The 57671-nt window shown below is 57.9% G+C and carries 49 protein-coding genes and 3 tRNA genes (1 of these 52 running past the window's edge); 40 read left to right on the top strand and 12 right to left on the bottom strand.

Annotated features, from left to right (window positions below):
- From KUL77_RS01585 to KUL77_RS01570, 4 genes are all read right to left on the bottom strand, one after another.
- Nucleotides 1-1479: the 5' portion of an acetolactate synthase large subunit gene (locus KUL77_RS01585; RefSeq protein ID WP_297142703.1), read on the bottom strand. 180 nt of this gene lie to the left of the window's left edge; 1479 of the gene's 1659 nt are visible here — the first part of the coding sequence; it begins with the start codon at nucleotides 1477-1479; the stop codon falls past the left edge of the window.
- Nucleotides 1480-1482: 3 nt separating this feature from the next.
- Nucleotides 1483-3090 (bottom strand): FAD-dependent oxidoreductase, encoded by a 1608-nt coding sequence (locus tag KUL77_RS01580; RefSeq protein ID WP_297142701.1) that lies wholly within the window; start codon nucleotides 3088-3090, stop codon nucleotides 1483-1485.
- Between the two features lie 69 nt (nucleotides 3091-3159).
- Nucleotides 3160-6117, bottom strand: coding sequence for an EAL domain-containing protein (locus KUL77_RS01575; protein ID WP_297142698.1), 2958 nt, complete (start codon nucleotides 6115-6117; stop codon nucleotides 3160-3162).
- 117 nt (nucleotides 6118-6234) lie between these two features.
- The gene (locus KUL77_RS01570; protein ID WP_297142695.1) at nucleotides 6235-9570 is read right to left on the bottom strand and encodes an EAL domain-containing protein; all 3336 of its coding nucleotides are present in this window, start codon (nucleotides 9568-9570) and stop codon (nucleotides 6235-6237) included.
- 86 nt (nucleotides 9571-9656) lie between these two features.
- On the opposite strand from KUL77_RS01570, the gene KUL77_RS01565 reads away from it, so the two are divergent.
- The 20 genes from KUL77_RS01565 to KUL77_RS01470 all read left to right on the top strand — a co-directional run bounded on the left by KUL77_RS01565 (nucleotide 9657) and on the right by KUL77_RS01470 (nucleotide 26200).
- The gene (locus KUL77_RS01565) at nucleotides 9657-9833 is read left to right on the top strand and encodes a DUF1674 domain-containing protein (RefSeq protein WP_297142693.1); all 177 of its coding nucleotides are present in this window, start codon (nucleotides 9657-9659) and stop codon (nucleotides 9831-9833) included.
- A gap of 48 nt (nucleotides 9834-9881) precedes the next feature.
- Nucleotides 9882-10292: a succinate dehydrogenase, cytochrome b556 subunit gene (gene sdhC, locus KUL77_RS01560; RefSeq protein ID WP_297142691.1), complete on the top strand. Its 411-nt coding sequence runs from the start codon at nucleotides 9882-9884 to the stop codon at nucleotides 10290-10292.
- The gene (sdhD, locus tag KUL77_RS01555; RefSeq protein WP_297142688.1) at nucleotides 10289-10684 is read left to right on the top strand and encodes a succinate dehydrogenase, hydrophobic membrane anchor protein; all 396 of its coding nucleotides are present in this window, start codon (nucleotides 10289-10291) and stop codon (nucleotides 10682-10684) included. Before sdhC ends, sdhD begins: the two co-directional genes overlap by 4 nt.
- Nucleotides 10685-10690: 6 nt before the next feature.
- Complete coding sequence (gene sdhA / locus KUL77_RS01550; RefSeq protein WP_297142685.1) at nucleotides 10691-12478, top strand: succinate dehydrogenase flavoprotein subunit; 1788 nt, start codon at nucleotides 10691-10693, stop codon at nucleotides 12476-12478.
- Between the two features lie 18 nt (nucleotides 12479-12496).
- Nucleotides 12497-13282 (top strand): succinate dehydrogenase iron-sulfur subunit, encoded by a 786-nt coding sequence (locus KUL77_RS01545; protein WP_297142683.1) that lies wholly within the window; start codon nucleotides 12497-12499, stop codon nucleotides 13280-13282.
- Entirely contained in the window at nucleotides 13282-13530 is a 249-nt protein-coding gene (locus KUL77_RS01540; RefSeq protein ID WP_297142681.1) for a succinate dehydrogenase assembly factor 2, read from the top strand. Before KUL77_RS01545 ends, KUL77_RS01540 begins: the two co-directional genes overlap by 1 nt.
- A 28-nt stretch (nucleotides 13531-13558) precedes the next feature.
- Nucleotides 13559-13933, top strand: a complete 375-nt coding sequence (locus tag KUL77_RS01535) for a hypothetical protein (RefSeq protein ID WP_297142678.1) — start codon at nucleotides 13559-13561, stop codon at nucleotides 13931-13933.
- 24 nt (nucleotides 13934-13957) lie between these two features.
- Nucleotides 13958-15202, top strand: a complete 1245-nt coding sequence (locus KUL77_RS01530) for a lipoprotein-releasing ABC transporter permease subunit (protein WP_297142675.1) — start codon at nucleotides 13958-13960, stop codon at nucleotides 15200-15202.
- Nucleotides 15195-15887 (top strand): lipoprotein-releasing ABC transporter ATP-binding protein LolD, encoded by a 693-nt coding sequence (lolD, locus tag KUL77_RS01525; RefSeq protein WP_297142672.1) that lies wholly within the window; start codon nucleotides 15195-15197, stop codon nucleotides 15885-15887. The genes KUL77_RS01530 and lolD overlap by 8 nt, the downstream gene beginning before the upstream one ends.
- Before the next feature lie 88 nt (nucleotides 15888-15975).
- Nucleotides 15976-18348: a DNA internalization-related competence protein ComEC/Rec2 gene (locus KUL77_RS01520; RefSeq protein ID WP_297142669.1), complete on the top strand. Its 2373-nt coding sequence runs from the start codon at nucleotides 15976-15978 to the stop codon at nucleotides 18346-18348.
- An 18-nt stretch (nucleotides 18349-18366) separates the two neighbouring features.
- On the top strand, nucleotides 18367-18999 hold the full coding sequence (locus KUL77_RS01515) for a MotA/TolQ/ExbB proton channel family protein (protein ID WP_343231525.1): 633 nt from the start codon (nucleotides 18367-18369) through the stop codon (nucleotides 18997-18999).
- Nucleotides 19000-19008: 9 nt separating this feature from the next.
- Entirely contained in the window at nucleotides 19009-19443 is a 435-nt protein-coding gene (locus tag KUL77_RS01510) for a biopolymer transporter ExbD (RefSeq protein WP_297142666.1), read from the top strand.
- Nucleotides 19440-21194 carry a lipid A export permease/ATP-binding protein MsbA gene (gene msbA / locus KUL77_RS01505; RefSeq protein WP_297142662.1) on the top strand — a complete coding sequence of 585 codons (1755 nt, stop codon included), beginning with the start codon at nucleotides 19440-19442 and terminating at the stop codon, nucleotides 21192-21194. The genes KUL77_RS01510 and msbA overlap by 4 nt, the downstream gene beginning before the upstream one ends.
- Nucleotides 21191-22198, top strand: a complete 1008-nt coding sequence (lpxK, locus tag KUL77_RS01500; protein WP_297142659.1) for a tetraacyldisaccharide 4'-kinase — start codon at nucleotides 21191-21193, stop codon at nucleotides 22196-22198. Before msbA ends, lpxK begins: the two co-directional genes overlap by 4 nt.
- Nucleotides 22199-22238: 40 nt before the next feature.
- Nucleotides 22239-23018, top strand: coding sequence for a 3-deoxy-manno-octulosonate cytidylyltransferase (gene kdsB / locus KUL77_RS01495; RefSeq protein WP_297142656.1), 780 nt, complete (start codon nucleotides 22239-22241; stop codon nucleotides 23016-23018).
- Entirely contained in the window at nucleotides 23011-23490 is a 480-nt protein-coding gene (locus KUL77_RS01490) for a low molecular weight protein-tyrosine-phosphatase (protein ID WP_297142654.1), read from the top strand. Before kdsB ends, KUL77_RS01490 begins: the two co-directional genes overlap by 8 nt.
- Nucleotides 23491-23499: 9 nt before the next feature.
- Nucleotides 23500-25365, top strand: coding sequence for an excinuclease ABC subunit UvrC (gene uvrC / locus KUL77_RS01485; RefSeq protein WP_297142650.1), 1866 nt, complete (start codon nucleotides 23500-23502; stop codon nucleotides 25363-25365).
- A 9-nt stretch (nucleotides 25366-25374) separates the two neighbouring features.
- Nucleotides 25375-25959: a CDP-diacylglycerol--glycerol-3-phosphate 3-phosphatidyltransferase gene (gene pgsA / locus KUL77_RS01480; RefSeq protein ID WP_297142647.1), complete on the top strand. Its 585-nt coding sequence runs from the start codon at nucleotides 25375-25377 to the stop codon at nucleotides 25957-25959.
- 23 nt (nucleotides 25960-25982) lie between these two features.
- A tRNA-Gly gene (locus KUL77_RS01475) sits at nucleotides 25983-26058 on the top strand.
- A gap of 68 nt (nucleotides 26059-26126) precedes the next feature.
- Nucleotides 26127-26200 (top strand) — tRNA-Cys (locus tag KUL77_RS01470).
- A gap of 41 nt (nucleotides 26201-26241) precedes the next feature.
- On the opposite strand, the gene dinB is transcribed toward KUL77_RS01470, so the two are convergent.
- Nucleotides 26242-27336, bottom strand: coding sequence for a DNA polymerase IV (gene dinB, locus KUL77_RS01465; protein WP_297142644.1), 1095 nt, complete (start codon nucleotides 27334-27336; stop codon nucleotides 26242-26244).
- Nucleotides 27337-27354: 18 nt separating this feature from the next.
- Nucleotides 27355-28758, bottom strand: coding sequence for a GntP family permease (locus KUL77_RS01460; RefSeq protein WP_297142641.1), 1404 nt, complete (start codon nucleotides 28756-28758; stop codon nucleotides 27355-27357).
- A 153-nt stretch (nucleotides 28759-28911) separates the two neighbouring features.
- Between KUL77_RS01460 and KUL77_RS01455 the strand changes: the two genes are divergently transcribed.
- From KUL77_RS01455 to KUL77_RS01445, 3 genes are all read left to right on the top strand, one after another.
- Nucleotides 28912-31137 (top strand): TonB-dependent receptor, encoded by a 2226-nt coding sequence (locus KUL77_RS01455; protein WP_297142639.1) that lies wholly within the window; start codon nucleotides 28912-28914, stop codon nucleotides 31135-31137.
- A gap of 122 nt (nucleotides 31138-31259) precedes the next feature.
- Complete coding sequence (locus KUL77_RS01450) at nucleotides 31260-34610, top strand: PAS-domain containing protein (RefSeq protein WP_297142636.1); 3351 nt, start codon at nucleotides 31260-31262, stop codon at nucleotides 34608-34610.
- Between the two features lie 102 nt (nucleotides 34611-34712).
- Nucleotides 34713-35366: a response regulator gene (locus tag KUL77_RS01445; RefSeq protein WP_297142633.1), complete on the top strand. Its 654-nt coding sequence runs from the start codon at nucleotides 34713-34715 to the stop codon at nucleotides 35364-35366.
- Nucleotides 35367-35426: 60 nt separating this feature from the next.
- Here the strand turns inward: KUL77_RS01445 and rne are convergent, their stop codons facing one another.
- A complete protein-coding gene (rne, locus tag KUL77_RS01440) occupies nucleotides 35427-38318 on the bottom strand; it encodes a ribonuclease E (protein WP_297142630.1) in 2892 nt (963 codons plus the stop codon).
- Between the two features lie 446 nt (nucleotides 38319-38764).
- Between rne and KUL77_RS01435 the strand changes: the two genes are divergently transcribed.
- Nucleotides 38765-39730, top strand: a complete 966-nt coding sequence (locus tag KUL77_RS01435; RefSeq protein ID WP_297142627.1) for an RluA family pseudouridine synthase — start codon at nucleotides 38765-38767, stop codon at nucleotides 39728-39730.
- 126 nt (nucleotides 39731-39856) lie between these two features.
- On the opposite strand, the gene KUL77_RS01430 is transcribed toward KUL77_RS01435, so the two are convergent.
- A complete protein-coding gene (locus tag KUL77_RS01430) occupies nucleotides 39857-40198 on the bottom strand; it encodes a 4a-hydroxytetrahydrobiopterin dehydratase (RefSeq protein WP_297142624.1) in 342 nt (113 codons plus the stop codon).
- Nucleotides 40199-40267: 69 nt separating this feature from the next.
- On the opposite strand from KUL77_RS01430, the gene KUL77_RS01425 reads away from it, so the two are divergent.
- Together KUL77_RS01425 and KUL77_RS01420 are read left to right on the top strand one after the other, a co-directional pair.
- Nucleotides 40268-40891 (top strand): NfuA family Fe-S biogenesis protein, encoded by a 624-nt coding sequence (locus KUL77_RS01425; protein ID WP_297142621.1) that lies wholly within the window; start codon nucleotides 40268-40270, stop codon nucleotides 40889-40891.
- 14 nt (nucleotides 40892-40905) lie between these two features.
- Nucleotides 40906-42567, top strand: a complete 1662-nt coding sequence (locus KUL77_RS01420) for a hypothetical protein (RefSeq protein ID WP_297142618.1) — start codon at nucleotides 40906-40908, stop codon at nucleotides 42565-42567.
- Here the strand turns inward: KUL77_RS01420 and KUL77_RS01415 are convergent.
- From KUL77_RS01415 to asnS, 3 genes are read right to left on the bottom strand one after another with little or no spacing between them, the layout of a single operon-like run.
- On the bottom strand, nucleotides 42564-42872 hold the full coding sequence (locus tag KUL77_RS01415; RefSeq protein ID WP_297142615.1) for a hypothetical protein: 309 nt from the start codon (nucleotides 42870-42872) through the stop codon (nucleotides 42564-42566). The two genes, KUL77_RS01420 and KUL77_RS01415, sit on opposite strands and share 4 nt — an antisense overlap.
- On the bottom strand, nucleotides 42869-43186 hold the full coding sequence (locus KUL77_RS01410) for a hypothetical protein (protein ID WP_297142612.1): 318 nt from the start codon (nucleotides 43184-43186) through the stop codon (nucleotides 42869-42871). Before KUL77_RS01410 ends, KUL77_RS01415 begins: the two co-directional genes overlap by 4 nt.
- Before the next feature lie 17 nt (nucleotides 43187-43203).
- Nucleotides 43204-44604: an asparagine--tRNA ligase gene (gene asnS / locus KUL77_RS01405; protein WP_297142609.1), complete on the bottom strand. Its 1401-nt coding sequence runs from the start codon at nucleotides 44602-44604 to the stop codon at nucleotides 43204-43206.
- Between the two features lie 255 nt (nucleotides 44605-44859).
- Between asnS and rpsF the strand changes: the two genes are divergently transcribed.
- The 10 genes from rpsF (at nucleotide 44860) to KUL77_RS01355 (ending at nucleotide 51613) form a co-directional block, all read left to right on the top strand.
- The gene (gene rpsF, locus KUL77_RS01400; RefSeq protein ID WP_297142606.1) at nucleotides 44860-45291 is read left to right on the top strand and encodes a 30S ribosomal protein S6; all 432 of its coding nucleotides are present in this window, start codon (nucleotides 44860-44862) and stop codon (nucleotides 45289-45291) included.
- A gap of 11 nt (nucleotides 45292-45302) precedes the next feature.
- A complete protein-coding gene (rpsR, locus tag KUL77_RS01395; protein WP_297142604.1) occupies nucleotides 45303-45533 on the top strand; it encodes a 30S ribosomal protein S18 in 231 nt (76 codons plus the stop codon).
- A gap of 70 nt (nucleotides 45534-45603) precedes the next feature.
- Nucleotides 45604-46059 (top strand): 50S ribosomal protein L9, encoded by a 456-nt coding sequence (gene rplI / locus KUL77_RS01390; RefSeq protein WP_297142602.1) that lies wholly within the window; start codon nucleotides 45604-45606, stop codon nucleotides 46057-46059.
- 333 nt (nucleotides 46060-46392) lie between these two features.
- On the top strand, nucleotides 46393-47571 hold the full coding sequence (locus KUL77_RS01385) for a tyrosine-type recombinase/integrase (protein ID WP_297142600.1): 1179 nt from the start codon (nucleotides 46393-46395) through the stop codon (nucleotides 47569-47571).
- Between the two features lie 438 nt (nucleotides 47572-48009).
- Complete coding sequence (locus tag KUL77_RS01380) at nucleotides 48010-48207, top strand: hypothetical protein (RefSeq protein ID WP_297142598.1); 198 nt, start codon at nucleotides 48010-48012, stop codon at nucleotides 48205-48207.
- A gap of 2 nt (nucleotides 48208-48209) precedes the next feature.
- Nucleotides 48210-48530 (top strand): helix-turn-helix domain-containing protein, encoded by a 321-nt coding sequence (locus KUL77_RS01375; protein ID WP_297142596.1) that lies wholly within the window; start codon nucleotides 48210-48212, stop codon nucleotides 48528-48530.
- Nucleotides 48527-50626, top strand: coding sequence for an AAA family ATPase (locus KUL77_RS01370; protein ID WP_297142594.1), 2100 nt, complete (start codon nucleotides 48527-48529; stop codon nucleotides 50624-50626). The genes KUL77_RS01375 and KUL77_RS01370 overlap by 4 nt, the downstream gene beginning before the upstream one ends.
- Complete coding sequence (locus KUL77_RS01365; RefSeq protein ID WP_297142591.1) at nucleotides 50623-51045, top strand: DUF5681 domain-containing protein; 423 nt, start codon at nucleotides 50623-50625, stop codon at nucleotides 51043-51045. The genes KUL77_RS01370 and KUL77_RS01365 overlap by 4 nt, the downstream gene beginning before the upstream one ends.
- Nucleotides 51042-51386: a hypothetical protein gene (locus KUL77_RS01360; protein ID WP_297142589.1), complete on the top strand. Its 345-nt coding sequence runs from the start codon at nucleotides 51042-51044 to the stop codon at nucleotides 51384-51386. The genes KUL77_RS01365 and KUL77_RS01360 overlap by 4 nt, the downstream gene beginning before the upstream one ends.
- The gene (locus tag KUL77_RS01355) at nucleotides 51383-51613 is read left to right on the top strand and encodes a hypothetical protein (RefSeq protein ID WP_297142587.1); all 231 of its coding nucleotides are present in this window, start codon (nucleotides 51383-51385) and stop codon (nucleotides 51611-51613) included. Before KUL77_RS01360 ends, KUL77_RS01355 begins: the two co-directional genes overlap by 4 nt.
- A 149-nt stretch (nucleotides 51614-51762) precedes the next feature.
- Here KUL77_RS01355 and KUL77_RS01350 read toward each other — a convergent pair.
- A tRNA-Val gene (locus KUL77_RS01350) sits at nucleotides 51763-51837 on the bottom strand.
- A gap of 156 nt (nucleotides 51838-51993) precedes the next feature.
- Between KUL77_RS01350 and KUL77_RS01345 the strand changes: the two genes are divergently transcribed.
- From KUL77_RS01345 to KUL77_RS01330, 4 genes are read left to right on the top strand one after another with little or no spacing between them, the layout of a single operon-like run.
- Nucleotides 51994-52713, top strand: coding sequence for a polysaccharide biosynthesis/export family protein (locus KUL77_RS01345; RefSeq protein ID WP_297142584.1), 720 nt, complete (start codon nucleotides 51994-51996; stop codon nucleotides 52711-52713).
- A 22-nt stretch (nucleotides 52714-52735) separates the two neighbouring features.
- Nucleotides 52736-55039, top strand: coding sequence for a polysaccharide biosynthesis tyrosine autokinase (locus KUL77_RS01340; protein WP_297142581.1), 2304 nt, complete (start codon nucleotides 52736-52738; stop codon nucleotides 55037-55039).
- A 3-nt stretch (nucleotides 55040-55042) separates the two neighbouring features.
- Nucleotides 55043-56362, top strand: coding sequence for a J domain-containing protein (locus tag KUL77_RS01335; protein ID WP_297142578.1), 1320 nt, complete (start codon nucleotides 55043-55045; stop codon nucleotides 56360-56362).
- Entirely contained in the window at nucleotides 56359-57501 is a 1143-nt protein-coding gene (locus KUL77_RS01330) for a tetratricopeptide repeat protein (protein ID WP_297142575.1), read from the top strand. The genes KUL77_RS01335 and KUL77_RS01330 overlap by 4 nt, the downstream gene beginning before the upstream one ends.
- Nucleotides 57502-57671: the final 170 nt, after the last annotated feature.

Genomic DNA, 57671 nt, shown 5'->3' with positions numbered 1-57671 from the left:
CGCCGTGGCCGCGCGCCGCGCACTCACCCCCATGCCCTGCGCGAGTTCGGCAAAATTGATCACCGGGCCGCGCAGGTCGAGTTGCGATTTCGCTTTCGGGCCGACCTGAGCTTCTGCTCCTACGCGATCTAGCTCCACATTTAGGACCGAATAGCTCGCATTATTGAAAATAATCGCGGTGACATTGAGCTGCTCGCGTGCCATCGTCCACAGGGCTTGAATGGTGTACATGGCAGTGCCGTCGCCAATGAGCGCAATGACTGGGCGCTGCGGGCAGGCGATGGCTGCGCCTACGGCATTCGGCAGGCCTTGGCCGATCGCGCCGCCAGTGAGTGTGATGAGGTCGTGACGTGGCCCGCCTTGGGTCATCACGCCGAGCATCAAGCCGGAAGTGATGGCTTCGTCAATCACGACGGCATCGTGCGGAAGTAAATACCCAACCGCTTTGCATACTTTGGCGGCGCTGAGCTTGCCGCGTGGGCGCGATGGGCGTTTGGCAGGTTGTAGTGTGGGTGTGGTCGAGTCGGCTTCAAGTTTCGTGACAAGTTGCTGAAGACTGCGTAGCGCGTCTTGTTCGGGTGTGGCAAGCGTATGCACATGGCAGCCATCGGGCACTAGGTCGCTGCGTTTGCCGGGATAGGCGAAGAACGATACCGGCGATTTAGCATCCACCAAAATAAGGTGCTCGATTCCACTGAGCTGGAGCGTCGCCATTTCTGCTAAATAGGCGATGCGCTCCACCACGGGTAGGCCCGCGCCGCGTTGCAGGCGGGTTGGGAACACTTCGCTAAACAGCTTAGTGCCATAACGCGCCGCAAGTTTGCCTGCGGCCATAAGTGCGGGCTCATAGAGCGCCTGCCCGCCGAGCAAAAAAGCAACCTTCGCACCACTGCGGATCAGGCTGGCAAGCGCTGTGAGCGTGGCCTCATCCGCTGCTTGCGGCGGTGTAATGGGGTGCGGCGGGCAGGGCGTGCCACCTTCGCCCCAAGACACATCGGCGGGCAGAATCAATGTGGCTACTTGGTGCGGATAGCTGCGCGCCGCGGCGAGTGCATCGATGGCGTCTTGGCACAGCGCTTGGGTGCTTTGCGATGTACGCACGAAGCCGGGTGAAACATTGCGGGCAACGGTTTCAATATCCGACTGCAACTGCGCGTTGTACTGCACATGGTAAGTGGCGTGATCACCCACGATATTAAGTACAGGCACTTTTCCTTTGCGCGCGTTATGCAGGTTGGCAAGACCATTGCCAAGCCCGCAGCCCAGGTGCAGTAACGTGGTGGCGGGCTTGCCTGCCATGCGTGCGTAGCCATCGGCCGCGCCGGTGGCCACGCCCTCAAACAGGGTCAATACGGCGCGCATACGCGGCTCAGAGTCAAGTGCCGCAACGAAATGCATTTCACTGGTGCCGGGGTTAGAAAAACACACTTCTACGCCCGCATCGGCCAGCGTTTTCATTAGGGCTTGTGCGCCATTCATTCGCTAGTTTCCTGTAGTAATCGAGCGCGCCGCCGCACGCGCGGTTAGGATGCAGCCGGGCAAGAATGTGCCTTCCAACGAGCGCTTGCCGCTGGCTCCACCGCCACCAAAGCCTGCCGCTTCACCCACGCAATACAGGCCGGGAATGGGAGCGGTATTGCCGTCCAAGACGCGGCTTTGTAGGTCGGTTTGCAGCCCACCCAAACTTTTGCGGGTAATGAGCTGCATTTGGATGGCGATAAACGGGCCACTGCCCGGTGCTTGCAATGGTTTGGGGGCGCAGGTACGTAGCCGGTCTGATCCCCACTGCCGCGCGTGCAAGATGCTGCGAATTTGCGCATCGTTATGCAAGTGCAAGCCGTTGGAGAAATTCGCGTCGAATGCATCGGCTGTGGCTTGCAGTGTGGCTGGGCTCACGTCTTGTTGGCCGGTGAGCGCGTTCATTTTTTCCGCCAGTTCGCGCAGCGTCTCTGCCACAAGAAACTGTGGCACCTCCTGCTGCATTTGCTGCACCAAGCGCTGGTTGCCCAACAAGGTGTCTTTGAGGAAATGCAAAAACTGTTTATCGCGAATGCGCGGGTTGTGCTCGGCGCCGGAGATGGCGAATTCCTTGAGCGCGATACGCCAGTTCAGCAGATGCCACGTCCACGGCCGTTCTTGTTCGGCCACGCGTTGGCAAAGCCAGTGGGTGTCAAAGCCGGTGACCAACGGTTCCGGCCCGATACGCTCGCCCCGATGGTTAAGCCAAAGGGCCGACTTGCAGGGAATTGCAGACAGTCCATGGCCGCGGAAGTGGGGCTTCGGGTGGGGGAAGCCCGCCGCGTAATTCCACATATCACCCGCATGGGTAATTTGCGCCCCAAGCCCCGCGGCGAGGTGGTGCAGTTTGCCATCGGCAAAGGGGTGGGCGCCGTTGAGCATGGTGTGCGGGCGCGCCTGATCCAGCGGCCAGTTGCGTACGGTTTCGGCATGGCTTCCGTTTAAGCCCCCCATCGCCAGTACAACGCATTCGGCATGCAGCTGCACTTCACGGTTGTTGGCTTCGTCTAGTACCGTTGCGCCAGTTACGCCATTGTGGCCATATTCCAGCCCGGTAACGCGGTGCTGGTGCAAAAGTGTTAGGCGGCCGCTGCGGCCCGCCTCGTGTAAGGCGGCAATAAGGCGCAGCGTCAGCGCGTGCGCGGTGCCCCAAACAATATGGTAGCGCGGCAGGCTGTTGCCGTCGCCGTGCAGGCCACGTTCTACCCAGTTCACTGCGGGCATAAAGCCAATGCCGTGCGCGGTGAGCCAGTCATAGACTTCACTTATGCTGTGCTCAACGTAATAGCGCGCCCACTGCAGCGGGAAATGGTCGTCGGGATCGAGCTCTCCAAAACGAACCCAATCGGCTAGCGCCCGTTCGGGCGTGTCGGGAATCTTGCGCTTGGCCTGTAGCGGCGTGCCCACCAGAGCCATGCCACCAAAGGCCCAGCGCGCCAATCCGCCGAAGCGCTCGGGGGTGTCCCGGTCCACTAATGTCACGCGCCTGCCACCGCGTAGGCATTCCAGTGCGGTGACGATACCGGCCAGCCCCCCGCCAATGACAAGAACGTCAGAATCAAATGCCGTCATGCAACCCCTCGATACAGCGGCGTATGTTGTCTGCCTAAGATAGCGGTAAATGCGACCGTGCGCAGTGAGTTAGGCAGTCAAGGTGGGCTGCGCTGATTGGCGCTCATAAAGCAGCACTTCAAATTCCATGAGGGGCAGCGGACGTGAGAAGAAATAGCCTTGAAACGCATGGCAGCCGTGCTGGGTAAGGAAGTCGCGTTGTGCCTGTGTTTCCACGCCTTCCGCGATGACCTCAAGACCAAGCCCGCGCCCCATACCGATCACGGTCTGCGCCACCGTGGCGTCGTTGTCGTCTTCGGGGAGGCGCATGATAAAGCTCTTGTCGATCTTCAGCTGGTCAAGTGGCAGGCGCGACAGATAGGCCAACGAAGAATAACCCGTACCGAAATCATCCAACGAAATCGTGATGCCAAGTGCGCGCAGTTGTGCCAATCGCTGAATAATTGTATCGATGTCGCCAAGAATCATGGATTCGGTGATTTCCAGCTTCAGCCGTTGTGCGTTGGCACCGCTGCGCCGGAGTGCTTGGCGCACATCTTCAACAAACCCGGGCTGGGCAAATTGCTTTGCACTCACATTGATGGCAAGTACCAAGTCGCGAGTCAGTGCTTGGCTGGCCCAGCTGGCAAGGCGCTCACAGGCACGCTGCAGCACCCAATCGCCCAAGGGAAGAATTAGGCCACTGTCTTCTGCAATGGGAATAAATACATCGGGAGGAATGCGCTCGCCATTGGGGCGCGACCAGCGCAGCAGCGCTTCGGCGCCAAGGGTCTGGTCTTGCTGATTCACTTGAAGCTGGAAATAAAGGTCTAAACCTTCGGTATCGCCCGACAGCACGTTGAGCAAATCGTTGGCCAATGCTTCTTGGCGCTCAAGTGCGGCCAAGGCGGCAGGTTCAAACTGACGCACACAGTTGCGGCCATCGGCTTTGGCCGAATACATCGCCAATTCGGCTTCTTTCAATACTTGGTCAGCGGCGTTTTCACCACCGTGCAGGCGCGTCCAGCCGATACTGACGGTGATGGTCACTGATGTGTCGTTACCCAGCCAGAAAGGCTCTAGTAGCGCCTGACGGATGCGCTCGGAAGTGCTGGAGGCGTGATCTTCACACGAGGTTTGGCTGTCGTGGTTGCAAGTGATCAGAACGGCAAATGCATCACCACCTAGCCGGCTCAGCACCACTTGGTCGTCAAAAAGTAAATGCAGGCGCTGCCCCAAGAGTGCAAGTAACCGATCGCCAAGGGCGTGCCCGCGCAGGTCATTGACACGTTTGAAATGGTCAATGCCGATTAGCAAGAGTGCGCCACGCGTGAGCGTTGGGTCGGCCAGAGCCTGGCCCAATTTTTCGTGGAGCGAACTACGATTGGGAAGATCGGTAATAGGATCAAACTGCGCCATGTGGTTGGCGCGTGCGTGGGCTTCGTGCTCTTCGGTTAAATCGGTCATCGCCAATACAAAATGGCCAATGCCGCCTTGCTCGTCGGGCACCCCCGAAATTTCCGCATGCACGAGACGCAGTTGATGATGCTTGGTTGAAATCCAGTATTGGCCCGCCCAGTGGCCGTCTTTTTGCGCTTTCTCCCAGATATTTTGATAGAAAGCGGCGTCAAACTCCTGTGCCTTGAGCATGCTGAGCTTGATCCCAACAACCTCATCGGCGGTATAGCCGGTGAGTGTGATGAAGGTGGTATTGACGCGCTCCGTCGTGCCATCAAACGCCAAAATAGCCAGCGCCACCTGTGTTTCAAAGGCCACGGCGGCAAGCCGAAGCTGCTCTTCGCTTTTCAGTAGATCGGTGACATCGCGTGCGGTGCCAAAGATGCCTTGCGGCGTGCCGTCTTGGCCAAACAGGGGGACGTGGATGCAATCGAGCCGCCGCTCTTTGCCGTCAACAGTCACAACCATTGGGTTGGTATGCGATTTGCCGCTGCGCATCACCTCTTGGTCGTAGGCGCGAACTGCTTTGGCCACTTCCGGTGGAAATAGCTGGCTATCATCGTGACCCAACAGCGCTTTAGGCTCTAAACCTAGGATAGTAAAGATGCGTTGATTGCATTCCAGATATACGCCGTTCCGGTCTTTGACCCACATCGCATCGGGGCTGGCGTTGAAGGCGGTGAGTAGTTTGTTGTGGGTGAACTGTAGTTCTTGCGTGCGCTTGTCCACGCTACGCCGCAGCAGCCAAAGCCATAGGCTCATCAATGCAAATAGCCCAAGCACAATGCCGCCACCAATACCGATGAAGCGCAGATACGGTGTGATAACAAACGGGCGATCCAACCATTTTTCGCGCAGTGCTTTGCGTTCGGCGGGGGTGATTTTTGCCATGCCCTGCTGTACCAGCGCAAGCATAGCCGCATCGCCTTTGCGCACGGCCCAATGCAGTTGGCCTTCATAGATAACCACGGCTCGATAAAATTTATCGAGTATGCCCGCGCGATAGAGAAAATAATTGGCCGGGCTTTCGTCCATGCAGAAGATGTGCACCTTGCCGTCTGCTGCATCTTTAATAAGTGACTGGTAGTCGCGATAACCGCCCGTAGGCTCTAGCCCCTGCTGTATGAGTTTTTCCTCGCAGGCATCGCCGTCTTCGGTGGTGATCGGAAAGCCGATCAGGCTTTGCGTGTCGTGGATGCCGGTGATGCGTTTATCGACATAGATCGCTACCGGCAAGGTGGCGTAGGGTTCGGAAAAATCGTATTGCGTATCGCGAATGGGCGTGCGGTAGATGACGTCGATCACGTCGACTTTGCCGTCCAGCATTGTGCGTTGGGCACTTTTCCAGTCCATGCGCGCAATTTCAACTTGGATGCCGGTGTGTTTCTCAAATAGCTTCCAGACGTCGGCTTCATACCCTTGTAACCGGCCACTGGCATCCACAAACATATAGGGTGGGTAGTTGGTGTCCGCAACAACGCGCAAATGCGTGATGGGTGGCGATGCAGCAGGTGCGGCAAGTACAGCGGGCGTAGCGATAGGCAGCAGGCTGAGCATCAGCCAGAAACGTGCCCACAGCATGCCGCGCATGTTGCCTCCTTGAAAATGAGCGAACCACTCCGTACTTAAGTAAGCGCTTTTGGCCCAAGCTGTTTTAACTTATCACGATTTTTCATTAAGCGAGTGGTGTAAAACGAAACGCAATGCTCATTTCTCGAAACTTGATTCTTGTAGCCAGGCTTCAAATTCCAGTAACGGCAGCGGGCGTGAGAATAAATAGCCTTGGAAGGCATGGCAGCCGTGTGCGATCAGGAAATCGCGCTGTGCCTGCGTTTCCACCCCTTCGGCGATCACATCTAGGCCTAGACCGTGGCCCATGGCGATAATGGTTTGCGCCACGGTGGCGTCGTTGCTGTCTGCGGGCAGGCGCATGACAAAGCTTTTATCAATCTTGAGTTGGTCAAGTGGTAAGCGTGACAGGTAGGCCAGTGAAGAATAGCCGGTGCCGAAATCATCAAGCGAAATGCTGATACCAAGTGCGCGGAGTTGAGTAAGGCGTCTGGCCACTTCCGCAACGTCACCCAAAATCATGGATTCTGTGATTTCAAGCTTCAGTAGTTGTGGGTGGGCACCGCTGCGCAGTAGCGCTTGGTGCACGTCTTCCACAAAACTGGGTTGGGTGAATTGTTTGGCGCTGACATTGATGGCCAAGACTAAATCGCGCGTTAGTGGTTGCTTGGCCCACGCCGCAAGGCGCTCGCAGGCGCGTTGCAATACCCAGTCACCAATAGGAAGGATGAGGCCGTTGTCTTCAGCCAAGGGAATAAATGCATCAGGGGGCACCCTCTCGCCATTGGGCCGGGTAAAGCGCAATAACGCCTCTGCGCCAATGGTCTGCCCTTGCAGGTTGATTTGCGGTTGCAGATAGAGCTCAAGCCCGCCGTCGTCGTGGGTAACGGCGTCAAGCAAGTCATCGGCCAATGTTTCTTTGCGCTCCAAGGCGGCAAGCATGGCGGGCTCGAAGGCGCGGATGCAGTCGCGTCCATCTTTCTTGGCGGTGTACATCGCCAGCTCAGCCTCTTTCAGTGCGATCTCGGCAGTTGCATGGCCGTAGCGTAGCTCGGTCCAGCCGATGCTGACACTTACCGTGGCCGAGGCGGTATTGCCCAGCCAGAACGGTTCACGCAGCATGCGGCGAATGCGTTCGGCAATGGCGGGGGCGTGTTCGCGGACAGGGGAGGGGGCTTCTAACTTGCAGGACAGCAGCAGGGCAAACGTGCCGCCACTAAACCGGCTTAATGTGTCTTCTTCACCGAGCAGCCCATGCAGACGCTGGGTGATATAGGCCAGCAGCCGGTCGCCAATGGCGTGGCCGCGTAAGTCGTTGATCCGTTTAAAATTATCAACGTCAAATAGAAGTAGGGCGCCGGCACTCACCTGCGGATCGCTGAGTGTGCCCTGTAGTTTTTCGATCAAAAAGCTGCGGTTGGGAAGGTCGGTGAGCGGGTCGAAGCGGGCCATATGCTCGGCGCGCGCGTGAGCTTCGTGCTCGCCGGTGAGGTCGGTCATGGCGCAGACATAGTGCGCCACGCGGCCGCTGTCGTCGGCAACCGGAGTAATTTCTGCGCGAATCAATTTGAGTTGGCGGCGTTTGTCGGAAATCCAAAATTCTCCTTGCCAAGCCCCGGCGTCTTGAACTTGCTCCCAAACACGCCTGTAAAAGCTGTATTCCGGGCCTTGCGGTTCAAGCATGGAAGGTTTTTTGCCAACGGTCTCAGTGTCGGCAAACCCAGTTAGTGTGGTGAAGGCGGCATTGATGCGCTGGATGTGGCCTTGCGTATCCAAGACCAGCATCGCTTCTTGAGTCTGGAACGCCACGGCCGCAAGCCGTAGCTCGCGCTCGGCTTGAATCCGGGCGCTGATGTCTTGAGCAAGTGCAATGGCAAATTGTGGGGCCCCATAAATATCTCTGGAGATTGAAATATCCAACTGCACCGGAAAGCGGCGGCCATCGCGAGTAATGTGCTCGGTCTCAATAAGTGTGTGGGGTGCTTGATCGATCTGGGTGCGTGCTTTTGCGCGCTCTTCACGGATGTCTGCAGGGTAGAGTGCATCAACGCTAAGCCCCACCATTTCTTGGCAGGTGTAGCCGCGCTCTTCGGCAAATGTCGGATTGACCATCGCGATGCAATGTGTGCGCACGTTGAATAGCACCATCCCAAAGGCCGCATGTTGGAACGCATGCGCCCAGAGCCTTAGCTGGGCTTCATTTTGCAGGCGCTCGGTCACATCGCGCGCGGCGCCTAAAACACCAATCAGGGCTCCACCAGGGGCATAGAGGGGAACTTTGATCGTTTCCAGTTGACGCACCCCAGTAGGGCTATCCACAGGAAAGGTGAATGTTGTTTGCTTGCCCGATTGCATGACTTCGATGTCTTGCTGTCTGGCATGCACGGCGGCATCGGCGCTGAATAAATCATTATCGCTTAGGCCCGTAAGCGGCCGCTGACGCAGGTGCAAAATTTCAAAGACGCGTGCATTGCCTTCTAGATAAATGCCGTTTTTATCCTTAAGCCACATGGCGTCTGGGCTGGCATTGAGCAGGCCGCGCAGCTTGTTTTGTTCCTCGATAAGTTCAGCGGTTTTGCTTTGTACGCTGCGCTTTAGCACCCAAAGCCAGAGTGTGAGGATCAATACGATGCCTAGGCCAATCCCTAACGCAATGCCTGTCATACGCATCCACGGGGCAAAGACAAACGGGCGTTCTAGCCAGCGCGCTTTGACAAGAGCTATCTCTTCGGGGGGGATTTGCGCCATGCCGTGTTCGATCATGGCCAACATGCGCGTATCACCTTTACGCACAGCGCGACGGAATTGGTCTTTGTAAAGGGGAAAGGCGCGCGGAAATTTATCTAACGCCTCATTACGGTACAGATAATAAGTGGCTGGCCCTTCATCCATACAGAAAATACGGACTTCCCCGTGAAGCGTGGCGTCGATAATTTGCTGATACCCAGGGTAGGTTTTCTGCCGGGTGATGCCTTGTGATTCCAGCTTTTCCACGCAGGCATCGCCCGCTTCAACACCAACGGGTAGATCACGTAATGCGTGCGTGTCACGGATGGCGGGAAGGTTGCGATCCGCATAGATGCTTATTTGTACCGTGGTAAAAGGGGCGCTGAAATCGTAGAGCTTCTCGCGCTTAGGCGTAAGAAAGATCATGTCGATAACGTCCGCGTTCCCTTCTAACAGGGTTTTTTGCGCGTTAGCCCACGTTGTGGGGATCAGTTCTATTTGGGTGCCGGTGTATTTTTCAAACAGCCGCCACATATCCACTTCATAACCTTGCGGCTTGCCATTGGCATCTAAAAATAGATACGGGGGATAGTTGTTATCGCTGACCACCCGGATGCGTGCGGGGGGCTCATCTGTAGGTGCGGCCTGTGTAGGCTGGTTAAGCATGCCCAGCAAGCAAAGGCAGGTGAGAAGTGCATACAGAGCGCACAGGCAGAAACGGCGGTATTGGTGGCGTGAGCGTCGCATTACTCTACTAAACGACAATCGTTCGCCTTACCGGACAGCATTTTGGCTTGTCCTATGCGGGGTTGGAGACGTAAACTTACCGCGCTATGAACGAAACCAGCCACCGTACGCCCGTTTCGACTGCCGAACCTGATGTGCAGCCAGCGGTGCCACCGCAGCCGACCCCCACCCTAACACCCGCGCAGGAGTATGGCGGGCGCGAAGGGCCGGATCCAACACGCTACGGTGATTGGGAAAAGAACGGTCGTTGCATCGATTTTTAATTTTTTTCACGCGGCGCAAGCCGCCTAGCTCCGGAGAACGCACCGATTATGGCTGCCTCTGAACCGCGCGTTCGCGAACGCCCACTGTCACCGCACATGCAGATTTATAAATGGCAGGCGCAGATGACGACCTCCATTATTCATCGTGCCACCGGTATCGCTCTTTCGGTAGGGGCATTAGGCCTTGTGTGCGGCCTGCTTGCACTGGCCAGCGGCCCCGAGCGTTGGGCCGTCTTTACGGCGGCGGCGGGCTCATTTTTGGGGCAAATCGTTGTCTTAGGGTTTGTCTGGGCACTGTCGTACCACTTGATCAATGGCGTGCGTCACCTGATCCAAGACGGTGGTCTTGGCTTTGCCATCCCTGATTTTGTGCGCAGCAGCCTAATTTCGATTTTCGGCAGCATCGTGCTGACGATCATCATCTGGGCCGTGGTGTTGCTGCATTGGGGGCAAGTATGAGCTGGAATGCAAACGATATGCGCACACCGCTGAAGCGTGCACGCAACTGGGGCTCGGCCAAAGACGGCACGAACCATTTTATTTGGCAGCGCGTTACCGCTGTGATCGTTGCGCTAACGGGGCTGTGGCTCTTGGTAAGCCTGCTCACGCTGGGTACGTCTGAATATGCCTATATGCGCGCATTCGTTGCCGATCCCATCAATGCAGCGGTGCTGATGCTGTTCTTAGTCGCCATGTTCTGGCATGCCAAGCTCGGCCTGCAAGTGGTGATTGAAGACTATGTGCATAAGCCGCTGAATTCCGCCGTGCTGCAAGTGGCCACCATTCTTATTTGCGCTCTGGCGGCCATCGCCAGCGTGTTGGCGGTGCTGCGCATCGCGCTCGGGAGCTGATTGACGATGTCTGCCTACAAGATTCAAGAACATAAATTCGACATGCTCGTGGTGGGCGCCGGTGGCGCTGGGCTGCGTGCCACTTTTGGCTTGGCCGAGAAAGGCCTGAAAACCGCCTGCATCAGCAAAGTGTTCCCCACGCGCAGCCACACCGTGGCGGCGCAGGGCGGGATCGCGGCCGCGCTGGGCAATATGGGCGAAGACAACTGGCGCTTCCACTTCTATGACACGGTCAAAGGTGGCGATTGGTTGGGCGATCAAGACGCCATCGAATATATGACCAAAAATGCACCGGCTGCTGTGATCGAGCTTGAGCATTACGGCGTGCCGTTCTCGCGTACCGAAGACGGGCATATCTACCAGCGTCCATTTGGCGGCATGACCACCCATTACGGCAAGGGCACCGCGCAGCGCACCTGTGCCGCCGCCGACCGTACCGGCCATGCGATGCTGCACACGCTGTATCAGCAGGCGCTGGCACACCACGCGACCTTCTTTATCGAGTACTTCGCCATCGATCTCATCATGGATGCCGACGGCGTCTGCCGTGGCGTGCTGGCGTTGGATATGAACGAAGGCACGCTGCACTTCTTCCGCGCACAAGGTGTGGTCTTGGCCACCGGCGGCTATGGCCGTGCTTACTTCAGCGCCACCTCGGCGCATACCTGCACCGGCGACGGTGGTGGTATGGCGCTGCGTGCGGGTCTTGCGTTGCAGGATATGGAATTCGTGCAATTCCACCCCACCGGCATTTATGGCGCAGGTTGCCTGATTACCGAAGGCGTACGCGGTGAAGGTGGCTACCTCACCAACTCGCAGGGCGAGCGTTTCATGGAGCGCTATGCGCCCAGCGCAAAGGACTTGGCCTCACGCGACGTGGTGAGCCGCGCCATTACCATCGAAATTCGCGAAGGTCGTGGCGTGGGCGAGCACAAAGATCACGCCTTCTTGAACCTAATGCACTTAGGCCCGGAAGTGATCCACGAGCGCCTGCCGGGGATCGCCGAGTCGGCGCGCATCTTTGCTGGCGTGGACGTTACCAAAGAACCCATTCCGATCCTGCCCACCGTGCACTACAACATGGGCGGCATCCCCACCAACTACCACGGTGAAGTGGTGCAGAAGAAGGGCGATGACAACGACAGCATCGTGCAAGGTCTGTACTCCATCGGTGAGGCCGCCTGCGTTTCGGTGCACGGCGGCAACCGCCTTGGTTCCAACTCGCTGCTCGACCTAGTGATCTTCGGCCGCGCCGTAGCGAACCGTGCGGCAGAAACCATTCAGCCGAACGCCGCGCATAAAGACCTGCCCAGCGACGTGCTGGACAAGGCACTGGATCGTTTCGATCGCCTGCGCAATGCCAATGGCGATCGGCCCACCGCACAGATTCGCTTGGATATGCAGCGCACCATGCAAGCCGATGCAGCGGTGTTCCGTACCGGCGAGACCTTGAAGGAAGGTTGTACCAAGATCGACCAGGTGCATGCCTCGTTCGAACATGTGAAGGTGTCCGATCGTTCGATGGTGTGGAACTCCGACCTCATCGAAACGATGGAGCTCGCCAACCTGCTCGATCAAGCCGTGGCGACCATGTATTCGGCAGAACAGCGCACCGAAAGCCGCGGTGCCCACGCACGTGAAGACTTCCCGGAACGCGATGACGCCCACTGGATGAAGCATACGTTGGTGAAGGTGGATGAAGCCGGTAAAACCAGCTTCGACTATCGTCCGGTGCATATGTACACCCTGACCGATGAGGTCGAGGTTGTGCCGCCGAAGAAGCGCGTTTACTAATCGGGGGAGATCAAGACAATGGCAGAATTTTCACTCCCGAAGAATTCCCAAATTCAGAAGGGCAAACACTGGCCTGCCGCGGCAGACGCCAAGCACAAGCGCACCTTCCATATCTATCGTTGGTCGCCAGACGACGATGCAAACCCGCGCATGGACACCTTCGAGGTGGACATGGACAAGTGTGGGCCGATGGTGCTGGACGCGCTGATCAAGATCAAAAATGAAGTTGATCCCACGCTGACCTTCCGCCGTTCCTGCCGTGAAGGGATCTGCGGTTCGTGCGCGATGAATATCGATGGCACCAACACACTGGCTTGCATCTGCGCCATTGAAAAAGTGCAGAAGGGCGATGTAAAGATCCACCCGCTGCCGCATATGCCGGTGGTGAAAGATCTGGTGCCGGACCTGACGCATTTCTATGCGCAGTACGCCAGTATTCGCCCGTGGATTCGCACCCAGTCCCCGGCCCCCACCGACCGTGAGCGCCTGCAGTCGCCGGAAGATCGCAAAAAGCTTGACGGCCTGTACGAGTGCATCCTATGCGCCTGCTGCTCCACGTCCTGCCCCAGCTACTGGTGGAACGGCGACCGCTATCTTGGCCCGGCGGTGCTGCTGCAGGCCTACCGTTGGATCGTGGACAGCCGTGATGAAGACACCGGCGCGCGTTTGGATGAGCTCGAAGATCCGTTCAAGCTGTACCGCTGCCACACCATCATGAACTGCGCCCGCACCTGTCCGAAGGGGTTGAACCCTGCCAAGGCGATTGCGGAAATCAAGAAGTTGATGCTACTGCGCAAGATGTGATGGACGAAGACGTTCTGCTCAAAAAACTCCGCTGGCGCTGTCGGCGGGGTATGCGGGAGCTAGATCAGCTGTTAGAACGCTGGCTAGATCGCGCATGGCGGCAAAGTACGACGCAGGAACGGGATGTTTTCTTAGCGCTTTTAGACTCAGAAGACGACAGACTCTGGCGCTGGTTTATCGGCCATGAGGTTCCCGACAATGCAGACGTTGCCGCACTCGTCGAACGCATTCGCACCTTGCCACCTTGAATGGTGGCCTTCGCGATGGTGTGAGTTCATGCTTTGGGCGCTGGCACTGCTGGCGCCTTTTGCGTTATGGGTCTCCGATCTTTCACAGGCTGCCGCCGCTGTGCTTGCCAGTGCGGCTTTTGCCTGCGGTGTACGTGGCGCGTGGCAGTACCGCAATAGCGCGATCCACGCGTTTGATATTCCAATAGGGAGCGCGGCAATACGTCTTGATGGCCAGCCCATTATGGGGCTGCAGGTGCGTTGGCGCGGGCCGCTCGCTTTCCTTAGCTGGAGGGCGCAAAACGGTAGGCTGCAGCGGCTGGTGTATTGGCCCGACACGCTCAATCATGAGATGCAGCGTGAATTGCGGCTGGCCATAATGCAGCGTGATCTGCTCACCGATACAAGAACAGTGGCAAGATAGCGCGTCCCAATAGCATCTAGACCCATGTTCAAACCTGTCCCGGTGGCGATTGGCCTGCGCTATCTGCGCGCCAAGCGTCGCAATGGTTTTATCTCATTTATTTCACTGGCCTCGATTCTTGGTATCGCGCTGGGTGTCACCGCTTTGATTACTACGCTGGCGGTGATGAGCGGGTTTCAGAAAGAAATCCGTGACCGCATGCTGAGCATGGCCGCGCATGTCACCGTGAGTGGGTACGGCGAGCCGCTGCAAGACTGGCCACACGCGGTGAAGCTTGCCATGCAAGATGCGCGTGTCATTGGCGCGGCGCCTTATATCGAAAAAGAAGCGCTTATTTCAGGGGCCAATAATCAGCCAGCCATGGTGCGCGGTGTGCTACCTGACGAAGAAGGCAAGGTGTCGGTGCTGCCGAACAAAATGGTGCAAGGCAAGCTGAGCCAACTGGAGTCGGGTAGTTTCAATATCGTCCTTGGGCGTGAGTTGGCACTGTGGCTGGGGGTTGGTGTGGGCGACGATGTCATCGTGACCTTGGCCGAGTTTCGCAGTACGCCGTTGGGTGGCGTGCAAACCATGAAACGCTTCAAAGTGAGCGGTATTTTTGAAGTGGGGTATAACGAATACGACAAGGGGCTGGCGGTGGTGCACATGGCCGACCTGCAGCGCGTGCTGCGCATGGGGAGCGGCGTCACCGGCGTGCGTTTGGCGCTGCGCGATATGGATCAGGCTAGCGCCGTGGGGCGCACGCTGGCAGAAAAGTTGAAGGGCCCGTACCTAGTGAGCGATTGGGCGCAGGACAACGCCAACTTGTTCCGCGCCCTGAAAATGGAGAAAACAGTGATGGCGATTTTGCTTTCGCTGATCATTGCGATGGGGGCATTCAACCTCGTGTCATCGCAGGTAATGCTGGTGACGGATAAACAGGCGGATATTGCAATCTTGCGCACATTAGGGCTTACGCCGATGCAGGTGATGCAGGTGTTTATGGTGCAAGGTAGCCTGATCGGCATTATTGGCACTGTGTCCGGCGTGATTGGTGGCATCGCCTTGACCTTAAACTTAGACAATATTTTGCAAGCCATCGAAAAGATATTTGGCGTGCAGTTGTTGCCAGAAGATGTGTATTACATCACTGGGCTGCCAACAGATTTACAGGCTTCCGATGTGCTGATTATCAGCGTGGTGGCATTGCTCATGGCCTTTGTCGCAACCTTGTATCCTGCTTGGCGCGCGGCGCGCACGGCTCCAGCGGAGGCACTGCGCTATGAGTGAAGTGATTCGCGCAGAAAAGCTCGGCAAGGTCTATGCCGAAGGCAGCCTGCATACGCCGGTATTTGACGGTTTGGATTTTGCCGTGCAGGCGGGTGAAACTGTTGCCATCTTGGGGGCCTCGGGCGCGGGCAAGAGCACACTCTTACACCTGCTGGGCGGCTTAGATGTGCCTACGTCGGGCGAGGTCTTTGTGGCCGGGCAGCAGATGAGTGCACTCTCAGATGCGGAGCGCGGCCGTCTGCGTAACCGTGCGTTGGGGTTTGTGTATCAGTTTCACCATCTACTACCCGAGTTCACCGCGCTGGAAAACGTGATGATGCCGGTGCTGTTGGCAGGCTGTGCCACCCAAGAGGCTGCAAAGCGCGCGCAAGCGTTGTTGGAGTCGGTGGGTCTTGGTCATCGCCTGATGCACAAGCCCGGCGAGCTCTCCGGCGGTGAGCGGCAGCGCGCTGCAGTGGCGCGGGCGTTGGTAAATACTCCAGCCTGCGTGCTTGGCGATGAGCCTACCGGCAATTTGGATGAGAAAACCGCTGCCACGGTGTTTGCGCAGATGCTGGAGCTTAATCGCTCGCAGAGCACGAGCCTTGTGCTGGTAACGCATGACCGCCACTTGGCGCGCAAGCTCGATCGCGTGCTGGAGCTTCGTGAAGGGCGTTTGTACGCGCTGAGTGCTGATGAAATTTAGGTCTTGAACGGCCAGATCAGCAATTTCTGACCCGCCGATGCTTAATCGGCTGATCGTGCGTCAAGTGTGATACTGAGATGCTGCCTCGATGGAGGCCGCTTCTCGTTTCCCCCTTTTTTCTCCCGCCTGCGCCGTAGCACTATTGGCCGGTGTCACCGCGTGCCTGTTATTACCGGAGCTTCCACCAAGGCTCATGTTATTGGGTGCTGCACTGGCTGGTGCTGGGCTTGCGCTGCGTTCCCGCTGGGGGCGGTTGCTCGGCGTTTTACTGCTCGGTGTGGCGTTCGCCGGCATCAGCGCTAGCGCTGTATTGCAGAGTCAACTGCCATTGGCGCTGCAAAATAAGTCGCAGCGAGTGCATGGTGTAATTAGCAGCCTGCCGGTGCATGAACCACGGCGCACACGCTTTGATTTTGTTGTAGATGATGCACCCAGCGAACTCGCTGAGCTTCGCGGCCAAACACTGCGGCTGAGCTGGTATGAAAACGCTCCGCAGCCGAGGGCGAGGCTGAAAGCAGGAAGCCGTTGGAGCCTGCAAGTACGTCTGCGCGCGCCACGTGGTTTGCGCAACCCCGGCGGAAGCGACGCAGAAAAATTTGCCTTCGCCGCGCGCATTGCGGCCGTCGGTGCTGTGCTTAAGCCTCAGCAATCTGTTTTGTTGGAAGCGCCGCGTGGGTTAAACGCTTGGCGCGAGGGGATGAGCGAGCATATTGCAGAGCGCGTGCCGCGTGCATCATCGCGTTATGTGCGTGCGCTGGCGCTCGGTGATACGCGGTTTTTGGATCAACACGATTGGACGCGTTTGCGCGCTGCAGGGCTGACCCATTTAATCGCGATTTCTGGCTCACACGTGGGCCTTGTCGCGGGCTTTTGTGCGCTGTTCTTGGCGAGTGCTTGGTGGCTGTGGCCGTCGCTTTGCTTGGTATTGCCGCGCCCCTTTGCGGCGGGTGCTGGAGCGTTGTTAGGTGGTTTTGGCTATGCCGCGCTGACGGGCATGGAAGTCCCCACGCTGCGCACGGCGGTGATGATTGCGGCCTTAGTGCTTGCGCGCGCGGCAAGGCGCTATCAGCGGATGGAAGACTTGCTGGCGGTGGCCTGTATCGTTCTGCTGCTAATGGATCCATTAGCGATTTTAGGCGCAGGGTTTTGGCTAAGTTTTGCGGGTGTGGCGTGGCTGCTGTGGTGCCAGCCCGATGTGGCGGGTAAAAGTTTGAAGCACATGGCAGGTGGGCTTATGGCGACCCAAGCTGTGGCCACGCTGGGGCTGCTGCCGCTCACTGTGCTGTTGTTTGGTCAGGCTTCGGCGGTTGGGCCAGTGGCGAATTTGTTGGCGGTGCCGTGGTGGAGCCTTGTGGTCGTTCCGCTGAGCTTATTAGGCGTGCTGGGCGAAGCGCTATTGCCGGGGCTCGGAACCCCCTGTTTGCAGCTGGCGGCGTGGTGCTTTGATTTAACTTGGCCGCTTCTGAGTTGGTTGGCCGATAGCTCCTTGGCTTTACTGTGGCTGCCGGAAGCGCCGTGGTACGCGCTGCCGCTGGCGGTTCTTGGCGCTTTTTGGTTGTTATTGCCGCTAGGGGCTCCGGGGCGGGCGCTGGCGCTGCTGCTGTGGTTGCCGCTGCTCTATCCAGCGCGGGGATTGCCGAAGCAAGGTGAGGTGGAACTGGTGGTGCTGGACGTCGGCCAAGGCCTGTCGGTGCTGGTGCGCACGGCGCGGCATTCGCTGCTATATGACATGGGGCCTGCCGTACCGGATGGCTACGACGCCGGCGAACGCAGCGTTGTGCCTGCGCTGCATGCATTAGGGGTCACGCGGCTCGATGCGGGCGTTGTCAGCCATGGCGATATGGATCACGCCGGAGGGCGAGCGTCGGTTGCAGTGGCGTTCCCAATGCCCCGTGTTTTTGCTCCGGAAGGCAGCCCATCGCCAGGAACGGACACCTGCGAAGCAGGAAAACGCTGGGAGTGGGACGGCGTCATGTTTGAGTTCTTGCATCCCAATGCGGGTTTTCCTTACCTCGGCAATGAAGCGAGCTGCGTTTTGCGTGTGGAAACACGCCACGGTAGCGCTCTGTTACCGGGGGATGCCGGGCATTATGTCGAACGCAAATTGCTGAATGAGGCTCCGGCGGCGCTGCGTAGCGACGTGGTGGTCGTTGGCCACCATGGCAGCCTAGGCTCGTCCTCTGCTGAGTTTGTAACGGCTGTAGGGGCACGGCTGGCACTGGTGTCGTCGGGGGCTGATAATCGATTCAAACACCCACGCCCCCAAGTGGTGCAACGCTGGTGCGCCTCCGGGGCTGAAGTGGTGGATACCCAGCGCAGCGGTGCGTTGCGGGTCTGGATTGGGGGAAATGGGCTGCAATTGCGTGAGCAGAGGGTCTTTCAAACAAGGCTATGGGATGCAATACGCAGGCTTGGGCGGGCGTCTGGGCTATGCTACGCACCGGAGATAAGTCGGCCATGAGGGCCGGAGGTGTGACAAGTGCTGGAATTGATCAAAGCCGGAGGCTGGCCCATGATCCCGCTGCTGCTGCTCACTGTAGCGGCGGTGGCCATCGTGGTGGAGCGTTTTTGGAGCCTGCGCCGTGAGCGCATCCTTCCGCCGGGGTTAGGCGATGAGGTGCGCGAATGGGTGGCGCGCGGCAAAACGTTGGAGTCGGCGCATATTGAATCACTGCGCGCCAATTCACCGTTGGGCGCGCTGCTGGCTGCGCTGCTCGACGTGCGCCATCGCGGGCGCGAGATTGTGCGTGAGCGCGTAGAAGACGTGGGGCGCCACTTGGTGCATCGAATGGAGCGTTACCTCAACTCTCTAGGCACGATCGCCGCGGCTGGCCCGCTGCTGGGGCTGTTTGGTACTGTGGTGGGTATGATCCAAATGTTCTTAGGGATTTTGGATCACGGCATCGGTGATGCGAACCAGCTCGCCGGGGGGATCGGCAAAGCACTCGTGTGTACCGCAACCGGCATGATTGTGGCCATTCCTGCCTTGGCGTTTCACCGTTATTTTCGTGGCCGCATCGCCAGCTACATCGTTGAGATGGAGCACGAAGCGATGCGTTTGCAAGATGTGCTCGATGAACTGCCGGAACATTCTGGCAAACAGCAGGATTGATACGCACGCATGCGGATCCGAGATTTTCGTGAAGATGATACCCCCGAGATCAACCTTGTTCCGTTGATCGACGTGGTGCTGTGTCTGCTCATTTTTTTCGTGGTTACCACCACATTTGACGCACGTTCGGTATTAAAAATTGAACTGCCGCGTGCAGATGGCGAGGCTGCGGCGCAAACCCAAGTGCTGAGTATTTTGATCAATGCACAGGGGCGGTATTTTGTGGGGAATCAAGAAGTGTTGCGCACCGATGTTGAGTCGCTCAAACAAGCGCTTCAAAGTGTGGCTGGTGAGGATCGCTCGCGCACTGTATTGATTCGCGCAGATGCCAATACACCGTGGCAGGCGGTTGTCACCGCGTATGAAGCTCTGGCGCAGTTAGGCTTTAAGAAAGTAGCCAACGCGACCGCGCCGCAGGTGCGCGCCACCGGGGGGCGTTCATGAAGCACAGCACGGGGCCACTTTGGCCAATCTATCGGCGCTTACTGGGGCTGGCCGCACAGTACCGCAGTGTGCTGATGATCGCGTTGCTTGGCCTTGTACTAGAAGGCGCGGCGGCAGGGGCATTTGGCCTCCTTACCAAGCCCATGGTGGACGAAACCTTTGTTGCCAAAAACCAGCAATTTGGGCTGCTACTGCCATTAGCCATCGTTGGAATTTTTTTGGTGCGCGGCGTGGCTGGCTATGTCACCGATATTTATATGGCGAAAGCGGCGCGTGGCATTTCGCGCGACATGCGCGTCAATGCACTGAATAAATACCTAGGCCTACCAGGGCAAGTGTTTGATACCGAATCGGTGCCCTCCATGCTGGTGCGCTTAAGTTCGGATAGCGATCAGGTAGCGCAAGCAGTGATTGATGCGGGGAAGGTCATGCTGCAGCAATCGCTGCAGGTGATCGCGATGCTTGGTGTGATGCTCTATGCCAGTTGGCGTGTCACATTAGGCGTGTTGGTACTTGGCCCATTTATCGCATGGGTGATGGATAAAGTGGGGCGGCGCTACCGCCGCTACGGGCATAAGGTGCAAGAAACCTCAGCGGAGATGATGCTGGCGGCCGATCAGGCGTTGTCGAGCCAGCAGGAAGTCAAAGTGTATGGCGCGCGCGCGGTAGAAATGGAACGCTATACCGCGCTGGCCAATCACAACCTTAATCTGAGCTTGAAGGTGGAAGGCACGCGCGGCATTTCATCAGCAGTTGTGCAGTTGACTGGCGCGGTAGGTTTAGCGCTGCTGCTGTTCTTTGCCGGGCGTGAAGCCTTGGAAGGGCGCTTGAGTGCGGGCGGTTTTGTGCAGCTCATGATCTCGATGCTGGCCATTATTCCCGCACTTAAGCAGCTCACCAATGTGCAGGGCATGCTACAGCGTGGTATCGCTTCGGCCGAACGCCTATTTTCGGTGCTTGATGCCAACGAAGAAATAGATAACGGCAGGCTGCCGCTGGCCCGCGCGAAGGGCACGTTAGAGTTTCGCAATGTACGCGTGCGCTATGAAGGGCGCGACGCTCCGGCGCTCGATGGCATTAGTTTTATTGCAAAGCCAGGTACCGTGACGGCACTGGTAGGGCGTTCTGGTAGCGGCAAGTCCACTTTGGTGAAGCTAATTCCGCGCTTCTATCCGCTTGATGATGGGCAGATTCTTTTGGATGGAGCGCCGCTGGAAGACTACCGCTTAACCGACTTGCGTAAGCAAATTGCCATGGTGGGGCAGCAAGTGATGTTGTTCAACGGCAGCGTTGCGGAGAACGTGGCCTACGGTGAGCTGCGCAGTGCCAGTCAGGACGCCATTGAACAAGCGGTATTAGCGGCCAATGCGCAGGAATTTGTAGTGCAAATGCCGGGCGGCCTACAGGCGCCGATTGGGGCAAAAGGCGGCAAACTGTCTGGCGGCCAGCGCCAGCGCCTTGCGATTGCGCGTGCCATGTTGAAAGACGCGCCTATTTTGATTTTGGACGAAGCTACTGCAGCGCTCGATAACGCGTCTGAGCGTTTGGTGCAAGACGCGCTTGCGCACTTGATTCCAGACCGCACCACACTGATTGTGGCGCACCGTCTCTCGACGATTGAGCACGCCGATCAAATCCTCGTGCTGGATGATGGGCGTTTGGTGGAGCAGGGCACTCATGCTGAGTTACTTGCTCAAGGCGGCGTGTATGCACGCCTACATGCGGTGCAGTTTCGGGAGCAGGGAGGTTGAGTCGTCCGCAGCAACCGCAGACGCCCGCATGGTGGTTTAACGGTGCAGCTCCGCCGCTCTGGGCGGCGCTGATTGCCCCGGTGTACGCCGCTGTAGTGGCGCTACGCCGCTGGATGTATCGGCGTGGCTGGTGCAAACAACATCATCCCGGTGTTCCGGTGATAGTGGTGGGAAATTTGGTGGCGGGAGGAAGCGGTAAAACGCCACTTGTCATTGCGCTTGTGCAACATTTACAGAAAGCAGGTTTTGTTCCCGGTGTGGCAAGCCGTGGCTATGGGCGCGCCGAGCCTAAAACTGCGCGCTGGGTCGAGGCGGGGATGGACCCGATATACACAGGCGATGAGCCACTGCTGATTGCCACAATGACGGGCGCTAAAGTGCGCGTCGATCGTGACCGCGTGGCAGCGGCGAGCGCATTAGTGAGCCAAGGCTGCAACGTTATCGTGTGCGATGATGGTCTGCAGCACTATCGGCTCGCGCGTGATATTGAAATTGAGGTGCAAGACGTTAGGCGGCGCTATGGAAACGGACGCATGCTCCCGGCAGGGCCGCTGCGTGAGCCGCTAGAGCGTGCAGCAGATTGTGCGTTTCGTGTAGTCAACTGCGGCGTGGCCGTTGAAGCGAAGGCGTCCGGTCTCGGCGAATGGGCGATGCACCTTGCCGTTGGACGCGTGCGCGCCTTAAGCGGTGGGCGCGAACTGTCGCTTCAAAAATTTGCCGATCAGCGCGTTCATGCCGTGGCGGGAATTGGTGAGCCTGAGCGCTTTTTCGGAATGTTGCGCGAACATGGAATAGGCGTAGTGCCGCATGCCTTTCCCGATCACTACGCGTATGCAGCAGAAGACTTTGATCTAGGCAGCCCCCTTCCTGTGCTGATGACTGAAAAAGATGCAGTGAAGTGTGCCTCATTCGCACAGCCCAATTGGTATTCGGTTCCGATTGACGCACAGCTACCAGAAGCGTTTTGGGATGAGTTGATCGGGCGTTTGGCTAGCAGCACGTGATAAACGCCCCGAGAGCAGTTTAAGCGGCGATAATAAGCCTATGAACACGTCTGATTTTGTCGTTGCCATCCCCGCACGTTATGCCTCTACACGGTTGCCGGGAAAGCCGCTTTCACTAATCGGTGGCTTGCCAATGGTGCTCCACGTGGCTCGACGTGCGCTCGCCGCAGGCGCGCGGGAAGCTTGGGTGGCCACAGATGACGTTCGTATCGCCGAAGCCCTGCAGGGCAGCGGTGTGCAGGTGGCGATGACGTCACCAGAGCACACCTCCGGAACGGATCGGCTGGCCGAATGCGCGGCGCATGCGGGCTGGAGCGATGACACCATCGTGGTCAATGTGCAGGGCGATGAGCCGTTTGCGCCTGCCGATGGCATTGCTTGTGTTGCGCGCACGGTTGCCACAAGCGGCGCAGGTATTGCAACGCTCGCTGCACCAATTACCGATGTTGAAACACTGTTAGATCCAAATGCAGTCAAGGTTGTGCGCGCGGGAAGTGGCGATGCGCTGTACTTCAGCCGCGCGCCGGTACCGTGGCCGCGCGATGCGTTTGCGCATGATCGTAGCGTCATGCCGCAGGGGCAGTGGCTGCGGCATATCGGCATTTACGGCTATCGTGTGGCATCGCTCAAAGCATTTTCTGCGCTGTCGCCTGCCTACCTAGAGCGAACCGAGTCATTGGAGCAGTTGCGCGCATTGGAGGCCGGTTGGCGCATCGCGGTGGAGCTTGCGCCATCACCGTTTCCGCCTGGCGTGGATACACCCGAAGACTTGGCGCGTGCCGAACGTATTTATCAGGAGATGATGCAAAGCAATGGCTAGACTATTTTCAATTTTGATGGTGTGCATGGGCAATATTTGCCGTTCGCCCACGGCCGAAGGCGTGTTGCGTGCGCGTTTGCAAGAAGCGAATTTGACCGAACGCGTGAAGGTGGATTCCGCCGCAACGGGCAGCTCGCACGTTGGGCATCCCCCGGATGAGCGCGCTATTGCCTGTGCGAAAAAACACGGGGTCGATATCACTGCACTGCGCGCGCGCCGTGTTGCGCTAGAAGATTTTGATGAGTTTGACCTCATCCTTTGCGCTGACCGCACCATTTTGCACGAAGTGCGCATCCGCAAGCCGCGCACGTCATTGGCCGAAGTAGAGCTGTTGCTGGAATGGAGTGGTGTGGGTAAAAAAGACGTGCCCGATCCGTATTACGGCAATACGCGTGATTTTGAGCACGCTTTCAAATTGATTGATTCTTCTGTGCAGGGAATCATTGAACGCGTGCAACAGGGGCGCCTTTAACTCAATGAAATGAGCAATCACAGCGCCGACGATGTGTTTGATGGGCGCGCCTTTGCCGCCGCATTGCCGCTGGCGCCGGGCGTTTATCGCATGCTGGATCGCGATGGCAATGTGCTTTATGTAGGCAAGGCACGCGCGCTACGCAATCGTGTAGGCAGCTATTTCAACGCCACACCTAAAGTGGCGCGCATCATGGCGATGCTGGCGCAGGTGGCGCGGATTGAAGTCACCGTCACCCATAGTGAGGCCGATGCGCTGCTGCTGGAGAATCAGCTGATCAAATCGCTTAAGCCTCGCTATAACGTGATGCTGCGCGATGATAAAAGCTACCCCTATATTTTGCTAACCAAGGAAGATTGGCCGCGTTTGGCCTACCACCGTGGCCCACGCAGCATTCCAGGGCGCTATTTTGGCCCGTATCCAAGTGCCACGGCGGTACGCGAAACACTGAACCTAATGCACAAGCTATTTAAGCTGCGTAGCTGCGAAGATAGCGTGTTCTATAACCGTAGTCGGCCCTGTTTGCAGTATCAGATCGGGCGTTGTACTGCGCCTTGCGTCGGGCTTATCAATGCGCAGGATTACGCCGAATCAGTGCGCCGTGCCAGTTTGTTTTTGGAGGGCAGAAGCCGTGAGCTTACCGACGAACTGACGGCTTCGATGCAGGTCGCCAGCGATGCCTTGGCTTTTGAAGAAGCGGCGCGGCTGCGTGATTTGATCGCAGGGATTCGTAAAACCCAAGCGCGACAGACGATGGATGGGCGCAGTTCCGATCTCGATGTGCTCGCTGTTGCCATGCAGGGCGCAGCCGCGTGCGTCATGCTGCTCGCCTTTCGCGATGGGCGTAACTTCGGCACGCGCTCGTTTTTTCCAAAAACCAATGGCATTGATAGTGCCGAAGACGTGCTAGCGGCCTTTGTTTCGCAGTATTACGCCGAGCAACCTCCGCCGGGTGAGATCGTACTCAGTTGCGATATTCCAGAGCGCGAGTTGATTGAGCAAGCACTGAGCGAGCACGCACACCGCAAGGTGGTGCTGAAGTTCAACGTGCGCGGCGAACGTGCGGCGCATCTTGATCTCGTACAGCGCAATGCGCAGCTGAGCCTTGCGACAGAGCTTGCAAGCAGCAGTGCGCAACGTGCGCGTGCGGAAGCACTGCGCGACTTGCTTAAGCTTGGCGATGTGCCTGCGCGTATCGAGTGTTTTGATATCAGCCATACGATGGGTGAGGCCACCGTGGCATCATGCGTGGTGTTTGATGCGCAGGGCGCTGTGCGCAAACAGTATCGACGCTACAACATCACTGGTATTGAGCCGGGGGACGATTACGCAGCGATGCATCAGGCGCTGCAACGTCGTTTTCGCCCAGTGGTAGAAGGCGACCCGGATGCAGTGCTTCCTGATGTATTGTTAATTGACGGCGGCGCGGGACAGGTGGCGCAGGCGCGTGACGTGCTTACCGATGCGGGTATAACCGGCATTGCGCTTGTAGGTGTGGCCAAAGGGCCGGAGCGCAAGCCGGGTGCAGAAACGTTGCTGCTTCCAGATGGGCGCGAAGTTCAGCCGGGCGCGGCATCACCTGCGCTACAACTGGTGCAACAGGTGCGCGATGAGGCACATCGGTTCGCGATCACAGGGCATCGCGGTAAACGTCAAAAAACACGCAATACCAGCCGCTTGGAAGACATTACGGGGATTGGCCCGCGCCGCCGCTCTGCGCTGCTTAAACACTTTGGCGGCTTGCAGGGGCTAAAGGCTGCGGGTGTTGATGAGATCGCGCGGGTTGAAGGCATCAACCGCGCGTTGGCGCAGAGGCTGTGGGATAGCTTGCACGGCTTAGAACAAATCACCACAGACACACCAGCAGCCCATTAGAATGCTCGCATGACGCTCACGATTCCTACATGGTTAACTTTGGCGCGCATCGCGCTGATCCCGGTGTTGGTGCTGGTGTACTACATCAACTGGCGCTGGTCGAATGTCGCTGCAACTTCGGTTTTTGTGGTGGCCGCGCTCACCGATTGGCTCGATGGTTGGATCGCGCGTCGTTACCATCTGTACTCACGCTTTGGCGCGTTCCTTGACCCTGTCGCCGATAAGCTGATGGTGGCTACGGCGTTGATCATTACCGTGCAACACCACCACACCGTGTGGATGGCGCTATGGGCCAGTGTGATCATTGGCCGCGAGATCGCAGTTTCGGCGCTACGCGAGTGGATGGCAGAGCTGGGCCAACGCGCCAAGGTGGCGGTGGCGATGGTGGGCAAGATCAAAACCACGGTGCAGATGATTGCGCTTTCTTTTTTACTTTTTCGCGATCCACTACTTGGCATTCCGGTGTTCATTGTGGGAGAATGGTTGCTTGCCGCAGCGGCTCTGTTGACGTTGTGGTCTGGCTTCGAATACGTACGTGCGGCTTGGCCTTCACTGCAAGAAAACGAAGAAAAAGTGGTTGACAACAGAAAATGATCCCGTAGAATACCGGGCTCAACGCGGGAATAGCTCAGTTGGTAGAGCACGACCTTGCCAAGGTCGGGGTCGCGAGTTCGAGTCTCGTTTCCCGCTCCATATTCACGAAGCCCCGTCCGCGGGGCTTCGTTTTATCCGGAATACTTCCGGTGTTGTAAGCGTCACCTGGCCGGGTGGCAGAGTGGTTATGCAGCGGATTGCAAATCCGTGTACGTCGGTTCGATTCCGGTCTCGGCCTCCAAATAATACGGGCTAGGCGTTCACGTCTGGCCCATTTTGCTTTTAGCTCGAAAACAAATCTTCCTGCAGCGGGCTGTCTTCGTATTCGGTAAAGCCGGAGATACCTACGCCCACTAAGCGATAGCGCGTGCTTCTAGGAAGCTCGACGCGCGTGCGTAGGTCACAAGCTATTTGCGCCAGCATGGCCTCACTTGATGGCGGCTCTGCTCCGGTAATGCTGCGGGTGAGGGTGCGAAAGTCCGCCGTCTTTAACTTCAAAACCACGGTGCGCGCAATGCGGCCAGGGTGGCGCTGCCACTCTTTGCCGTAGCTGGCCCATGTACTGCTGGCCAAGCGGCGGATAGGGGGCTCTAGTTCGTCCAGCAATAAATCTGTTGCGAAAGTATCTTCGCTAGAAATTTGCAATGTGGCGCGTTCGGTTTGCACTTCGCGGTGATCAATACCGAGCGATAGCTCGTACAGGCGTTGCCCCCAGCGGCCAAACTGTTCCAACAAGACCGTTGCACCTGCATTACGCAGGTCGGTGCAGGTGCGAATGCCCAGCTGAGTGAGCTTGGCTTCCATCACTTTGCCAACACCGGGCAGTCTGCCTACCGGCAACTGTGCAAGGAAGGCCTGCACTTGCCGCGGTTTCACCACAAATTGACCGTTGGGTTTGTTCCAATCGCTGGCGATTTTGGCGATGTATTTGTTTGGCGCAATACCGGCCGACGCGGTGAGTTGGGTTTCTGCAAAGATCGCAGCGCGAATTTCCTCGGCAATGGCGGTGGCGCTGCCTAAGTCGCGCTTGGGTGTGGTGACGTCGAGATAGGCTTCATCGAGTGAGAGCGGCTCGATCAAATCGGTATAGCGTGAAAAGATGGTGTGCACCTGACGTGACACCGCTTTGTAGCGTACAAAATCCGGCGGAACGAAAACCGCCTGCGGGCATAGGCGCTCCGCACGCAGCGCAGGCATGGCCGAGCGAACACCAAATTTACGCGCCTCATAGCTCGCGGCACACACCACCGAGCGCGCACCTTTCCACGCCACGACCACGGGCTGGCCGCGCAGACTGGGGTTGTCGCGCTGTTCCACGGACGCGTAAAACGCGTCCATATCCACGTGAATGATTTTGCGTTGCGGCGTGTTGTTCACGCCACAATTCTAGCGACCTTAGACCACGCCGAAACCGTAAAACAGCCCGATGATGACAAACACCGCCAAGGTCTTGATGCAGGTCACCGCGAAGATGTCTTTGTAGGCTTGGCGGTGGGTCAAGCCTGTGACCGCCAATAGCGTAATGACGGCGCCGTTGTGCGGCAGTGTGTCCATGCCACCCGAGGCCATCGCAGCAACGCGATGCAGCACTTCCATGGGAATGCCTGCCGCATGCGCATTGGCGATAAAGGTGTCGGCCATTGCCGCTAACGCAATGCTCATGCCGCCAGACGCCGAACCGGTAATGCCCGCAAGCGCGGTAACGGTCACGGCTTCATTCACCAGCGGATTAGGAATAGAACCGAGCGCATTGGCCACCACCAAGAAGCCTGGGAGGGCGGCAATCACCGCGCCAAAACCATATTCGGAAGCGGTGTTCATACCCGCGAGTAGCGCGCCGGAAATGGCCGATTTGCTGCCTTCGGCAAAACTTGCTGAAACAGGTTTCCATGCAAACGCCAGAACGCACAGAATGCCCGCGAGTAGCGCGCCCTCAACCGCCCAGATTGCGGCGACTTTCGATACCTCTTGTACCACCGGCGCGGGGCTACCGATCACGGCGGGTACGAAGCTGGCACTATCGCCATAGATGGTTGGAATCCACACGGTCAGCAGCTTGTTGATCACGCCCACCAGCACGAGTGGCAAAATGGCCACAAGTGGGTTAGCGAGCTTGTCGCCCGCAAACGGTGCAGGTTCATTGAGTAATACGGAAGGGTCGCCGTAGCCTTCGCCAGCTTTCTCTGCAGCGCGTCGCCGCCATTCCAAATAGCTCATGCCAAGGATGAGGATGAAGACGCCCCCCAGTGTGCCTAGCCACGGCGCGGCCCAGGTGTTGGTGCCGAAGAACGTGGTGGGGATGATGTTCTGAATTTGCGGCGTGCCGGGCAGTGCGTCCATGGTGAAGGTAAACGCGCCTAGCGCAATCGTGCCGGGGATCAGGCGCTTGGGGATATTGCTTTGGCGAAACAGCTCAGCCGCAAAGGGGTACACCGCGAACACAACGACAAACAGCGACACGCCGCCATAGGTGAGTAAGGCGCATACCGCTACGATCGAGAGCATCGCGCGCTGTGCGCCCACCATGCGAATGGTGGCCTGCACAATCGCTTTGGAAAAACCCGATGTTTCAATCACTTTCCCGAAAATTGCACCTAGCAAAAACACCGGAAAATACAGTTTCAAAAAGCCCACCATCTTGTCCATAAACAAGCCGGTGAACATGGGGGCAACGAGATGAGGGTCGGTGAATAAAACCGCACCCAATGCGGCAATGGGGGCAAACAGGATGACGCTGTAGCCGCGATAGGCCACGAGCATCAAAAAACACAGCGCAGCCAAAACGATCAAAAACGACATCCTCGTCCCCAATGACAAATCCGGTGAGTGAGTGTCAGGCGGTTCGGCGCTTTGGCCCATTGTCCGAACGTCCAATGCCATCATTTGTAAATTGCGCTTAACGTGCAGCTCATTGGTGGTAATCGTGCCGCCCGTATGCCCGGAGGGGGACTAATGAAACGCAAGCAATTGAGCATGGCGATTTACGGCGCGCTGACCGTGTCGCTGCTATTGGGGGCGCCGGCAGTGGCGCAGGAGGCTCCGCAGGCAAAGGGCGGGCAGAAGGCCAAAACCATGGACACGGTGGTGGTGACTGCGCGTAAGCGCGAAGAAACACTGCAGGAAGTGCCGGTTGCGGTAACCGCATTTACTGCGGACACCTTGGACAAGCTCAATGTGGAAGACTTGGCCGACCTCGATGCGCAGGTGCCGAACCTGACGATCTATGCGGCGCGTGGCTCGAACTCGACGATTACCGCCTACATCCGTGGTGTGGGGCAGTCGGATCCACTATGGGGTGTTGATCCGGGTGTGGGTTTGTATATGGACGATGTCTATATTGCACGCCCGCAGGGTGCCTTGCTGGACGTTTTTGATGTGGAGCGTGTAGAAGTGCTGCGCGGGCCGCAGGGTACTTTGTACGGAAAGAACACGATTGGTGGTGCAATTAAATATATTTCCAAAGGCCTGCGTGCCGACTTCAATGGCACCGGCTCAGTAACGGTTGGCAACTTCGGCCAGCGTGATTTCAAGGCCGCCGTTGGCGGTGGTTTTGGCGGTAGCGAATACCTGCGCGGCCGTGTTTCGGTAGCGCGCCTGAAGAACGATGGCTTTGGCGAAAACATCAATACCGGCGACCCAGTAAGTGATAAAGACATCATGGCGTATCGCTTGGCGTTAGGGGCTTATGTCACCGATCGTTTTGATCTGCAGTTTGCTTACGACCATGTGGAAGACAACTCCGGTGTGCGTGGCGCCAAGATGCTGGAAGCCAATCGGTTTGTGCCTGCAACACCGCCACTTGCAAGCCGCTATGACGTGCGCAACGGCATGCCTAATGTCAATGAAACCACACTAAGCGGCGGTTCTGTTACAGCAAATTGGCGTGCAACCGATAACTGGACGTTCAAGTACGTGCTGGCCCAGCGCCAATCCGATACGGAAACCAATATCGACTTCGACACCACCGTGGCTAAGATCGCAGACGTCAAAGCGTTCTATAACGACAAGCAGACCACCAATGAAATTCAGGCCATGTACGATGGCGGTGGTCGCTCACGCGGCGTAATGGGCTTCTATATGTTCGACGGCTACGCTGGCGGGCAAGTGCTCAACAACTTCTTCAATCTACTGTTTGGTGATACTCAAGGTGAGGTGTACACCAAGAGCTATGCAGGTTATGCCGATTGGACATTCGATCTTTCGGAGAAGTGGAAGCTGGATCTAGGTGCGCGTTACACCAATGAAGAAAAGCACGCGATCGTGCTGAATCGTGGCTACGCCAACGATAGCTTCAGCGTACCAATTTCGGTAGCGGCCAACTTCAACAAGAAGATTTCCTTCACTAACGTCTCTCCGAAGGTGTCTTTGGACTACCAATTGACACCGGATATTCTGATGTACGGCTTGGCTACGCGCGGCTTTAAGTCGGGTGGTTACAACATTCGCGCGCAGGCAACCGCAGTGCCGCGTTCGGCGGATCCGTTCAACGACGAACAGGTGGACAGCTATGAAATCGGCACCAAGATGGGGCTGCTGGATCAGACCCTGTTCTTGAATATGTCGGCGTTCCACAATAAGTACAAGGATATTCAGCTGTCTGTCTTTACCGCGTATGACAGTAACGGTGACGGTACGGATGACGCCTTCTTTGGTGATTTCACCAATGCGGGTTCGGGCACCGTCAATGGCTTTGAGCTGGAATACCAGTGGCGCCCAGGTATGCATTGGGCGTTCACCGGTAACTTGGCGTGGCTGGATGCGAAGTACGATGAGTTCATGTATGCGGGCGTTAATATCGCCAGCGAACAGGAGTTCACCAATGCGCCGAAACACTCGGGGGCATTCAATATCGAGTACCGCACCCCGGTGGGTGATGGCGACATCTCGGCACGTGTTGGTTATAGCTACCAATCCCGCGTGGTGGCCACCACTGAAATTATCCGCGCCGAAGTTCCGCCGAGTGGCCGCCCGCCGATTGCCCAAGACAGCTATGGCCTGCTTAACGCGGGAGTGATCTGGAATATCAACCCGTCGTGGACGGTTTCCTTGCAGGGCAGCAACTTGACCGACAAGGAATACATGACCACGGGCTACAACCTCAATCGTGCGCTGGGGGTTTACACCGGGTTCTACGGGGCGCCGCGCCAATACAGCTTCACGGTGCGCTACAACTTCTAACCGAATAAATGGTGGTTAGTGTCATCCGACGGCGGGCAAATGCCCGCCGTCGCGTTATGCTCGCCATAGATGAGCAACGATGCGCATATTGAATTCACAACCCCATGGCTGAGGGGGCTGCCGTGCTAAGCATTACGGCAGTCGTTGCGGCTGCGCTGCTGTGGCTGGGCTTGCTGTTTGGTACGGCGCTCTATGCCGAACGCCACCCTAATGTTTTGGCGAAACAATGGCGGCATGTGTACGCTTTGTCGCTGGCAGTGCACTGCACAACGTGGACGTTCTACGGTACGGTGACCCAAGCCGCGCGTTATGGCTGGCCGCTTCCTCCCACATTTGTCGGTGCTATTTTGTTTTACACATTGGCCGTGATGCTAATGGCGCGGCTGGTGCGGTTGGCCAGAGAAAGTAACGCCACGTCGCTAGCAGACCTCATTGCCACGCGCTTGGGGAAGAATGCTTGGCTTGCGGCCGTGGTGACCTTGGTTGCAGTGCTTGGGCTTGTTCCTTATATCGCCTTGCAGTTGCAGGCGATCACCATGAGCCTTGCTACGGTCACCGTGGGGGCGGCGGCGGCCGATGCAGATATACCACCACTGTGGCGCGATGGCTCTCTCTATGTGGCGCTGGCGATGGCCGCATTTGCCATTTTATTTGGTACACGACGTGTCAGTGCTGCAGAACATAACCGTGGGTTAGTGCTGGCGCTGGCGTTTGAGTCACTCTTCAAGCTGGTGGCGATGTTGGCACTTGGCGCGTTTGTGTGGCTTGGTTTGAGCGGTTTGCCTGAGATAGAACCCGTTTCCACGCAGCCTGCAGGCGGCTTTATGCCGCTGGTAATCTTGGGCGCGATGGCGATGTTTATCATGCCGCATCAATTTCACGTAGGCGTTGTGGAATGCCGCGATGAAGCCGATATGCGCACAGCACGCTGGCAGTTCCCACTCTATCTCCTGCTAATTGCCCTACCTACCTTGCCGCTCGCGCGTGCAGGAGCGGCGCTGCTGGGTAATGATGTGCCCACCGATATGTTTGCGCTGGCATTGCCGCTTGTCGAAGGGCAGCGCGGTATTGCGCTGCTGGTGTTTTTGGGTGGGCTAAGTGCAGCAACGGGTATGGTGATCGTCAGCACGCTCACCCTAAGCCTGATGATCGGCAACCACTGGTTTGCGCCGGGCCTGTTGCGCAGCGCGTGGGCTGGTGGACGGGAAGACGATCATCGTGGCGATATCTTGCTGCTGCGGCGTGGCGGTATCTTGGTCATCATGCTGCTTGGCTGGGCCTATGCGCGCTTGGTAAGCGGAAGCGAAGCACTGGCCGACGTTGGTGCGGTGTCGTTTTCAGCGCTTGCTACCTTGGTACCCGCGTTGGGGTTTGCCGTATGGCGGCCCAAAACACCGCCGTTTGCGGCCACGATAGGTGTACTTGCGGCGTTTCTCGCGTGGGCGTGGGTGATGCTGGTGCCGCTGTTGTTAAGCGCCAATGGTGCGGGGCCCGCATGGCTACAATCGGGGCCATTGGAGCTAGGCTGGTTGGCTCCTGACGCGATCTTTGGTTTGACTGGATGGAGCCGGGTAGGGCGCGCGGTTGGTGTCAGTCTGTTTATGGGAACGGCGGTGACGCTGTTGCTAAGCGGCATGGGTGTTGGCACACAGTCGCGAGAAATGGGTGGGGCCGATCTTGCGCGGCTGCGCAGCGCCGGACGGCGTTTTTTGCCTGCACAGCGGGTGGATGAATTGCTTCATTTTGCGCCCTTGGTAGGGCCGGTTCCAGCACGTTTTGAATTGCGTTTGGAGCACGAGCTGGCCGCCGTATTGGGTAGCGCCTCGGCGCGCCTGTTGCTTGATGCCGCGCGGCGCGATTCTGAAGAAGCTGGGCAGCGCGGTGCAGATTTCGACACCGTTGCCACGATTCTCGATGAAGCTTCTCAAGATCTGCGCTTCAATCAACGCGTGTTGGAAGCAGCGCTGGAGAACATGAGCCAGGGAATCAGCGTGGTGGACGCTGAGCTGCATCTTGTGGCGTGGAACCGGCGCTATGAAGAATTGCTGGGCTATCCCAAGGGCATGCTGCGCGTGGGCATGCCCATTGCTGAGGCCTCCAAATGGGCACTGCGTGAGATCGCGGGCATTGATCCAGAGAAAGATAGTTCTGCCTTGGAACGGCGCTTGGCGCATATGCGCACGGGTTCACCGCATTTGTCGGAACGTGTTTTCAATGACGGTAGCATCGTTGAGATTCGCGGCAACCCGATGCCGGGCGGCGGTTTTGTGGCGACGTTTACCGATGTGACCGCGTTTCGACAGGCTGAAGTTGGTTTGAAGCGCGTGAATGAAACACTGGAACAACGCGTTGTGGAGCGCACCGCACTATTGGAAGCGGCTAAGCGTGAGGCCGAACATGCTAACGATGCCAAAAGCCGCTTTCTTGCAGCAATTGGGCACGATCTCTTGCAACCGCTGCACGCTGCGCATCTGCTCACCGATGCGTTACAGCAGCGTAGTGGCGGTGAGCAAAAAGAATTGGCGCGGCAAATTTCATCGGCGCTTGATGCAACAACCGATCTTTTAGGCACATTGCTTGATATGTCGCGCCTAGAGGCGGGTGGGCTTGTGCCGGAGATTCGTGCCTTCCCACTGGCCGACGTACTTGACCCATTAGTGGAACAGTTTCGCGCGATTGCTGCAGAGCGCGGCCTGCGCCTGCGTTACGTGCCGGTGCGTGTATGGGTGCGTAGCGATCCGCAGCTCTTGCGGCGGGTATTGCAGAATTTTTTGGCCAATGCGCTGCGCTATACGCATCAGGGCAGTGTGTTACTGGGTGTACGGCGCGCAGGGAAGCAACTACGTATTGAAGTTCACGATAGCGGGCCAGGTATCGAGGCATCGCAACAAGCGGCGATCTTTGAAGAATTCCGTCGTGGTGATGAGAGCAGCGGGCAAGGTTTGGGGCTGGGTCTTGCGATAGCCAAGCGTATCACCGAGTTGTTGGAAACCAGCGTAGAGCTGAAAAGCGTACTCGGCAGCGGCAGCATGTTTGCCGTTTCGGTGCCGCGCAGCCGCGCACCTGATGTGCAGTATGCGGCGCAGCGCGGGCTTTCAGGAAAGCGGGTGTTAGTGGTGGATAACGAAGCCATGGCGCGTGACGCTTTAGCGCTTCTCTTGCGGGGCTGGGGCTGCGCGGTGGCCGTGGCCGACGGGCAACAGGGGGCCGAACTTGCGCTAGGACAGGCTCAGTTCGATCTATGGATATTTGATTATCATCTTGACGATGGTGATGATGGCATCGCGCTTTATACACGGCTGAGCGAGCGCTACATGCCGCCGCCCTGTATGCTGCTAAGCGCAGATCAAACCGGAACGGTGCGCAGTGCAGCGCAAGAAGCAGGGCTGCCATTGCTGAGTAAGCCGTTGCGCCCTCTCGCGTTAAAATCCATGCTGGATCGCCTGCTGACCACCCGCGGCGTTATTACTTAAAAGCATAGACTAGGAATTATCCGAATGACTGCCGCGCCAAACTCTGCTTGGAACCCGCACAGGCAAACGGTACCTTGTGCACAGTTTCTTGGGGAGTAAGAAATGAGCATCAAAGTGTTTATCGTCGACGATCATGCCTTGGTGCGCACCGGCTTTCGTATGATCCTTGGGGCAGAAGGCGATATCGAGGTCGTAGGGGAAGCCGATAGCGCGGAAGTGGCCCTGCCTTTAATTCGTAAGCTCGTTCCTGATGTTGTGCTCTGTGATCTGCACCTGCCGGGGTTAAGCGGGCTGGAGCTGACCGAGCGCATTGTGCGCGGCGATCACAATACGCGCGTGATAGCAGTGTCTGTATTGGAAGATGGCCCTATGCCACGGCGCTTGCTGGAGGCCGGTGCGTTTGGCTATGTGGGCAAAGCGTGCGACGCCGCAGAGTTGATTCAGGCTGTGCGTGACGTGGCACGTGGGAAAAAGTATTTATCCAGCACGATTGCTCAAGGGCTTGCCCTTGCAAGGCTGCAGGGGAATGCCGAGTCGCCATTTGATACGCTAACGCCGCGCGAGCTAGAGGTCGCTCTGCTGCTGAACAAAGGCCTGCGACAAGAGGCGATTGCCAAGCAGCTGAGTCTAAGTGCCAAAACGGTCAACACGCACAAAACGCGTTTATTCGACAAGCTCGGTATTCACGACAACATCGCACTTGCGCGCCTAGCTACGCAGTATGGGTTGATCGATCCCGCGCAGGCGATGCACTAACAAAACTCATCGCACCGCCGCACCTGTTGCATAACAGGTGCGGCGTGCTGTGCTTTAGCCTTAGCTGTCGTGGCTGGGCTTGGCGGCGGGTTCTTCTTCAAAAGCCGGTGCGGAGGCTTCTGGGTCCTCAGCTGTAGGTGTTGGTGCCGGTGTTGGCGCAACGGGTGCAGGCGCGGCGATATGCACGATCGGCTTGCTGATACCGTGGCTGACCGGCATTTCAAATAGGCCGCGTACCGGCTGTACCGGTGGCTTGACCGCGGCCTGTGGGGCCGGAGTCGGAGCCGGAGCTGGAGCTGGAGCTGGAGCTGGAGCTGGAGCACTGACTTCAACAGCAGCGGTGGCCGTTGCACTATCCACTGGGGGGAGTGATTCGGTTTGTGGCTGCGCGGTGGGCGCTGTTGAAGTGATGGACAACGGCGTGATGTCATCAAAATCGAACTCGGGCTGAGTAGCCGTGGATTCAGCAATTAGCACTGTGTCCAATGCATCGTCATGCTCGAGCGCGTCATCGGCAAGCCCGGTGGTCTCGTTGCCATTACGACGACGACGACGCCCACCGCGACGGCCGCGACGGCGCTTGCCGTTGCTGTCGGTGGACTGCGTGTCGTCAGTCTGCGCTAAAGGCTCATCGCTCACCACTTCAGGGTCAACGATGAAGTGCGGCTCTTCATGCGCCGTGAGCTGCGCCTGCGGCGTATCTTGAACAGGAGCGTCATGCGCAGGTGCGGGCGTCGCGATGGGTGCAGCCACCACTGCTGTAGCGGCGGTAGCAACAATCGCGGTTACTGGCGCAATCTCTTCGCTCTGTGGGCGTTGTACAGCGGCCTGCTTTTGCGGTGCTGACTTGTCCTGTCGCTCTTGACGCTCTTGTTTGGGCTGCTGCGCAGGGCGCTCTTGACGCTGCGGCTGTTCGTTACGCTGCGGCTGCGCCTGCTTTTGCTGCTGCGCAGGGCGTTCTTGCTGCTGCTTTTGCTGGGGCTGTGCCTGCCGATCTTGCTTGGGCTGTTGCGCCTGTTTTTCTTGCTTCTCTGGGCGCTCCTGCTTTTGCGATTGCTGCTGCTGTTGTTTTTGCTTTTGTTTTTGCTGCTGCTCGTTGCGCTGACGGTTGTCATCGCGGCGTGCGTCGCGGTTATTACGGTCGTTTCGGCGGTTGCCGCGCTCATCACGGCGTCCGTTGCCAGCGTCGCGCGGTTGCGCTACTGGTGCCGGTGTTGCAGCAGGAGCCGCACCAAACAGGCCGCGCAGCCAGCCGATCACGCCGGAGGGCTGAGCGGGGGACGCGTGGTGCGTAAAGGCCGGAGCTTCTTGCGTGGTTTCCTGCGGCATCGGCTTGGGCTCGCGCAGCGGTGCCGGGTTGGCCGGTGTCACCTTAGTCACGGCAGGCGGCGGAATGTTCAACTGCTCTTTGGTGAGCGCAATCGTATTCAACCGGCGCGGCGTGCCGCGCTGATAGCTGGGCTTCGCTGTTTCTTCGCCCATCTCATTTTCGCGGATACGCGTTACTTCATAGTGCGGGCTATGCAGCTGTTCATCCGCCACGATCACGATGGGCGCATTGTGACGTTGTTCGATTTCACGCAGCGCGGCGCGCTTTTCGTTGAGCAGGAAGTTGGCGATTTCCACCGGGGCCTGCACCAGCACTTGCCCGGTGTTGTCCTTCATCGCGTGTTCTTCGGCGACACGAATGATCGATAGGCTCAGCGATTCGATCGAACGCATGCGGCCGTGGCCTTCGCAACGTGGGCAGACGATTTGGCTGGCCTCGCCCAAGCTATTGCGCAGGCGTTGGCGGCTCATTTCCAACAAACCGAAGCGCGAAATACGGCCGATCTGCACGCGCGCACGGTCGTACTTCAGTGCGTTTTGCAGGCGATTTTCAACGTCGCGCTGGTGCTTGTTGCTGGCCATGTCGATAAAGTCGATCACCACTAGCCCGCCAAGATCGCGCAGGCGCAGTTGGCGTGCTACTTCTTCGGCGGCTTCTAAGTTGGTATTGAACGCGGTTTCTTCAATATCGCCGCCTTTGGTCGCGCGCGCCGAGTTCACGTCGATCGCGGTCAACGCTTCGGTCTGGTCGATCACCAGCGCGCCACCGGAGGGCAGACGTACGGTACGCTCATAGGCCGATTCGATCTGCGATTCGATCTGGAAGCGGTTGAACAGTGGGGTGTCGTCGGTGTAGTGCTTGAGCTTGCGCTTGTTGTGCGGCATCACCTGCTCAACAAACTCCAACGCTTCGGCGTACATCTCCGGGGTGTCCACCAAGATTTCGCCGATGTCGCTGCGCATGTAGTCGCGCAGGGCGCGCACGATCAGGCGGCTTTCTTGATAGATCAAAAACGGTGCGGGCTTGGTCAGCGCAACATCGGTAATCGCGCGCCAGATACTAAGCAGGTAGTCGAGGTCCCACTGCAGCTCTTCCGCGTCGCGGCCCACGCCAGCGGTGCGGATGATCACGCCCATGTCGTCGGGAATGTTGAGCGAGTCCATCGCGCGCTTGAGCTCGGCGCGGTCATCGCCTTCAATGCGACGCGAAACGCCACCCGCGGTTGGCGAGTTCGGCATTAGCACCATGTAGCGGCCGGCCAGCGAGATGAACGTGGTGAGCGCTGCGCCCTTATTGCCGCGCTCTTCTTTATCTACCTGCACCACCACCTCTTGGCCTTCGCGCAAAAGTTCTTTGATGGTGGATTTGTGGTGGTCGGTGCCTGCTTGGAAATAATCTTTGGAAATTTCTTTTAGCGGCAAAAAGCCATGACGGCCTGCGCCGTATTCCACGAAAGCGGCCTCTAGCGAAGGCTCTAAACGCGTGATGCGGCCTTTGTAGATATTGGATTTTTTGTTGTCTTTGGAGGGCTGTTCAATATCGATGTCGTACAGGTTTTGACCATCGACAATGGCCACGCGCAGTTCTTCTGCCTGCGTTGCGTTGATGAGCATTCGCTTCATTGTTGAGTTCCTTTATGCGCTCCACCGGTAAGGGCGTGCGCGGAACACCATGGGGCTTTCGCCTCTGGATACCGCAAGCGCGCAGCTGCGCCATGCGCGAGCTGTGCAGCTCTCTCGTTTTCCAGCGCTGCCACACCACGGCGAGCCGCGGGAGCGCTTGTTCCTTGTTTATTTGAGTGTTGCTGGGCCGGTGGCCAGCGCCAATGCTCGAGGCAAGGCGCTGTCACGCGGGGCGTTGTTCAACGGGTAAAGTCACGGCGTGAGCCGACAATGGGCAGGCTTGCCGCGCAGCCGTTAACATGTCCACCCCGAGGGTGGTGGCAACGACACTGCAGCGGGGCTCGTCAGGAAGGCTGGCTTTCGGCCAATTGAGCAAGTGACTGCCCGGTACTTCCTGAGAAATCAAACCTTTGCATTGCCCCCCGAGTGTAACAGATCAGACAGAAATGACACAGCAACCATCCCCCATTCAGCAAGGTGCGCGCACCGTTCAGGTACCAGAAGATCGCGCTGGGCAGCGTTTAGATAACTTTTTGCTTGGTCAACTCAAGGGCGCGCCGCGCAGCCTGATTTATAAGCTGGTGCGCAGCGGGCAGGTGCGCGTCAACGGTGGGCGGGCAAAAGCTGAGCGTAAGTTGGAAGCGGGAGATGAGGTGAGAATTCCGCCAGTTCGTATTGAATCGGCGCAAGATGCCGGACGTTTGCCGCCCAAAGGCCTACTGTCGGCGCTGGATGCTTCGATTGTTTTTGAAGATGCGCGTTTGCTGGCTATCAATAAGCCTTCGGGAATTGCCAGCCACGGCGGTAGCGGGATTTCATTTGGCGTGATCGAATCGATGCGTGCGCTGCGCCCGAACGACAATTTAGAGCTGGTGCATCGCTTGGATCGGGATACTTCGGGGCTGCTGGTGCTGTCTAAAAAACGTTCGGCGCTATCGGAACTTCAGCGATTACTGCGTGAAGATCATGGATCTGGCATCGAAAAGCGCTATTTAGCGCTGCTTGTGGGACGTATGCCATCGGGTACGATGAGTGTGGAGGCGCCGCTGCATGTTGGCTTGCGCCAAGGCGGCGAGCGGCATGTGCAGGTAAATGAGGCGGGCAAGCCCTCGACCAGTCATTTCAAGCTCTTGGAACGGCGCGGCGGACAGAGCTATTGCGAGATCCATATCGAAACAGGCCGTACCCACCAAATTCGTGTGCACGCCCAGCATATCGGCCACCCGGTGGCGGGTGACGATAAATATGGCGATCTTGCCGCGAACAAGCGGCTTCGTGAGCAGGTAGGCCTTAAGCGCCTGTTTTTGCACGCGTCCACGCTAGAGTTTGCACTGGATGACGGCAAGACCCCATATTCGCTCAATGCGCCGCTGGTGCCGGAGTTGATTGAGGTGCTTGATCGGTTGGCATAGTGCGCGCGAACCGGGTGCCCATAGGGTGCTCCGACACGCCGTAAATACGTCCGTGTAGGCTTCTCGGTGACATCCATGTCACCGAGAGTCGGCTCACCCTATGGACACCCGGTTCGCTAATTGTGCTTACTCGCTGAGGCGATCCGCCTTCGCTGCGCAAATAAAATCGTTCTCACTTAGCCCGCCCACATCGTGGGTGGAAAAGTGCACCACGCAGCGCCCGTAATGTACGGATAGGTCAGGGTGGTGGTCTTCGCGATTAGCGATATGGGCAAGGGCGTTCACGAATGAAATCGTGTGGTAGTAGTCGGGGAACGTGAACGTTTTGCTGAGCACATGCCCGTTCTCAGCCAGCTCCCAGCCCTGAATTTGCGGCATAAGTTCGCGAATTCGCGCCTCACTGAGTCGGTGTTCATGGCCTTTGCGCGGAATACAGTGCGCTTGGACAAGTGGGGTCATATCATTCATAGGGCGCTCCTTCAGGCGAAATTTCGTTTGGTGCAAGCATGCGCCTGCGCAGCTCGTTAGAATAGCCAGATGATCCGGATTTCTGAAACCGCCAAAACCCATTTCCGTAAATTGATCCAGCGCGAGGCCATTCCCGGTTTGGGGGTGCGTTTGTCGGCGTTGAATCCGGGTACAACGCGCGCTGACGTGCGGCTGGAGTTTTCCGAGCCGGATGAATTGTCTGGCGACGAATGGGCGATTGATTGCGAAGGCTTCACGCTATGGCTTGACGCGCCGAGTGCGCCCTTCCTAGAAGATGCAGAGATTGATTATGAGCTGCAGGCCACCGGCGGGCAGCTGCAAATTCGCGCACCCAAAATTAAAGGCGTGGTGCCGGGGCCGGGCGAGCCGCTGCCGGTACGTGTGCAATGGGTGATCGATAACGACATCAATCCGCAGCTCGCCATGCACAAAGGCCATGTCACGCTGAGTGATGTGACTCCCGAAGGTGTGGTGCTGCTGAATTTTGGCGGCGGCTGCCACGGCTGTAGCATGGTGGATATCACCCTAAAGCAAGGCGTGGAGAAAACGCTGCTGGAAAAAGTAGCAGGGGTCACCGGCGTGCGTGATGTCACCGACCATGCGTCTGGTAGCACGCCGTTTATGTCGTCTGGCAAGCAAGCCGGATCCTCGCCCTATAGCAAGAACGCTTAAGGGACGGCGCGCGCGTGACGACAGCTGATGACGTCATCGCCGCACTCAACCAGCGGCGTTTGCGCAAACGTGGCCAGCAAGATGCTGGTGAATTGCCCGTGGGCTGGGCGCAGTGGTTTGCACAAGGGCAGTCGAAGCGACGTGCGCAAGCGGCGCGAGGCCGCGCTGAAGAATGGGTAGGGGCGCTGGCGCAGCGGCTGACCTATACGCAAAGCAAAGCACTGAAATTAGGCATCCCGTTTTTTCACCTGCGTGCACTTGCGCGGCCGCATGACCCGCGTGAGGAGCGCGTGCTGCGCATTGGTGTCGGGGTCGTGGATATCGTGTTCCATCTGCTCGTCACGGCGCTGTTGCTGTGGATGATGTATCTGCGCTTTGTGGCGCTGGAGCAGACGCCGGAGGAAGAAGGGCAGGTTGTCCAGGTTGAATTTATTGGGCGCGGCAATGCAGAAGAAGGTGGCGGCGCACTGGCTAATGCGGGGCAGGCAGCGAACACGTCGACGGCTTCAGCAGCCCCGGCCACGACTGCAAATGTGCCTAATACGGAGGCAGTAAAGTCAGTATCGCCGCCTGAGGCGCAAACGGCCGAGGCTTTGCCTGAAACGGTGCACGTCCCTGAGATGGCATCAATTGATCTAAGTAAGCCAACGCCGGAGCTTTCCCTTCCCGCTGCGCAGCCCTTGCAGGTGACTGAGGTCAAAGAGCCGCAGCCCGAGAGTTTCCAGCTACCTCCGCCGCGGGAGCTGGCGATCAAAACACCTGTTACGACGTTGCAAGACGCGCAGCCAAAGCAGCAGCCGACGCAAATTGAAGTGCTGCACGCGCAGCCGGTGCGTACCTTGCAGGTGAAAACGGCGGAAGCCAATCTCAAAACACCCGTACTAAGGCAGCAGGCGCAGGCGATTGAGGTGTTCGTGCCGAATGCGGCTACGCAGGTAAAAACACTGGCTGCACCTACGGCTGCTGCGCAGGCGGAGGCGAAAGTGCCGCAGCTACGTACAGCCGCGCGTGAACTGCCGCTAGCCACCGGTAAAGACAATGCTGCGGGGGATCAAGCGACGGCCGCTGCTGCGGGGCATGCACAAACAAACACCGGGCAGGGTGCTCGTGCTGCAGCGGTGGATGGGCGCGGCGTGACACAGGCGGGCACTGGCGCAGGCCCGGGCGCGAAGCCCGCCGCCGGGGGCTGGCCGGGGCAGGCCAAAACAGATGATTGGGGTGCCTCAAAGCGCAACGTGGCCGGCACAGGTAATGGCGCGGGTACGCATGGAAATGGAAAACCCGGGTTATTTAACGACGATGGCAGCGCGCGCCTGCCAGATCAGTGGTCAAAAAATAACGTGGTCGATCTTGATCGCTCTGGAACATGGTTGAAACGGCCGGGGCTGGAATACAAAGGCACACGCTTCGACCAATATTGGATTCCTGAAGGGACGCTGCTTCAAGAATGGGTGCGGCGCGGTATCAAACAGCTTTCAATCCCCATTCCTGGCACGAAACTCAAACTGCACTGCGTTGTGTCGCTGCTGCAGTTTGGTGGCGGCTGTATGCCGGTCAATCCCGATGTCAACGAGCAGCCGGCAACAGGGCGCAAAGCCCCGGATATTCCGTTCAAGCCTGAATTACAGGAAGACAACGGCAGTGTGCGCCCGCCGCCTTCCGTCGATCCGCCTTAGGCGCGCGTACCGAGCTGTTGGATCATCTTGCCGCGTAGTTCGATATCGCTAGCGGCTGCAGGGGGTGAAACTTCCTGCAGCGAAAATCCACGCGCAAGCGCATCTTCTTCATCGATGCCGCTGTATTCCACAAATTCAGCGTCCATAAGCGCTGCGCGGGCAGTATCCATGCTGTCATAAGCCAGCGTGTTGCCGTCGCTATCAAAGACTTCGGCTGTGCCTGCGTCACGCTCGCGCAAACGCGCCCATACAAGAGTGCGGCCAAGGCTGGCGAGCCACCAGCTATCGTTGATTGATTGATTCATTCCATTGCCCTGCCAATGACCCATAACACCCCGCCCATCGCGATGCCGAACAAAATGACCGACAGGGCGATGCGTGCGGGTGTGGCAAGCCCAGATAAATTACGATCGGGGCTGCTGCGATAACCGCCGCGCAATAACCACCAAAGCGCGGTGGGTTTGAGAAATGCACCTTGTCCTAATACGGCGGTGATCTGCGGATGTTTGTCGCGGATATGCACAAGCGCCAGCGGCCAAAAAATCAAAAAGGCGGTGGCGCCTGCAATAGCGATAGCAAAGCAGGTTAGTGCAAGAAATAGGATTAAGTCGGAATCCATTGCAGCCCTTTAATGCGTTAGAACTCAGCGCTGCCCGGTGCGCGCGGGTAGGCAATTGCGTCGCGGATATTTGCTAGGCCGCAGACATACACTACCAAGCGCTCGAAGCCGAGGCCAAAGCCGGCGTGCGGCACCGTGCCGTAGCGACGGAAGTCGCGGTACCAGCTGTAATGCGCCGGGTCGAGACCAAACTGCGCCATACGCGCATCGAGTACGTCGAGGCGTTCCTCGCGCTGGCTGCCGCCGATGATTTCACCAATGCCGGGGGCCAGCACATCCATCGCGGCCACGGTTTTGCCGTCGTCGTTCATGCGCATATAGAAGGCTTTGATTTGTTCCGGGTAGTTCATCACCACCACCGGGCGGCCCACGTGTTCTTCGGTTAGCCAGCGCTCGTGCTCGGTTTGTAGGTCAAGCCCCCATTCCACTGGGAAATCAAACTTCTTGCCCGACTTCTGCAGCAGAGTAATAGCGTCGGAATAATCAATGCGCTCAAACGGTGCGTTGATGAAGGCTTCAAGGCGTGTAATGGCATCTTTTTGCACGCGTTCGGCAATGAAGGCCATATCGTCGGCGCGCTCGTTCAGAACAGCCTTAAATAGGTACTTCAAAAACTCTTCAGCAAGATTGGCATCGTCGTTGAGATCGGCAAACGCGATCTCCGGTTCGATCATCCAGAATTCGGCCAAATGGCGGGTGGTGTTGCTATTTTCGGCGCGGAAGGTGGGGCCGAAGGTGTAAACCTTGCTCAGGCTCAGGCAATAGGCCTCGACATTGAGCTGGCCGGAGACGGTGAGGAAGGTTTCCTTGCCGAAAAAGTCGCGGGAAAAGTCCACATTGCCCTTGCCGTCGCGCGGCAGGTTGGCGGTGTCCAGCGTGGAGACGCGGAACATTTGACCGGCACCTTCGGCATCACTGGTGGTGATGATCGGCGTGCTGATCCAGTAGAACTCGCGTTCGTGGAAGAAGCGGTGCACCGCCTGCGCCAGGCAATGGCGAATGCGCGTTACCGCGCCAAAAAGATTAGTGCGCGGGCGTAGGTGGGCGAACTCGCGCAGGTATTCCAGCGAATGCTGCTTGGGCTGCATGGGGTAGGTGAGCGGGTCATCCACCCAGCCCACTACTTCAATATGCGATGCCTGTACTTCAAAACTCTGCCCTTGGCCTTGCGACTTCACCAAGGTGCCGGTGGCAATCACCGAGCAACCGGTGGTTAGGTGCTTCACCTCAGATTCGTAATTGTTCAGCGCATCGGTTGCAACCACTTGGATAGGCGCAAAGCAGGAGCCGTCGCTGACATTGACGAAACTTAGCCCGGCTTTAGAATCGCGGCGGGTGCGCACCCAGCCACGTACGGAAACCTGGCCACCCTCAGGGGCGTGTCCTGCTAAAAGCTGGGCCACCGACATCGTCGTCATTGTTGTTGAGTCCTAAATGCTGCAATTGCCAATAGAGCTTCGCAGTTTACCGGAGCAATGCGGCTGAAATGAACCAAAAAATTGCAGGTTGTAGCCAGGTGTTGCCTAGTGTTTGCGCGCAACTCATTGATTTGCCATAATGGGCGGCTCCCCGTTGCGGGAGTTCTTGCTCGAACGCGCCGGTTTCAGTGTTGAAACAGGTGGCCGAGGGCTTCCGGCAGGCATCCGCCTGCTGCCATCCATAAGGAAACGACAATGCGTCATTACGAAATCGTGTTCCTGGTCCATCCGGATCAGAGCGAGCAGGTTCCGGCCATGATCGAACGCTATAAAAGCGCGATTGAAGCTGGTAACGGCAAAATTCACCGCCTAGAAGATTGGGGGCGCCGTCAGTTGGCTTACCCGATTCAGAACTTGGTCAAGGCGCACTACGTGCTGCTGAACATCGAGGCCGAGCAGTCTGTGCTCGACGAGCTGGTGGAAACCTTCCGCTTCAACGACGCCATCCTGCGTCACTTGGTGATGCGTCGAGACGACGCCGTGACCGAGCAGTCCTTGATCATGAAGAACAAGGACGAAAAGGGTGATAAACCCGACCGTCGTCGCCGTGACGATGAGAGCGACAATGCCGTTGGCACTGGCGACTCTGATTCCGATTCTGATTCCGCCGATCTTGACGCAGCCTGAGGAGCCCAACCATGTCTAAGTTCTTCCGTCGTCGCAAGTTCTGCAAATTCACCGCCGAAGGCGTGACCGAGATCGACTACAAGGATCTCAACACCCTGCGTCAGTACATCACGGAAACCGGCAAGATCGTGCCGAGCCGTATCACTGGCACCAAGTCCAAGTACCAGCGCCAGCTGCAGGCCGCCGTTAAGCGCGCGCGCTTCTTAGCTCTGATCCCGTACACGGACAACCACAACGTCTGATTTTTCCGTCCATTCGGACAGCAACCGTTGCGGCGCATCCCTGTGCCGCTAACGAATACGGAGTTCCAAAATGAAACTGATTCTTCTGCAAAAAGTCACCAACCTCGGTGGTCTTGGCGACACCGTTGACGTGAAGCCGGGCTACGGCCGTAACTTCCTCGTGCCGCAGGGCAAGGCCGTTCCGGCCACTGCTGCTAATTTGGCTGAGTTTGAAGCCAAGCGCGCTGAGTACGAAGCCAAAGCCGCTGCCTCGCTGTCTGCGGCGAACGGCCGTCTGGCGAAGTTGGCTGACGTCAGTATCAGCATCTCGGCCAATGCTTCGCCGGAAGGCAAGCTGTTTGGTTCGGTGGGCCCGCGCGAAATCGCCACCGCCCTCAGCAAGCAGCTGGGTGTTGAGTTCCACAAGTCGGAAGTGGTGATGGGCGAAGGCCCGCTGCGTAACGTGGGTGAGTTCGAAGTGCACGTGCACCTGCATGCGGACGTCAACTCCACCGTCAAGGTTGTGATCGTTCCTGAGCACGCCTAATGCCCTTCTGCGAATGCGTCTGCATTCGCGTCTGAGCAACAAAAACCCCGGCCTTGCGCTGGGGTTTTTGTTTGCGCAGAAAAATGTATCGAAGCGCGCTGCGCGAGCCAAAAATCAGGCATAAAAAAACGGCCTAAGCCGTTGATTTATTTGGTGGGCGGTGCAGGGTTCGAACCTGCGACCCTTGCCGTGTGAAGGCTTAAAAATTGGGTTTTTAGGCGTCCGTGTTGTATGTAAGTGATTGATTTAATTACACCGTGGACTCTTGCAGACGCCTATGGTTTTCCATACTCTTTCCATACTCGCCATTTAGGCGTAGTGAAAGAGGCCGCAATGAACCTTCGGAAAGCGCGCGGGATTGACCTTAAGACGGTTGATAGCCGCGACAAGTTGAAACCGCGTGCAAGCAAGGAGCCGTATTGGCAAGCGCTATCGTCTGGGCGCTATCTAGGCTTTCGGCCGTCTGTGGGCACGGGGCAAGGCACATGGTTGGCACGCTTCCATGACGTGGACACGGGCGCGAAGCCTAGCCGCACTCTAGGCGACTTCGGAACGCTAGCGCCGAGTAAGCGCTTCGATGCGGCCAAGCGCGAGGCCGAAGAATGGTTTAACCACCTGAGTGGCGGTGGCTCAAAAGAGAGCATTACCGTTCGGCAGGCGTGCGAGCGCTACGCCGAGGGCAACGCGGAAGCGGCAGGCAGATTTGCGCGCACCGTGTATAACGATGCCATTGCAAAGGTGCAGGTGGCCAAGTTGACGCGGGTACAGGTGCAGAACTGGCGGAAGCGGTTGGAAGCCATGCCCGCGCTGGTGGCGAAGAACCCGAAGGGGGAACCGATCTATCGGCCGCGTTCGGCGGGCACCGTGAACCGCGACATGGTGCCACTACGGGCGGCGCTGAATCTAGCGCTGGATCATGGCGACGCCTTGAACGATCAAGCGTGGCGGGTGGCCCTGCGTCCGACGAAAAAGGCTGATGGACGCCGCAATATCTATCTGGACAAGGCGCAGCGGCGCGCGCTGTTGGATCATCTGCCGGAAGATGTGCGAGCGTTCGCACGTGGGCTTTGTCTGCTGCCGTTGCGGCCGGGCGCACTAGCGGGGCTGAAGGCGGGCGACTTTGACGCACGGCGCGGGGAGCTGGTTATCGAACGCGACAAGGCGGGCGAGGGGCGGGCCATTCTGGTTGAGGGTGAAACCTTGGCGATGCTGAAAGCACAGGCTAGGTACAAGCTGCCAGCGGCACCGCTGTTTGCCCGTGTCGATGGTGCCGCGTGGCAGGCGTACATGTGGAAAGACCCGATCAAGGCGGCGGCGAAAAAGGCGAAGCTGCCCGCTGAAGTGGTGGCCTACACGCTGCGCCATTCCACGATTACCGACCTAGTGCAGGGCGGGCTAGACCTGCTGACCGTGGCGCAAGTCTCGGGAACGTCGGTGGCGATGATTGAAAAGCACTACGGCCACCTGCAACGCAATCGAGCGGCGCAAGCGCTGGCCGGGCTAGCACTGTAGCAACACTGACACCGTGACCCCGTAGGAAGGCGACGGCCTAACCGAACACCCGAACCTAGTCCGACGGGGCGAAAACGCCATTACCCTGCGGCGCTGGTGCGGATATTTGTTGTGTTGACATGGAAAGATATTGGAGATAATTTGCCCGTGTCCTTAGCCGTTGTGCGGGACGTAATTCAGTAGCTGATAGTCCGAACTGCATTTTCTCGGGAAGAGTAGATATAGATCAGGCTATTGGGTAAGCCCGGGATGGGTGAACTACTACTCGAACGATAGCCGTTAGCGATGATGGTGCAGTACCGGGGCTCGGTACTTGCGCGAGCCGCTACGTAATAGGCCGGGGATCGGCTGGCGATCAAGCAATGCTGCGAAAGCGGCACTAATTGCTTGCGCCAAGCCCATCTGATTGCTTGCCGCAAGCCTCGCAATGAGGCGCAAATGAACACGCAAACCCCTACCTATCGACCGATGGTTGAAACCTGCCGTGAGTACGGCATTAGCCGATCTGTTGCTTTTGATTTGGCCAAGGCTGGCCTGATAGACACTTTCCGCATTGGCCAGAGGCGCTATGTCTATCTGGACAGTCTGCGCACCTTGCCGGAACGGCTGGCGGCTGAAGCCGCAAAGGTGGCCTGACCATGGCCGCAATCCAGAAACGACAAAGCCCGGTAGGCGCCGGGCTGAGTGTCGAGCAATCACAAAGCTACTACGCTGCTAAGCATAGCAAATCAACGGCCACAGGGGCACAACAAGCCCGCGTGCTGGCGTTGTTGCGTGAAGCGCCACGTTCAACGGCGGAGCTGCGCAAATTTGGGATTTTTTGCCCTGCGCCGCGCGTTATGGAATTGCGCGCACAAGGGCATGTAATTCTGACCGCACGCGAGCCTTACACCGACGATAACGGCTACTGGCACCGCAACGCTGGCCGCTATGTGCTGCTACGGGAGGCGGAAGAATGAACGCCAGCCTGCAGACATACGCGGCCATGTATCAGGCGGCGGGTTTTATCCCGCTGCCGATTCTGTCAAACAGCAAGCACCCGGCCTGCAAGGGCTGGCAGACTGGCACAACACCGGAGGCGTTCGCAATGCACGGCGGCAATATCGGGCTGACCTTTGGCGCTGGCCTGTTTGTGCTGGATGTTGACGTGAAGAATGGCGCCAATGGTATGGACACGCTCGAGGGGTTAGAGGCCAAGTATGGCGAACTACCGGCCACGCTGACCGCTGAAACCCCAAGTGGAGGGCGTCATATCGTTTTCAGGAAGCCCGAGGGTGTCAAGCTGGGCAACCGCGTAGGCATTATGCCGGGGCTGGACGTGCGCGCGGCGGGCGGCTTCATCGTCGCCGAACCGTCAACACTGGACGGCAAGAACTGGCACTGGAATGACTGGCAACCCGACACGGGCGAATTGCCAGAGATTGCCGACGCGCCGCAATGGTTGCTTACTGCTATTTCCAAGCCAGCACCAGAGGCCGCAGAACGCGCCACAAGCGCCACCGGCGGCACTGCCGACGCCTACACCACGCGCGCGCTGGAACGTGCCACAAGTGCCGTTCTAAGTGCTGCTGAGGGTGCGCGCAATGACGAACTCAACGCCGCCGCCTACGGGCTTGCCCGGCTGGCCGCTGCCGGGCGGCTGGATTGGGGCCAGTGTGAGCATGTATTGACCCGTGCAGCGCGCGCTGCCGGGCTTGAGGATGGCGAGATAGTGGCCACACTCGCCAGCGCCTACGCGGCTGGAATGGCGTCACCGAATCATGAAGGTGAGCCGGACACGGGCGAGGAAGCGGAACCGCTACTGCTGCCGGTATCGGTTGGCGACGTGCTGACCAATCCAAGCAAGCCGCCGCGTTTCGTCTGGGGCCACTATCTGCCGCGTGGCGTGGTGGCGCTGCTGGGTGCGCATGGTGGCACTGGTAAGAGCACCATTGCGCTAATGCTCGCGGTTGCCGTAGCCACCGGGCAGGAACTATTCGGCATTGAAACCGAACGCTGCCGCGTGCTGTTTGCGAGCTTCGAAGATGATGGGGCAATTGTTCGCCACCGGCTAGAAACGATCTGCAAGCAATGGTTCATTGAACCGGCAGAGCTTGAAGGGCATTTGGTGATTGTGGACGGCACCGAGTCGCCGGAGTTGTTCACCACCACCGCACGTGATGCGGGAAGCGTGACCCCGACCTATACCCGGTTGGAGGCGATGGCCGAAGGGGCTGGGCTGGTGATTGTGGACAATGCCAGCGATACGTTCGGAGGCGACGAAATCAACCGGCGGCAGGTGCGCGCTTTCATGCGTTCACTAGGGCGCATTGCAAAAGCCAATGATGCTGCTGTGTTGCTGTTGGCGCATGTGGACAAGAACACCAGCCGGGCAGGCAAGGCGGCCAATGGTGAAGGCTATAGCGGCTCAACGGCATGGCATAACAGCGCGCGTTCGCGGTTGTTCATGGTGCGCGATGAATCGGGCGAGCTGAAGCTATCGCACCAGAAAACAAACTTCGGGAAGGTTCACCCGCTGTTGTCCCTTGATTGGCCTGAGGATGGCTTGCCGCAGTTGTCCCATGCACAACCTGGCCCTGTGGCTGCTGATTCTGGCCTACTGGCAGAACTGGACACGCGCGCGCTGCTGGCACTGATTGCCGAGTTTTCCGAACGCGGCGAACACGTCACCACCGCCACCACCAGCCGCACCCATGCGGCCAAGCTGCTGGCCAGTGAGCCAACCTATCCCAAGAGCCGGAAGCCTGCCGACGTGTTCACGCTGCTGCGCGAGGCAGAGCGAGCCGAGTATATCGAGCGCATTACCTACCAAGGGGCAGACCGCAAACCCCGCGAGCGCTGGAATGTCACCAGTAAAGGGCGAGAGTTTGCCGGGCTTGCGGCGACTGCGGCGACTGCGGCGACTGTGCAAGTTACCGCACTAAGCGCACAGGCTGCTGATAGTTGCGGCGACTGCGGCGACTTCAGCGCGGGGGTTATAGGGGGAAAAGAGAGCGCACAAGTAGGCGCAAAAGTGAGCGCAGCGCCTGAACAATCAGAGGGCAAACAAGGATGACCGCTAAGAAACCGCACCGATTCAAACCCGGCCAGTCTGGCAATCCCGCTGGCCGTCCAAAGGGTTCCGGCTTGTCTGGTGAGCTGCGCCGCGCCATTGCTGCCGACGCTGGCGAGATCGTCACCGCCATGATTCAGCGCGCGAAGGATGGCGACATGCAGGCCGCGAAGGCGCTACTAGATCGCGTATTGCCTGCACTGAAATCTGAGGCCGCGCCGGTATCGTTGCCAAGTCTTGCGGCTGGAACACTCACAGCGCGCGCTGAGGCTGCGCTTGCGGCTGTTGCTGAGGGTGACCTTGCACCAGACACCGCCGCCGCACTGGTGGCCGCTGTGGGCACCTTGGCGCGCGTAGTGGAAACGTCCGAACTGTTGGCGCGTATCGAGGCGTTAGAGGCCAGTACCAAGGTGGCACCATGAACAACCTGCACGCGCGTGTTGAGCGGCTGGAGGCGCGCAAAAGCCCGCGCGATTGGAGACAGGCGAGCCGAGATGCATTACTCACGTTCCAGCTTGCCAATGCTGACAACATGCCCACCCGTGACGGCTGGCAGGCTGTGCCCGAGGTGAAGGGCGGGCGGCTGGTAGCTGCGCGCTGGTGTCGAGACCTTGGGTTTCGTGATGGCGTGCCCCCGGCTGGCTTGAGCGCAGCGGAGCGGGCTGCATGGCATTTCTTGCAAGAGTACGAACCGATGACACCGCGCGAGTTTGCAGCGTTTGAAGCCGAGGCGCAGCGCCGGGCTGAAGGGGGCAACACATGACCACCCTGCGCACGCGCATTGAACGCTTGGAGGCCAACCGCGAGCGGGGGCAGGCCGTGCCGTCCATCATCCTGATTGCCTCGCAAGGCGTGGAGCCTGTCGGCATCATGCGCGGCGATGGCTTGCGCCTAGGTCGTTTGCCGGGCGAGTCGATGGACGCGCTACTGAAACGCGCTGAGGCGCTGAGCGTGGGGCCGTGCGAACTTTGGAGCGAGGTAAGGGAGTAAGCGCGCCTGCCGACACTGCCAAGATGAAGCCCGGCCATGTGCCGGGTTTTTTGTGCGCATGAAGACGAAAACCGGGAGCCGGTTTTCCATACTCTTTCCATACTCGCAAATCACAGGCACAAAAAAACGGCCTAAGCCGTTGATTTGTATGGTGGGCGGTGCAGGGTTCGAACCTGCGACCCTTGCCGTGTGAAGGCAATGCTCTACCGCTGAGCTAACCGCCCGGAGGAGCGCGTATTCTACATGAATACGGAAGTTCGGCAAGTGGTTTTTCGAAAGTTTTTAGGTGGCTTGAAAATTAGTTGGCTTAATCAAACTCTTAGCGGTAGGCATGGGAGTGCTTTGTACGCATAATACGCTGTCCTATCGGAGAGAATGCGATGCGCAACTGGATGCGTTTCTTCTTAATCACCGTGTTGCTGTCCTTATTGGCGGCCTGCGCGAGTGGCGGCAGTGCCAAGCGCATGCCGGTCAACGCGGTGGCTGGCGATGAAATGCCTGCGCCGGATACCACAGCCGCATCAGGTGCATACAAAGGTGGTACCGATTACCGCATTGGCTCGCAAGATTTGCTGGAAATCAGCGTCTTTGGTGTAGAGGATTTGGATAAAGAAGTGCGGGTCAATTCCAATGGGCAAATTTCGTTGCCATTGATTGGCATTGTGATGGCCGGTGGGATGACCATACCGGAGCTAGAGGCCGATCTTGGCAAACGCTATGCCGATGGTTTCTTGCAAAATCCGCAGGTGAGCGTGTTCGTCAAGGAGTACACCAGTCAGCGGATTACGCTGGAAGGTGCGGTCAAAAAGCCAGGCATCTATCCCATTACTGGCAAGACGACATTGCTTCAGGCCATCGCCTTGGCGGAAGGATTGAACGACCAGATCGCCGATCTCGGTGGAATTATCTTGATGCGCCAGGTGAGTGGAAAACGCATGGCCGCCGTGTTTGATCTGCGCGAAGTGCGTCGCGGCGTTGTAGCGGACCCTCAGGTCTATGGCGATGACATCATCGTTGTCGAAACCTCGGGCTCGAAGTCGGCCTACCGTCGTTTCATCGAAAGTATGCCGGCGATTGGCGTGTTCCGCTGGTTCATGTAAGAGTTTCAAGGATTGATACGCAATGACTGATGATCGACTGCCCACCGGCCCTTCAGGGGATAACGGCCAGCTTCCGATGCGTTCGGATCGGCAGCCAGACTATGCGCTTGCCCAAGTGCGCCAAGATGGTGCGCTGGCGCTGCAGCTGCAGGAAGATCGACGAGACGATGATGAAATCGATCTGCTGGCGTACTGGCACATCCTCCTAAAACGGCGCCGTCTGATCGTAACGGTACTTGCGGCGGTGGTAGCGATAGCACTGCTGGTGACATTGCTGGCAACACCTATCTACCGCGCGACAACCGTGCTGCAGCTGGACAAGTCTGGTACGCAGGTGGTGCGTGTCGATGGTCTACAGCCAGGGGAGGTGGAGGGGCGCGATCCTGAGTTTCTGCAGACGCAGTACGAGCTGCTTAAAAGCCGATCGCTGGCCGAGCGCGTGGCCAACGAATTGAATCTCGATCAGGCAGCGATTGAGCAAAATTTCGACTCCGGATGGATCGGGCGAATGCTGACGCTGCTGCGTCCACAAACCAAAGAAGATAAGCAGCAAAATGCTGCGCAAGCGCAGGCCGATGCGGCCGATGAGCTGCGTAAAGCGGCCACCTTGATCGGTAACGATCTGAGCGTTGAGCCGGTGCGCAACTCGCGTCTGGTCAAGGTTAGTTTTGATAGCCCTGTGCCGCAGTTCTCGGCGCGCGTGGCCAATGCTATTGCAGACGGGTTTATTGCATCGGGCTTGGAGCGCAAGTTCGGCGCTTCTTCGTATGCCAAGGGTTATCTTGAAGATCAGCTAAAGCTAACCAAGGCGAAGCTGGAAGAATCCGAGCGCAAGCTGGTGCAGTTTGCTCAGCAGGAAAACTTGGTCACCGTTGGCGATAAGGATCAATCGCTGGCGGTGCAAAATTTATCCCAGCTCAATAACGCACTGGCCGCAGCACAAGATCAGCGGATTCGTGCGCAAGCACGTTGGCGACAGGCCTCCAGTGGGGCAATGCCGCCCGATATGATTGGTAACTCCAATATCCGTTTGCTGCAAAAAAGCCGTGGTGAACTGCAAGCGCAATACCAGCTCAAATTGCGCACGTTCAAGCCGGATTACCCGGAAATGCAGCAGCTCAAAGGGCAAATTGACGAGCTGGATCGCCAAGTGGCGCAAGAAGTTGGCAACGTGCGGGCTTCGGTTAAAGCAGAGTACGACGCGGCTTCCTCACAGGAACGCATGCTGGAAGGACAGATTGCCGCACTGCGCAGTGAAGCACTGGATGTGGACGGTCGCAGCATTCAATACAATATTTTGAAGCGTGAGGTGGATACCAACCGCCAGCTCTATGACAACTTGCTGCAGCGTTTCAAAGAGGTAGGTGTTGCAGGCGATGTGCGCAGTAACAACATCTCGGTCATCGATCGTGCTGAAGTGCCGAAAAGGCGCTTCAAGCCCAATCTTGCACTGAATCTTGCCATTGGCTTGCTGCTGGGTGCGATGCTGGGTGTGCTGTTGGCGTTCTTGCTGGAATTCTTGGACGACACGATCAAGACGCCGGAAGACGTCGAGCAGAAGTTGAAACTGGCTGTGCTTGGTATTATTCCGAAGCTTGGGCAGAAGGAAAATGTGGCCGACTTGGCGAAAGACCCCAAGTCGTCATTCTCGGAAGCGTATCGTTCGGTGCGCACAGCGCTGCAATTTGCCACCGATCATGGTGTGCCTAAGACGCTGCTTGTCACCAGTAGTGGCCCCGGTGAAGGCAAATCCACCACGGCGCTGGCACTGTCACGTAATCTTGTGCAGCTAGGTAAGCGCGTGTTGCTGATCGATGGCGATTTGCGCAACCCGTCACTGCATAAAACACTGGGGCTGCGCGCCGAGTTTGGTCTTAGCAATCTGCTGGCCGGCGGCTGCACACTGGCAGACGCCACGCATTTAGTTGATGACGGAAGCCTAAGCGTTGTGTTGGCTGGGCCGCTGCCACCGAACCCAGCGGAGCTTCTTTCTGGGTCAAAGCTTGTGTCGCTGCTGACTATTGGCACTGAGCGTTTTGATCACGTGGTGATCGACGGGCCACCGGTACTAGGATTGGCCGATGCGCCTATTTTGTCGAACACGGTGAGTGCAACGATTCTTGTCGTTAATAGTGCGAAAACCAAGATTGGTGCTGCTCAAGTAGCGCTTAAACGATTGCTGGTGGCGCGTGCGCGTGTTGTGGGCTGCTTGCTGACGAAATACGACTCACGCACGGCGGGTTATGGATATGGCTACGGTTATGGCTACGGCTCGTATTCGTATTACGCTTACGGTAATGATGCAAAAAAGCTGACAAAGAGTTAAGGCATGACGGGCGCGAATGGCAACGCGCTGGAATGGGCGCTGGCGCTGTTACAAGCGCCAGAGCAACGCCATGTGTTGAAAGCTCGACCACTGCCATTAGGTGTCACTGAACTGCTTGGAATCGCAGCCGGTGTAATGCCAGATGTGTTGGCGGATGCAAAGCAGCGTTTTGCTGAACCAGAGGCAAGGATCTGTGAGGCCGCGCGCTTTTACGCGCGCGAAGTATTGTTTTATCCGCAAGCAGATGCGTATCGAGTTTTAGGTGTTTCGCCAGATGCTGCGGCGGAGCAGATCAAAGCCCATCATCGTGTGCTGCAGGCTTGGCTGCATCCCGATCGGCTACGTAGCGACGACGACGCTGTTTTTGCCGCGCGTGTGAACCACGCTTGGAATCAACTGCGCACGCCTGAACGTCGCCGGGCTTACGATGCCAATCTGCAAGGTGCGGGCTATGTCGTTGCACCTAATCTACAGCGGCGCAAGCCGGTGTGGCAGGCACAAGAAGAAGGCGTGCTGCCCGCATGGCGACGCAGATGGCCTGTGTTGGTGCTGCTGACACTCTGCGCGGTACTACTATTGCTTAGCGTATATGACGGGCTGCAGCGCCCAAGCGATCATCAAGAATACGTGGCGCATGCAGCCGCTGAGACGGAGTCTGGTTTTTCTGCATTGCGTATAAAGAATGCGCAAGGCGCAGAGATGCAGCAGGCAGATGCACGTCAGTCATCAATGGATGTCATTACTGCAGTGCGGGAAAAGCTAGGAATAAAGCCAGTTGAGCCTTCTTTGCGTCCATTAGATGGGCGGACGAGCCCGGTGGTGAGCCAACCACCGGTGCACACAGTCTTCTCAGAAAATGATCTCAATGAGCGGGGTGCGGTCACGTCTAAAGGTGAAACAATTGAAAGGGCCGGCCCCTCTCCAGCAGTACCCTTAAAGCCAGCACTTGTTGAAGCCCCACCCGTAGCACACACCGTGGATCAAATAGCGGTGCGTTCACCGGATTTGGAGCAGGTTGTGATGGCGCAGCAGGCGGGTGGTCAATTATTGAATTACCTGCAAACGCCGAAACTGCTCTCGCCCCCAATATGGAACAGCCCGGCTGTGCAAAACCGCGCAGACCGCTTGCGTGGGGAATGGCATGCCTCTGGTAATGTGCGCATGCAGCCCGCGCAATGGCGAATCGGAACAGAAACGGCTGAGCTAACAGCAAGGTACGCGATGCGCAAGAGCGCTTCTGAGCGTGGACGTTTGGTAGCGACGCTACGCTGGCGTGATGGAATTTGGCTTGTGACAGACCTTAATTTGGAACCATTGCAATGAAGCAAACGGCGCGCATCACGCTGCTAACCTTGATGAGTGGGCTGGCTCTGTTTGCTGCTTGGCGGATCGTGGGCATGATGCAGGCTGCGCCGGCATTGTCAGACGCAGATCCAAAACAGGCGCAAGCCGCAGCACTAGAATTGCTTTCTACGGAACCCCTGCAGGGCAAGGCGTTTGTTGTGCTGGCGCGCGCAAGTGAAGTGCTGGGCGATAAAACACGGGCGCTCGCTCTATATAAAATTGCCGCGCGCCGCGCGCCGCGAGATCAAGCAACGCGGCTTTGGCTTGCGCAGCATTATCTAGCGCAGGGCGCCTATGATGATGCCTTGGTGCAATTGGATGAATTACTGCGATTAGCGCCGAGTCAAGCCAGCAAGATCAATCCTGCGTTTGTGCAAATGGCGGTGGATCCTAGTTTCGCTGCAGCACTCGCGCGTGTGCTCAATAGCGACCCGCCGTGGCGTGCGCGCACCCTTGCGGCACTGAGGGCCCCAACAACGGGGAATGCGCTGGCGGCAGATCAGGTGATGCAAAGCCTACAAGACCAGGGCGGATTAAGTGAGCAAGAATACGCGGGCTGGATGGATAGCTTGATGGCACAAGGTCGCTGGGGCGATGCTTATGCACGTTGGGCAGGAACAGCCGCGAAAGAAAATGGGCGCCTAGCCGCGCTTTACAACGGCCAATTTGAGTCCGAAGTGTCCGGCGTGGGTTTTGACTGGCGGCAGCGCCGCGTGCCTGGCGTGCTGCTCTTGTTCGTCCCTATGCAAGGGATCCCGGGGCGTGCGGCTAGCCTGCAATTTTTAGGCAGACGCGTGCCGGGGGCTGGCTTGGAACACCCGTTATTCTTGATGCCCGGCAAGTACCAAATCAGTATGCGAATGCAGGCACAGAACCTGCGCAGCGAGTTGGGATTGCAATGGGTAGTGGCCTGCGCGGGGCGGGCTGGTGTCGTCGGGCGCAGCGAGCCCATTGATGGAAGCTTTAGCTGGCGCGAGGCGTCGTTCAGCTTTTCCGTGCCAGCGGAAAACTGCCCTGGGTTATGGCTACGCCTGTTGAATCCAGTGTCAGGCGGCGCTGCGCAAACGGTTTCTGGTGATTTGTGGCTTGCCGACTTCGTGCTAAAGCCAGAGGAATAGGCCTAGGCGCATGCATGTCGATATTGCATTTGTCCTGTAAATACAGTACTCTTCGCGCCTTCAGTGGAGGCATTTTACGAAAATTGCCTTCACTGCCTTATCGATAATGCAGCGGCTGCCGTGGGCAGTAACGCGGGTCGATTCGGGCTCGTGGTTTTCGGAGTTTTAGA

This window comes from Thermomonas sp. (genome assembly GCF_019104945.1).
Taxonomy (GTDB): domain Bacteria; phylum Pseudomonadota; class Gammaproteobacteria; order Xanthomonadales; family Xanthomonadaceae; genus Thermomonas.
This window is presented reverse-complemented; position numbering and strand designations above follow the sequence as displayed.

What these genes read in the sequence shown, in the direction of transcription:
- uvrC (WP_297142650.1), top strand. Translation starts at nt 23,500, where the DNA reads ATGAGCAATCACAGCGCCGACGATGTGTTTGATGGGCGCGCCTTTGCC.
- KUL77_RS01430 (WP_297142624.1), bottom strand. Translation starts at nt 40,198, where the DNA reads ATGAATGATATGACCCCACTTGTCCAAGCGCACTGTATTCCGCGCAAA.
- rpsR (WP_297142604.1), top strand. Translation starts at nt 45,303, where the DNA reads ATGTCTAAGTTCTTCCGTCGTCGCAAGTTCTGCAAATTCACCGCCGAA.
- KUL77_RS01510 (WP_297142666.1), top strand. Translation starts at nt 19,009, where the DNA reads ATGCGGATCCGAGATTTTCGTGAAGATGATACCCCCGAGATCAACCTT.
- KUL77_RS01530 (WP_297142675.1), top strand. Translation starts at nt 13,958, where the DNA reads ATGTTCAAACCTGTCCCGGTGGCGATTGGCCTGCGCTATCTGCGCGCC.
- KUL77_RS01435 (WP_297142627.1), top strand. Translation starts at nt 38,765, where the DNA reads ATGACACAGCAACCATCCCCCATTCAGCAAGGTGCGCGCACCGTTCAG.
- rpsF (WP_297142606.1), top strand. Translation starts at nt 44,860, where the DNA reads ATGCGTCATTACGAAATCGTGTTCCTGGTCCATCCGGATCAGAGCGAG.
- KUL77_RS01445 (WP_297142633.1), top strand. Translation starts at nt 34,713, where the DNA reads ATGAGCATCAAAGTGTTTATCGTCGACGATCATGCCTTGGTGCGCACC.
- lolD (WP_297142672.1), top strand. Translation starts at nt 15,195, where the DNA reads ATGAGTGAAGTGATTCGCGCAGAAAAGCTCGGCAAGGTCTATGCCGAA.
- KUL77_RS01410 (WP_297142612.1), bottom strand. Translation starts at nt 43,186, where the DNA reads ATGGATTCCGACTTAATCCTATTTCTTGCACTAACCTGCTTTGCTATC.
- asnS (WP_297142609.1), bottom strand. Translation starts at nt 44,604, where the DNA reads ATGACGACGATGTCGGTGGCCCAGCTTTTAGCAGGACACGCCCCTGAG.
- KUL77_RS01545 (WP_297142683.1), top strand. Translation starts at nt 12,497, where the DNA reads ATGGCAGAATTTTCACTCCCGAAGAATTCCCAAATTCAGAAGGGCAAA.
- KUL77_RS01365 (WP_297142591.1), top strand. Translation starts at nt 50,623, where the DNA reads ATGACCGCTAAGAAACCGCACCGATTCAAACCCGGCCAGTCTGGCAAT.
- KUL77_RS01370 (WP_297142594.1), top strand. Translation starts at nt 48,527, where the DNA reads ATGAACGCCAGCCTGCAGACATACGCGGCCATGTATCAGGCGGCGGGT.
- KUL77_RS01455 (WP_297142639.1), top strand. Translation starts at nt 28,912, where the DNA reads ATGAAACGCAAGCAATTGAGCATGGCGATTTACGGCGCGCTGACCGTG.
- KUL77_RS01330 (WP_297142575.1), top strand. Translation starts at nt 56,359, where the DNA reads ATGAAGCAAACGGCGCGCATCACGCTGCTAACCTTGATGAGTGGGCTG.
- KUL77_RS01425 (WP_297142621.1), top strand. Translation starts at nt 40,268, where the DNA reads ATGATCCGGATTTCTGAAACCGCCAAAACCCATTTCCGTAAATTGATC.
- rplI (WP_297142602.1), top strand. Translation starts at nt 45,604, where the DNA reads ATGAAACTGATTCTTCTGCAAAAAGTCACCAACCTCGGTGGTCTTGGC.
- KUL77_RS01520 (WP_297142669.1), top strand. Translation starts at nt 15,976, where the DNA reads ATGGAGGCCGCTTCTCGTTTCCCCCTTTTTTCTCCCGCCTGCGCCGTA.
- KUL77_RS01540 (WP_297142681.1), top strand. Translation starts at nt 13,282, where the DNA reads ATGGACGAAGACGTTCTGCTCAAAAAACTCCGCTGGCGCTGTCGGCGG.
- KUL77_RS01565 (WP_297142693.1), top strand. Translation starts at nt 9,657, where the DNA reads ATGAACGAAACCAGCCACCGTACGCCCGTTTCGACTGCCGAACCTGAT.
- KUL77_RS01380 (WP_297142598.1), top strand. Translation starts at nt 48,010, where the DNA reads ATGAACACGCAAACCCCTACCTATCGACCGATGGTTGAAACCTGCCGT.
- KUL77_RS01460 (WP_297142641.1), bottom strand. Translation starts at nt 28,758, where the DNA reads ATGTCGTTTTTGATCGTTTTGGCTGCGCTGTGTTTTTTGATGCTCGTG.
- KUL77_RS01490 (WP_297142654.1), top strand. Translation starts at nt 23,011, where the DNA reads ATGGCTAGACTATTTTCAATTTTGATGGTGTGCATGGGCAATATTTGC.
- rne (WP_297142630.1), bottom strand. Translation starts at nt 38,318, where the DNA reads ATGAAGCGAATGCTCATCAACGCAACGCAGGCAGAAGAACTGCGCGTG.
- KUL77_RS01360 (WP_297142589.1), top strand. Translation starts at nt 51,042, where the DNA reads ATGAACAACCTGCACGCGCGTGTTGAGCGGCTGGAGGCGCGCAAAAGC.
- sdhA (WP_297142685.1), top strand. Translation starts at nt 10,691, where the DNA reads ATGTCTGCCTACAAGATTCAAGAACATAAATTCGACATGCTCGTGGTG.
- KUL77_RS01415 (WP_297142615.1), bottom strand. Translation starts at nt 42,872, where the DNA reads ATGAATCAATCAATCAACGATAGCTGGTGGCTCGCCAGCCTTGGCCGC.
- KUL77_RS01535 (WP_297142678.1), top strand. Translation starts at nt 13,559, where the DNA reads ATGCTTTGGGCGCTGGCACTGCTGGCGCCTTTTGCGTTATGGGTCTCC.
- pgsA (WP_297142647.1), top strand. Translation starts at nt 25,375, where the DNA reads ATGACGCTCACGATTCCTACATGGTTAACTTTGGCGCGCATCGCGCTG.
- KUL77_RS01355 (WP_297142587.1), top strand. Translation starts at nt 51,383, where the DNA reads ATGACCACCCTGCGCACGCGCATTGAACGCTTGGAGGCCAACCGCGAG.
- msbA (WP_297142662.1), top strand. Translation starts at nt 19,440, where the DNA reads ATGAAGCACAGCACGGGGCCACTTTGGCCAATCTATCGGCGCTTACTG.
- kdsB (WP_297142656.1), top strand. Translation starts at nt 22,239, where the DNA reads ATGAACACGTCTGATTTTGTCGTTGCCATCCCCGCACGTTATGCCTCT.
- KUL77_RS01570 (WP_297142695.1), bottom strand. Translation starts at nt 9,570, where the DNA reads ATGCGACGCTCACGCCACCAATACCGCCGTTTCTGCCTGTGCGCTCTG.
- KUL77_RS01385 (WP_297142600.1), top strand. Translation starts at nt 46,393, where the DNA reads ATGAACCTTCGGAAAGCGCGCGGGATTGACCTTAAGACGGTTGATAGC.
- KUL77_RS01375 (WP_297142596.1), top strand. Translation starts at nt 48,210, where the DNA reads ATGGCCGCAATCCAGAAACGACAAAGCCCGGTAGGCGCCGGGCTGAGT.
- KUL77_RS01580 (WP_297142701.1), bottom strand. Translation starts at nt 3,090, where the DNA reads ATGACGGCATTTGATTCTGACGTTCTTGTCATTGGCGGGGGGCTGGCC.
- KUL77_RS01345 (WP_297142584.1), top strand. Translation starts at nt 51,994, where the DNA reads ATGCGCAACTGGATGCGTTTCTTCTTAATCACCGTGTTGCTGTCCTTA.
- sdhD (WP_297142688.1), top strand. Translation starts at nt 10,289, where the DNA reads ATGAGCTGGAATGCAAACGATATGCGCACACCGCTGAAGCGTGCACGC.
- KUL77_RS01340 (WP_297142581.1), top strand. Translation starts at nt 52,736, where the DNA reads ATGACTGATGATCGACTGCCCACCGGCCCTTCAGGGGATAACGGCCAG.
- KUL77_RS01575 (WP_297142698.1), bottom strand. Translation starts at nt 6,117, where the DNA reads ATGCGCGGCATGCTGTGGGCACGTTTCTGGCTGATGCTCAGCCTGCTG.
- sdhC (WP_297142691.1), top strand. Translation starts at nt 9,882, where the DNA reads ATGGCTGCCTCTGAACCGCGCGTTCGCGAACGCCCACTGTCACCGCAC.
- KUL77_RS01335 (WP_297142578.1), top strand. Translation starts at nt 55,043, where the DNA reads ATGACGGGCGCGAATGGCAACGCGCTGGAATGGGCGCTGGCGCTGTTA.